This window comes from Caballeronia mineralivorans PML1(12) (assembly GCF_001028175.1).
GTDB classification, from domain to species: Bacteria; Pseudomonadota; Gammaproteobacteria; order Burkholderiales; family Burkholderiaceae; genus Caballeronia; species Caballeronia mineralivorans.
The window spans coordinates 1-52,316 of sequence record NZ_AEJF01000069.1 but is presented as its reverse complement, the minus strand read 5'-3'; the positions used below and the strand labels follow the sequence as shown (position 1 = coordinate 52,316).

51 protein-coding genes and 1 pseudogene are annotated in these 52,316 nt (G+C 60.5%); 18 read left to right on the top strand and 34 right to left on the bottom strand.

What is annotated here, in order from left to right; translation table 11 throughout:
• Positions 1-273: 273 nt before the first annotated feature.
• On the top strand, positions 274-1,698 hold the full coding sequence (locus tag EOS_RS09675) for a sensor domain-containing diguanylate cyclase (RefSeq protein WP_235442757.1): 1,425 nt from the start codon (positions 274-276) through the stop codon (positions 1,696-1,698).
• Positions 1,699-1,832: 134 nt separating this feature from the next.
• Here the strand turns inward: EOS_RS09675 and EOS_RS09670 are convergent, their stop codons facing one another.
• From EOS_RS09670 to EOS_RS09660, 3 genes are all read right to left on the bottom strand, one after another.
• Positions 1,833-2,336, bottom strand: coding sequence for a hypothetical protein (locus EOS_RS09670; protein ID WP_047846400.1), 504 nt, complete (start codon positions 2,334-2,336; stop codon positions 1,833-1,835).
• 130 nt (positions 2,337-2,466) lie between these two features.
• Positions 2,467-3,297, bottom strand: coding sequence for a hypothetical protein (locus tag EOS_RS09665; RefSeq protein WP_047846399.1), 831 nt, complete (start codon positions 3,295-3,297; stop codon positions 2,467-2,469).
• Positions 3,297-4,148 carry a class I SAM-dependent methyltransferase gene (locus tag EOS_RS09660; protein WP_047846398.1) on the bottom strand — a complete coding sequence of 284 codons (852 nt, stop codon included), beginning with the start codon at positions 4,146-4,148 and terminating at the stop codon, positions 3,297-3,299. The genes EOS_RS09665 and EOS_RS09660 overlap by 1 nt, the downstream gene beginning before the upstream one ends.
• Before the next feature lie 131 nt (positions 4,149-4,279).
• Between EOS_RS09660 and EOS_RS09655 the strand changes: the two genes are divergently transcribed.
• Together EOS_RS09655 and EOS_RS09650 are read left to right on the top strand one after the other, a co-directional pair.
• Complete coding sequence (locus EOS_RS09655; protein ID WP_047846397.1) at positions 4,280-5,218, top strand: LysR family transcriptional regulator; 939 nt, start codon at positions 4,280-4,282, stop codon at positions 5,216-5,218.
• 389 nt (positions 5,219-5,607) lie between these two features.
• Positions 5,608-6,150 carry a hypothetical protein gene (locus tag EOS_RS09650; RefSeq protein ID WP_047846396.1) on the top strand — a complete coding sequence of 181 codons (543 nt, stop codon included), beginning with the start codon at positions 5,608-5,610 and terminating at the stop codon, positions 6,148-6,150.
• Positions 6,151-6,453: 303 nt separating this feature from the next.
• Here the strand turns inward: EOS_RS09650 and EOS_RS46165 are convergent, their stop codons facing one another.
• From EOS_RS46165 to EOS_RS09625, 5 genes are all read right to left on the bottom strand, one after another.
• Positions 6,454-6,708: a hypothetical protein gene (locus EOS_RS46165; protein WP_075645303.1), complete on the bottom strand. Its 255-nt coding sequence runs from the start codon at positions 6,706-6,708 to the stop codon at positions 6,454-6,456.
• A gap of 76 nt (positions 6,709-6,784) precedes the next feature.
• A complete protein-coding gene (locus EOS_RS09645) occupies positions 6,785-7,135 on the bottom strand; it encodes a VOC family protein (protein WP_047846395.1) in 351 nt (116 codons plus the stop codon).
• Positions 7,136-7,728: 593 nt separating this feature from the next.
• Positions 7,729-8,172: a hypothetical protein gene (locus tag EOS_RS09635; RefSeq protein WP_152693103.1), complete on the bottom strand. Its 444-nt coding sequence runs from the start codon at positions 8,170-8,172 to the stop codon at positions 7,729-7,731.
• Positions 8,173-8,362: 190 nt separating this feature from the next.
• Entirely contained in the window at positions 8,363-10,183 is a 1,821-nt protein-coding gene (locus EOS_RS09630) for an ABC transporter transmembrane domain-containing protein (RefSeq protein WP_047846392.1), read from the bottom strand.
• A 152-nt stretch (positions 10,184-10,335) separates the two neighbouring features.
• Complete coding sequence (locus EOS_RS09625) at positions 10,336-11,190, bottom strand: helix-turn-helix transcriptional regulator (RefSeq protein WP_047846391.1); 855 nt, start codon at positions 11,188-11,190, stop codon at positions 10,336-10,338.
• Between the two features lie 293 nt (positions 11,191-11,483).
• Between EOS_RS09625 and EOS_RS09620 the strand changes: the two genes are divergently transcribed.
• Positions 11,484-11,831, top strand: coding sequence for a cupin domain-containing protein (locus EOS_RS09620; RefSeq protein ID WP_047846390.1), 348 nt, complete (start codon positions 11,484-11,486; stop codon positions 11,829-11,831).
• A 196-nt stretch (positions 11,832-12,027) separates the two neighbouring features.
• Here the strand turns inward: EOS_RS09620 and EOS_RS09615 are convergent, their stop codons facing one another.
• The 11 genes and pseudogenes from EOS_RS09615 to EOS_RS09560 all read right to left on the bottom strand — a co-directional run bounded on the left by EOS_RS09615 (position 12,028) and on the right by EOS_RS09560 (position 24,111).
• Positions 12,028-13,584, bottom strand: a complete 1,557-nt coding sequence (locus EOS_RS09615; protein ID WP_047846389.1) for a DHA2 family efflux MFS transporter permease subunit — start codon at positions 13,582-13,584, stop codon at positions 12,028-12,030.
• A 79-nt stretch (positions 13,585-13,663) separates the two neighbouring features.
• Positions 13,664-14,824 (bottom strand): HlyD family secretion protein, encoded by a 1,161-nt coding sequence (locus tag EOS_RS09610; RefSeq protein WP_047846388.1) that lies wholly within the window; start codon positions 14,822-14,824, stop codon positions 13,664-13,666.
• 57 nt (positions 14,825-14,881) lie between these two features.
• Complete coding sequence (locus EOS_RS09605; protein ID WP_047846387.1) at positions 14,882-16,381, bottom strand: efflux transporter outer membrane subunit; 1,500 nt, start codon at positions 16,379-16,381, stop codon at positions 14,882-14,884.
• A gap of 50 nt (positions 16,382-16,431) precedes the next feature.
• On the bottom strand, positions 16,432-16,767 hold the full coding sequence (locus EOS_RS09600) for a MarR family winged helix-turn-helix transcriptional regulator (RefSeq protein WP_326972913.1): 336 nt from the start codon (positions 16,765-16,767) through the stop codon (positions 16,432-16,434).
• A gap of 531 nt (positions 16,768-17,298) precedes the next feature.
• Entirely contained in the window at positions 17,299-18,234 is a 936-nt protein-coding gene (locus EOS_RS09595; protein ID WP_047846385.1) for a LysR family transcriptional regulator, read from the bottom strand.
• Between the two features lie 556 nt (positions 18,235-18,790).
• Positions 18,791-19,042 (bottom strand): hypothetical protein, encoded by a 252-nt coding sequence (locus EOS_RS09590; protein ID WP_047846384.1) that lies wholly within the window; start codon positions 19,040-19,042, stop codon positions 18,791-18,793.
• A 35-nt stretch (positions 19,043-19,077) separates the two neighbouring features.
• Positions 19,078-19,350, bottom strand: coding sequence for a hypothetical protein (locus EOS_RS09585; protein ID WP_047846409.1), 273 nt, complete (start codon positions 19,348-19,350; stop codon positions 19,078-19,080).
• A gap of 820 nt (positions 19,351-20,170) precedes the next feature.
• Positions 20,171-21,569: pseudogene (locus tag EOS_RS09580) on the bottom strand (MFS transporter).
• A 23-nt stretch (positions 21,570-21,592) separates the two neighbouring features.
• Positions 21,593-22,588 (bottom strand): methyl-accepting chemotaxis protein, encoded by a 996-nt coding sequence (locus EOS_RS09575; protein WP_407639117.1) that lies wholly within the window; start codon positions 22,586-22,588, stop codon positions 21,593-21,595.
• A gap of 520 nt (positions 22,589-23,108) precedes the next feature.
• Complete coding sequence (locus EOS_RS47985) at positions 23,109-23,714, bottom strand: cupredoxin domain-containing protein (RefSeq protein ID WP_235442756.1); 606 nt, start codon at positions 23,712-23,714, stop codon at positions 23,109-23,111.
• Positions 23,707-24,111 (bottom strand): DUF4142 domain-containing protein, encoded by a 405-nt coding sequence (locus tag EOS_RS09560; protein ID WP_047846381.1) that lies wholly within the window; start codon positions 24,109-24,111, stop codon positions 23,707-23,709. Before EOS_RS09560 ends, EOS_RS47985 begins: the two co-directional genes overlap by 8 nt.
• 439 nt (positions 24,112-24,550) lie before the next feature.
• On the opposite strand from EOS_RS09560, the gene EOS_RS09555 reads away from it, so the two are divergent.
• The 6 genes from EOS_RS09555 (at position 24,551) to EOS_RS09535 (ending at position 29,666) form a co-directional block, all read left to right on the top strand.
• Positions 24,551-24,748, top strand: a complete 198-nt coding sequence (locus tag EOS_RS09555) for a hypothetical protein (RefSeq protein WP_047846380.1) — start codon at positions 24,551-24,553, stop codon at positions 24,746-24,748.
• A gap of 119 nt (positions 24,749-24,867) precedes the next feature.
• Positions 24,868-25,026, top strand: coding sequence for a hypothetical protein (locus EOS_RS47475; protein ID WP_167348953.1), 159 nt, complete (start codon positions 24,868-24,870; stop codon positions 25,024-25,026).
• Between the two features lie 545 nt (positions 25,027-25,571).
• Positions 25,572-26,588 carry an HPP family protein gene (locus EOS_RS09550; protein WP_326972912.1) on the top strand — a complete coding sequence of 339 codons (1,017 nt, stop codon included), beginning with the start codon at positions 25,572-25,574 and terminating at the stop codon, positions 26,586-26,588.
• 248 nt (positions 26,589-26,836) lie between these two features.
• A complete protein-coding gene (locus EOS_RS09545) occupies positions 26,837-27,250 on the top strand; it encodes a MarR family winged helix-turn-helix transcriptional regulator (RefSeq protein ID WP_047846379.1) in 414 nt (137 codons plus the stop codon).
• Positions 27,251-27,352: 102 nt separating this feature from the next.
• Positions 27,353-29,164 carry a chloride channel protein gene (locus EOS_RS09540; protein WP_047846378.1) on the top strand — a complete coding sequence of 604 codons (1,812 nt, stop codon included), beginning with the start codon at positions 27,353-27,355 and terminating at the stop codon, positions 29,162-29,164.
• Between the two features lie 181 nt (positions 29,165-29,345).
• Entirely contained in the window at positions 29,346-29,666 is a 321-nt protein-coding gene (locus tag EOS_RS09535; RefSeq protein WP_047846406.1) for a DUF1840 domain-containing protein, read from the top strand.
• A 223-nt stretch (positions 29,667-29,889) separates the two neighbouring features.
• On the opposite strand, the gene hmpA is transcribed toward EOS_RS09535, so the two are convergent.
• On the bottom strand, positions 29,890-31,071 hold the full coding sequence (gene hmpA / locus EOS_RS09530) for an NO-inducible flavohemoprotein (RefSeq protein WP_047846377.1): 1,182 nt from the start codon (positions 31,069-31,071) through the stop codon (positions 29,890-29,892).
• Positions 31,072-31,203: 132 nt separating this feature from the next.
• Here hmpA and norR point away from each other — a divergent pair, with 132 nt between their 5' ends.
• On the top strand, positions 31,204-32,775 hold the full coding sequence (gene norR / locus EOS_RS09525) for a nitric oxide reductase transcriptional regulator NorR (RefSeq protein WP_047846376.1): 1,572 nt from the start codon (positions 31,204-31,206) through the stop codon (positions 32,773-32,775).
• Between the two features lie 6 nt (positions 32,776-32,781).
• Here norR and EOS_RS09520 read toward each other — a convergent pair whose 3' ends face one another.
• The 5 genes from EOS_RS09520 to EOS_RS09500 form a co-directional block, all read right to left on the bottom strand.
• Positions 32,782-33,207, bottom strand: coding sequence for a tautomerase family protein (locus tag EOS_RS09520; RefSeq protein WP_152693102.1), 426 nt, complete (start codon positions 33,205-33,207; stop codon positions 32,782-32,784).
• 88 nt (positions 33,208-33,295) lie between these two features.
• Complete coding sequence (locus EOS_RS09515; protein WP_047846375.1) at positions 33,296-34,042, bottom strand: amino acid ABC transporter ATP-binding protein; 747 nt, start codon at positions 34,040-34,042, stop codon at positions 33,296-33,298.
• Positions 34,035-34,988: a dihydrodipicolinate synthase family protein gene (locus EOS_RS09510; protein WP_047846374.1), complete on the bottom strand. Its 954-nt coding sequence runs from the start codon at positions 34,986-34,988 to the stop codon at positions 34,035-34,037. Before EOS_RS09510 ends, EOS_RS09515 begins: the two co-directional genes overlap by 8 nt.
• A 65-nt stretch (positions 34,989-35,053) precedes the next feature.
• On the bottom strand, positions 35,054-35,731 hold the full coding sequence (locus EOS_RS09505; RefSeq protein WP_047846373.1) for an amino acid ABC transporter permease: 678 nt from the start codon (positions 35,729-35,731) through the stop codon (positions 35,054-35,056).
• A 16-nt stretch (positions 35,732-35,747) separates the two neighbouring features.
• Entirely contained in the window at positions 35,748-36,596 is an 849-nt protein-coding gene (locus tag EOS_RS09500) for a transporter substrate-binding domain-containing protein (protein WP_047846372.1), read from the bottom strand.
• A gap of 304 nt (positions 36,597-36,900) precedes the next feature.
• Between EOS_RS09500 and EOS_RS09495 the strand changes: the two genes are divergently transcribed.
• The 6 genes from EOS_RS09495 to EOS_RS09470 all read left to right on the top strand — a co-directional run bounded on the left by EOS_RS09495 (position 36,901) and on the right by EOS_RS09470 (position 41,736).
• Entirely contained in the window at positions 36,901-37,866 is a 966-nt protein-coding gene (locus EOS_RS09495; RefSeq protein WP_053063818.1) for a LysR substrate-binding domain-containing protein, read from the top strand.
• A gap of 158 nt (positions 37,867-38,024) precedes the next feature.
• Positions 38,025-39,233 (top strand): CaiB/BaiF CoA transferase family protein, encoded by a 1,209-nt coding sequence (locus EOS_RS09490; RefSeq protein WP_047846371.1) that lies wholly within the window; start codon positions 38,025-38,027, stop codon positions 39,231-39,233.
• A gap of 71 nt (positions 39,234-39,304) precedes the next feature.
• Entirely contained in the window at positions 39,305-40,435 is a 1,131-nt protein-coding gene (locus EOS_RS09485) for an acyl-CoA dehydrogenase family protein (RefSeq protein WP_235442755.1), read from the top strand.
• A 38-nt stretch (positions 40,436-40,473) separates the two neighbouring features.
• Positions 40,474-40,926 carry a MaoC/PaaZ C-terminal domain-containing protein gene (locus EOS_RS09480; protein WP_047846369.1) on the top strand — a complete coding sequence of 151 codons (453 nt, stop codon included), beginning with the start codon at positions 40,474-40,476 and terminating at the stop codon, positions 40,924-40,926.
• A complete protein-coding gene (locus EOS_RS09475; RefSeq protein WP_047846368.1) occupies positions 40,919-41,365 on the top strand; it encodes a MaoC family dehydratase in 447 nt (148 codons plus the stop codon). Before EOS_RS09480 ends, EOS_RS09475 begins: the two co-directional genes overlap by 8 nt.
• Positions 41,362-41,736, top strand: coding sequence for a DUF4286 family protein (locus tag EOS_RS09470; RefSeq protein WP_047846367.1), 375 nt, complete (start codon positions 41,362-41,364; stop codon positions 41,734-41,736). Before EOS_RS09475 ends, EOS_RS09470 begins: the two co-directional genes overlap by 4 nt.
• 12 nt (positions 41,737-41,748) lie before the next feature.
• On the opposite strand, the gene EOS_RS09465 is transcribed toward EOS_RS09470, so the two are convergent.
• The 9 genes from EOS_RS09465 to EOS_RS09425 all read right to left on the bottom strand — a co-directional run bounded on the left by EOS_RS09465 (position 41,749) and on the right by EOS_RS09425 (position 50,883).
• Positions 41,749-42,582, bottom strand: coding sequence for an ABC transporter substrate-binding protein (locus EOS_RS09465; protein ID WP_063779067.1), 834 nt, complete (start codon positions 42,580-42,582; stop codon positions 41,749-41,751).
• Between the two features lie 46 nt (positions 42,583-42,628).
• The gene (locus tag EOS_RS09460) at positions 42,629-43,096 is read right to left on the bottom strand and encodes a MaoC family dehydratase (protein ID WP_047846366.1); all 468 of its coding nucleotides are present in this window, start codon (positions 43,094-43,096) and stop codon (positions 42,629-42,631) included.
• The gene (locus EOS_RS09455; RefSeq protein ID WP_047846365.1) at positions 43,093-44,667 is read right to left on the bottom strand and encodes an acyl CoA:acetate/3-ketoacid CoA transferase; all 1,575 of its coding nucleotides are present in this window, start codon (positions 44,665-44,667) and stop codon (positions 43,093-43,095) included. Before EOS_RS09455 ends, EOS_RS09460 begins: the two co-directional genes overlap by 4 nt.
• Positions 44,668-44,677: 10 nt before the next feature.
• Positions 44,678-45,829, bottom strand: a complete 1,152-nt coding sequence (locus EOS_RS09450; RefSeq protein WP_047846364.1) for an acyl-CoA dehydrogenase family protein — start codon at positions 45,827-45,829, stop codon at positions 44,678-44,680.
• Positions 45,830-46,001: 172 nt separating this feature from the next.
• On the bottom strand, positions 46,002-46,766 hold the full coding sequence (locus EOS_RS09445) for a GntR family transcriptional regulator (RefSeq protein ID WP_082163282.1): 765 nt from the start codon (positions 46,764-46,766) through the stop codon (positions 46,002-46,004).
• Positions 46,767-46,801: 35 nt separating this feature from the next.
• Positions 46,802-48,256 carry a dihydropyrimidinase gene (hydA, locus tag EOS_RS09440; RefSeq protein ID WP_047846363.1) on the bottom strand — a complete coding sequence of 485 codons (1,455 nt, stop codon included), beginning with the start codon at positions 48,254-48,256 and terminating at the stop codon, positions 46,802-46,804.
• A 23-nt stretch (positions 48,257-48,279) separates the two neighbouring features.
• Positions 48,280-49,041 carry an amino acid ABC transporter permease gene (locus EOS_RS09435; RefSeq protein WP_082163281.1) on the bottom strand — a complete coding sequence of 254 codons (762 nt, stop codon included), beginning with the start codon at positions 49,039-49,041 and terminating at the stop codon, positions 48,280-48,282.
• Between the two features lie 64 nt (positions 49,042-49,105).
• Positions 49,106-49,948, bottom strand: a complete 843-nt coding sequence (locus EOS_RS09430; RefSeq protein ID WP_047846362.1) for an ABC transporter substrate-binding protein — start codon at positions 49,946-49,948, stop codon at positions 49,106-49,108.
• A 41-nt stretch (positions 49,949-49,989) separates the two neighbouring features.
• Positions 49,990-50,883: a dihydrodipicolinate synthase family protein gene (locus EOS_RS09425; RefSeq protein ID WP_047846361.1), complete on the bottom strand. Its 894-nt coding sequence runs from the start codon at positions 50,881-50,883 to the stop codon at positions 49,990-49,992.
• A gap of 156 nt (positions 50,884-51,039) precedes the next feature.
• On the opposite strand from EOS_RS09425, the gene EOS_RS09420 reads away from it, so the two are divergent.
• Positions 51,040-52,316, top strand: a 1,277-nt coding sequence (locus tag EOS_RS09420; RefSeq protein WP_160312474.1) for a 2Fe-2S iron-sulfur cluster-binding protein, incomplete at its 3' end; no start/stop codon positions are given.

Here is a 52,316-nt window from a genome sequence, read left to right as displayed (position 1 = left end):
CTCGTTTAAGTCACTCGGCCCAAGCAAACGGGTGTCAAGATATGCGCCCGGATGCCGATATACTTCCCGTACGCTAACCATCGCCCCGGCTTTTTCTGCAAAAAGAGACCTCGCTGGCCCGCTGCTTCCAAGCTGTCCACGGAGAATTGTTTGATTTTGAATCGACCATCCATCATTTGGCGTGCGATAGCTTTCGTGGCAATCGTCTGCCTGTCTCTCGTTGTGCTCGATGGCTGGCGGAGTTGGAACGCCCGATCAGTCGAGTTGGGCGAAATGGATGTCGCCACCTCGAATCTCGCACGGGCAATGGCTCAGCAGGCCGACGACACATTCAAGGAAGCGGACACGGCGTTGCTGGGCATCGTTGAGCGCGTGGAGTTCGACGGGACCGGCCCGGCTGCTCTTAAACGACTGCATGGCATCCTGGTGATGCGCCGACAGGAGCTTCCCCAGCTTGACGGTCTTTTTGTATATGACGAAAACGGAAACTGGATCATCAATTCCACGTCGACGCCGCTAAATCGATTCAACAATGCGGATCGCGAATATTTCATCTTTCATCGACACGACTCTGGTCCTGGTCCGCACATTGGCGTGCCAGTAATAAGCAGATCAAGTGGAAAGTGGGTTATTCCCGTTTCACGGAGAATCAATAAACCGGATGGCAGTTTCGGCGGCGTTGTGCTGGCAACCGTCGATATTGATTTCTTCAAGACGTTCTACGATAGCCTTCAGATCGGCAACGCAGGAGCCGTTGCCCTCGTCCTGAATAGCGGCGTCATGCTGATTCGTCGACCGTTCGACGTAAAAGTGATCGGCAAAAGCATGCGTGGAACCGCGCTGTACAGCTATTACACAACGCAGGGCCCTGTCGGAACGGCTTTCATCAAGTCGGCACAGGATGGCGTCACGCGGCTAAACAGTTATCGTAACCTCCAGCATTATCCGGTCTTTGTAGCGGCTGCGTTGTCCAAGGATGAGATTTTGCATGAGTGGTGGCGCGACACGATCTGGCATTCCGCCGGCGTGCTTTGCTTGGTCATTGTGGTGGGCTTGTTCGGCTGGCATCTGATCCGGCAGATCGAACTGCGAACGACTGCCGAGGCGGAGCTGACAAAGACGCACGCCTCCCTTGAAAAGCTCAATGGGACCCTTGAACGACTTGCGATGCAGGACGGCCTGACGGGGCTCGCGAACCGCCGCCAATTCGATGTCACGTTGCATAACGAATTCAGCCGCGCCACGCGTCAAGCGAGTGCGTTGGCACTGATCATGATGGATGTCGATTGCTTCAAGCAATACAACGACATCTACGGACATGCAGCGGGCGATGAGTGCCTGCGAACGATTAGCCGTCTCATCGGGGACCTGACAGCCAGACGTCCGGGGGACCTCGCCGCCCGATATGGTGGAGAGGAAATTGCGGTGCTTCTACCGAATACCGATGTAGCTGATGCCGTGGCGATCGCGGACAATATCCGCAGCGCTATTCATGGTCTGGAAATTGAACATTCGGGCAGCCCCGCTGGCTTCGTCACGATAAGCGCGGGTGTTGACGCCCGGGTCCCGACTCGAGACGCGGGCGAGGCTACGGAGCTCATACTGGCTGCTGACAAGGCGTTGTATGAAGCGAAGAAGAAGGGACGCAATCGAGTACTAGCCGCCAGGGGTAATCTTTCGTCTTCGACTACAGCTTGATAGCGTGACTGTGCGCTCCAGACCCATTACGTTTTGCAAAGACCGCGCCATGAACAGGTCTTTTTCATAAATCGTTTAGGATTTCTTTCAAATCACTGACGACGGAGATCGCGTTGTCATGACTTACGGAAAGATCAATAGCTCCGAGCCACCTTGGGCTGAGGGCGCAGCAGCAGATAGAAGGCGGCAACATGCGTAATCATCAGCACAGGCACGTAGATGATCGGAATCGCGTACGTAGCGCCCAGCTCTCCCGCACGCGCAGGAAGATCGGACTGGATAGCGTGGTAGTAGTCGAGGATGAGGTCGGTCGCTCCCACAAGATTGAAGGCTACGACGAACAACCAAAAGAGTGGGCGTATTCGTGCTGTGAGTAGCGCCAGCATCGCCAGAACTCCCGTTGCGAAGTCACCGTATGCGGCGAACACGGCGAAGCTGGCAGGCAGATCGGGACTGACGATGCCCGGCAGGATGAAGACCAGCCCGAAGAAACGGAAGCTGTGCAAGGTGGCGATGGCGCGTTGCGCTTCGAATGGGTCCATCGACTTGAGCCTGGGCCAGACGTATACGCGGAAGCAAAGCAGCCAGGCGACATACCCCAGAACGAGATGCAATTGGAAGAGAACTTCCGGTGACATGTTGCCTCCTGTGTCGACCGGAGTTGGCGCTTTAGCGCTTACTCCAGTCCCATGCAAAGCACTTATTCCGGTCCCATGCAAGATGGTTGCTGCCAGGAGTTGTCTGGCGCATTGAAGGATAGGAAGGAGATCAGCCGGCGTGTCGTCGGATCAGCTGGCGCAGCGACAGCGCGTGCAGCAGGATCGAGCTTGGCACCACGAAAGCAGGGGTCAGCACATCCGGATAATCGCCGGCGCCGATGCTCAGCACGCTCGGAACGATCAACTGGAACCGGCCGGGCGAGGTGATCATCCCCAAGGTGATCGCGACGGCGAAGTCAGCGAGGCCGAAAATGTTCCAGGCAATCGCCGCCTTCCGGCCTTGAGCTGTACCGCTCGCCACGGCGATTGCTGCCGGCACGGCGAACAGGCCGGTCAACACATCGCCCATTCCCGCCGGCAACGCGAACACGCCTGGCAGCACCCCGTGCAGCCAGGCAGCGAGGGCCCAGCTGCCGAATACCCGGTAAAGCTGAAGAGCGACAAGCCAGGTCGTCGGCATCGCGTCGAGCACCTGCCCCACCCGCTTCGACAACAGCAACAGAGGCGCGCCGATCATCACCGGCAGGAAGATCGCCAACGGCAGCAACGGCAAGGGTGAGGTGCCCGTGCGGAAGACGCCATTGATCGCTGCGCTCCAGGCGACCGCGAACCAAAGCGTGTCTGGGATCATGACCGCCAGCCAGGTCGTGCGGCGTTGGCCCGGAGTCAGGTCGGTGCTTTCGAGGCCGAGCCACAAACCTACCGCGATAAGCCCATGGGCCATCAGCTGATGGGCTGTGGTCGGAACGCCGCTGGTCGGGATAATCGGCTGCCAGTGGATCAACACAATCCACAGGACCGTCAGCGGGACGATCCAAAGCAGGCTGCGCCAAGCGGGATGCGGCGGGACGATACCAGCCGGAATAGGCGCGGCGGTCATCAGCAGTTCTCCAGGTGAATCAGGGTCTTCGCGGGCGTGGCCTCGAACACCGCAGTGAGAATACCGAGTCGGCCTTCCAGGAGATTTCGCCATAGGTTGGTGGAAAGCTGTGCGAAGTCCGGCCCCATCACCACGCTAAGATTTGGCGAGGGTGGCTGCCCCGACGCACGCAGCTGGGTGATCCAGGCCTTGGCGGCCTCGGTGTCGTCTTGCCATGCCAACGTGCGGAAACCTGCTTTTTCGATTGCCTCGTGTGTTGCGTCGGCCGTCAGGAGAAAGCTCGTGGCCAGTGTTCGCGCCCAGGGAACGGGGTAGTACGGTTCACTGCCGTTTGCAACGACGTCGAACGTCGCAAACCTGCCGCCTGGCTTCAGCACACGTCGGATCTCCCGGTAAAGTCGTGTGCGATCGGCGATGTTCATCGCCACATGCTGCAACAATACGACGTCGAAATGGCTGTCTTCGAAGGGAAGTTCCAGCGCGCTGGCGGTATGAAACGACACCTGTTCGCTCTGCCCTGTGCGCTGGCTGAGATAGCGTGCGGCATCCACGAACGGTTCGCTGAGGTCGATACCCGTCACCAGACAGCCATAGGTTGCAGCCAGAAAACGGGCCGGCCCGCCAACGCCCGAACCGACGTCCAGCACCGACATGTCGGCGGTGATCCCGGCCAATTTGGCAAGCTCGGCGGTGGCCGCAAGCCCACGGGTGTGAAACTGGTCGAGGGCGACCAGTTGCTGCGGTGTGAGCCGCTGATCCTCCGGCCCAAGGACCGTGAGCGCGATCTTCAGCCGCTCGGTCAGGCCCGTCGCGCGATAGTGATCTCGCACGCCATCAAGTGCATCAGTCATTGCAAGGTTCCTCCACGGTCTTAGAGGATTGTTCAGGGCTTGCGAGTCGACATCGGCGCGACTCCTCATCTGCAGGCGTAGGTGTACCATGGCTTCTTGCGAGCGACTATTCATCACAATGTTGACGGGCTATGAAGCAGAACTTCACAGTCAGGCAGGGCGCGCTCGATGGCGTGGAGGTGTTCCTGAGCGTTGCCCAGCATCGCAGTTTTCGCCGGGCAGCCGCGGAACTCGGGGTGACGCCGTCGGCCGTCAGCCAGACGGTGCGTGTACTTGAAGCGCGCATTGGCGCAGCGCTCTTCATACGCACCACGCGCAGTGTCGGCCTGACCGAAGCTGGCGAACGGTTTCTTTCGCGCGCAAAGCCTGCCTTCGAGGAACTTGTCGCAGCTAGTGCGGTTGCGCGCGGCCTCGGCCAGCGGCCCGCCGGATTGTTGCGTCTCTCAGTGCCGCGCGCGGTGGTGCCGATCCTGCTGGAGCCACTGATCGCATCCTTCTGCCAGGCTTATCCCGAGGTCGAGGTGGAGATCGCCGCAAGCGAGGAGCTGATCGATCTTGCGGCGAAAGGATTCGACGCCGGCATCCGGCTGGGTCAGTTCGTCGACGCCGACATGGTCGCGGTACCGTTGACACCACCGTTTCGTCTCATCGTCGTCGGCAGCCCTGCCTACTTCGCAGGGCGCAGCCGGCCCAAGCACACGGACGATCTGCGCCAACACGCATGCTTGCGATGGCGGCGATCCAGCGGCGCGCTCGCGCTATGGTCATTCAACGACAACGGCCAAGCGATCGAGATCGCCGTATCCGGCCCCCTCATCGCCAACGATTTTCCCACCATGCTTGGCGCGGCAGTCGAAGGCATAGGCCTTGCCCAGCTACCTGAGCCGATGGCCGCTGAAGGGTTGAGAGCGGGAAAACTGGTGCACGTGCTGGAGCCGTTCGCGCCGGTGATACCGGGAGTGTTTCTCTACTATCCGAGCCGCCGGCAGATCATGCCGAAGCTGCGCGCCTTCATTGATCATGTGAAGAGCCGCCCGGCAGGCCATGGCAGAGTCCCGGGTACAAGATGACTATTGGCATGCCGGGTTGCGGAAAAGAGGGTGATGTTTTCCTTTATATGGACGTCATTCCGGCGAAGGCCTCTCCTGTCCGGTCCGGGAAGAATTTTCATGAGCTGAATGCGTTTAGCGAAAGCTCACCCTCGCGACCAGCACACAGCTTGGTGTCACTGGATCTCGGTTCCATAGGCCTGTGTGAATTCCATGTATCGGACCGCGCTCGACTCGTCCCTGCTGCGTCGTTCTTTATGGCCGAACCTTGCCGGCACGTCGGGCGTGCTTCTTCGCCGCGAGCGATCCGGCTTGTGTCGCGCAACTTGTAAAATGAACGACAACTTCGCTTACCCCTGGCCGACAGCACGAAGGTTTGCAACATGACTTTAAGCGCAGGCGAGATGACAATGTGGCGGCTCGTGCAGCGCTACACGGGTCGAGTCGGATACCAGCGCGGCGTGAAGTCAGATGGACTATCGGCCGACCCTCCGGTCATTGACTGCTCGGGATGGATCAGACTGCTTCTCACGAAAGCGATGCGAGCGGAGAACGAAGCTGCTGGCCGTGCAGTGTTTGGTGCTGATGATGTGGAAGCCCTGTGGGTGTGGTCGGATCGGATTATTCAGGAAATTGAGACCCGGACAGGGTTCGTTCTTGAGGGGCGAGAGATCACAGCCCTCAGCCTCCCGCGTTGCGCCACCATCGGGCTGAAAATGGGAGAGCCCGCCTGGGCGAGTAACCATCCCCGTCCACGCGGCATCACGCACATTGTTCAGGTCGTTCGTCGCCCGGAGGATGACGCGCCGTTTGTCTCCGAGTCCTTCGGCGGTTCAGCCTCACCCGGAATAAGTCTCACGCCGCTCGGGGAGTGGCTCGCCCTTTCACAGCCGCATCTCCGCGCCGGTGAGATGTGGGCCGTCGATGCGTTCCGGTTGGCCTCAAAAAACTGAACGACCTCCTCGAACGTCTCTTCGATAGCCGGACACGGTCCGATGCTGAACGGATAAGACAGCCCGCCGTAGATTGGTCTACATCTGGCGCAAGTCGACTCACTATAGACGCTCGACTTTCTCGATAACGGTCATAAACTATATGGGCCTTATCGTCGTTCCGCTCGGTTATCCGCGGCGATGCGCGCTTCCTGGATTGTCGGTGTCGGCATCATCGCTTGATTACCGCGACGACAAGCGTAACTGCAGCAGGACCGGTCGAAATACGCCTTGTGCGTTACAGAGACCTGAACGCTCACGGATTTATAGTGTCAACGTGCGACGGACTGCGGTCATCAAGACATCTCTATCCATCGCTGAATGCACAGGTAATCGTTCAAATTCAGCCCCGATCCGTAGATCGGCGTAAAGCCCGGTCGTATCTTCGTGGAAGTGCAGAAATGATTTTGATTTTCTGTAAAACACGTCGGGGGAACTCTCGCGTAAATCCGGAAGTTCACGCAGGTCGCGAAGGGTGCTTTCAAGCTGGTTGAGTGCTGTTACACCTGCGTGTTTCACGGGAGTTAATCCTTGTGATTGTCAGTCGGCGTTAGCTTTCGGAAGTGAGTCCACGTTTCCATTTGTCGGCGGCAGACTATTCGTGGCAACTGCACAGCTCGAATTCGTGACCCTCCGGGTCGCTGAGGACGATGCTCTTCATGTTCTCGTCATCCAGACCATCAAGGACGACCGTTGCCCCGAGAGTCTTGGCGCGGCTTAGAAAGTCCGTTAAGCCGAATGCATCGAACTCGAATACCGGTACGCATGCGCTACCGACGAGTTCATCGCCAAAATCATTCAACAACAGCCCAATGCGCACCTCGCCCACGGCGAACTCCGTCCACCGTTCCGACTTGCGACTCGGCGACAACTTTAACAAGCCTTCCCAGAATTTCGAGGAGCGCTCCATGTCTGTCACTTTGAAATAGGCAGTTCTGATTCGCATCGAATGCTCCAAGGGAGAGTCTGTTAAGGCACTACAAATAATATCGCATCCAGCCCAGATCAAAAGCCGTTAGCCAAATTAGCGGAAAGCCGCTTCTGACGGAGTTTGAATATCTGCAATGTTGACAACTACGATTGAAAGCCAAACGGCTCTTGATGGCCGCACTCTGCCTTCCGCGATCGGCTCATGTTCGACCCGCTCCAGTGATTGGGTCCCAGCGAAATCAGGCAATTGCGCAGTTCGCCCAACAGCCAATGCTGCTGGTTGCTGAGGTATCGATGGCGGCGAGTCCGATGGACTGCAAGCCGCCTCGAACGCTAGCTTAGCCCCACCCGGCTGCTTCCGATATGCAGCCCCGCCACTCCGATAAGAATGGCGACTACAGCTCGCGCGAACCAAACAGCGAAGTCCGGCGAGACGTCGAATACGTCAAACGCTCTTAGAAGGCAATAACAGCCCAAGCCAATCGACGCTATTCCGGCCACAATAACGGCGACAAAAACCGTCCGCCCGCGCGCTTCTTCGGCCATATTTTCCTCGGACACACATCAGGTTAACGGGTGTTCGATCGTGAGAGTTGCACACTCAACCATCTAGGTCGCGAGCTGGTGAGAAACCGGTTTCGACTTGACGGGCGTGTAGCCCTGATCTTGAGCAGGCTGCGCAACGACGACGAACTGGACCATCAGACAAACGATGAATCCCAGAAGTTGAAAGCTTCGCCTGGGGGAGCAAAAGGCGCTCTTGCCCGGCACGAACATCGTGACCACGCCCACCCGAGCCACCACGCCAGTTCCGATCATGGAGGACGAAGTCGGGCCCGCTAAGGCCTTTCGACTGCCTTGAACGAAACGGGCAAGCAGACCCGAGCCTATGAACGCAGCGCCGACATGGGCCTGGGCCAACCAACCAGGTTGAGCACCAGCATGGAAGAAATTAACGTAAGCGGACAGCGCCGCGCATCCGAGACTAATCAGTCCAGTGAGAAACCAGGATCTCTGAAGCATCGTCACTGCTTTTATCGATTGGGCGGACAATGGCAGTGCTCGAAGGTGGCAGGCGATGTCGTTCGCTCAAAGATTGCGCACTTAGAATGATCTTTAGCCAGGGAGTGGCTGGATTTTCGCCTTTTCATTTCCCCGTTATCGGCGTCTTTTATTGATTCTTTAGCATGTTGTTGAAAGCTGGCCATTCGTCCAAGCTGCCCGGGCAACCTGGATCGGGTCTTCACGCAGAGTCGACATGATCACGCACAGCGCCGCTCTGCCCCCTCTGCTCCCGGGGCTCGCCGAACTGCAGCGCAGCCAACTGCGCATACAGCGGCGAGCTCAGAAGCAGATCAACGTGACGGCCCTGCGCGACAATGCGGCCGTGTTCCAGCACGACAATGCGGTCCGCTTGCTGCACGGTCGCAAGGCGGTGCGCGATGACCAGCGTGGTGCGGTTCTGCGCGGCATTATCCAGCGCCTTCTGCACCAGCCGTTCGCTCGCGGCATCGAGCGCGCTGGTGGCCTCGTCCAGCAACAGGATGGGCGGATTCTTCAGGATCGCACGTGCAATCGCAATGCGTTGTCGCTGTCCGCCAGACAGCCGCACTCCGCGTTCGCCCAGAAATGTATCGTAGCCTTGCGGCAGTTCTTCGATAAAGCCGGCTGCCGCAGCCATATCGGCGGCCCGCTGCACTTGCGCGAGTGTGGCGTCGGGCGCGCCGTAGCGGATGTTGTCGAGCACGCTGCCTGAAAAGATCACCGACTCCTGCAACACTACCCCGATTTCCCTGCGCAACTCGGCGAGCGGCACCTGCCACGTTGGGACGCCGTTGATCAGAATGCCGCCGGCCTGTGGATCGTAAAAGCGCAGCAGCAGTTGGAACAAAGTGGTTTTGCCGGCGCCAGACGGTCCAACCAACGCAACATGCTCGCCTGCGCGGACATCGAGTGAGAGGCCGGAGAGCGCCGCGATGCCGGGGCGGGACGGATATGAGAAGCTGACGTTGTCGAAGCGGATGCCCTCCCCGCGCGCGGGCAGCGGCACTGTCGTCTCGGCCTCCACCACCGGAGAGCGTGCCGACAGCAGTTGCAGCAGCCGCTCGGTGGCGCCGGCGGCCCGCTGCAGATCGCCCCACACCTCGGCAACGGCCCCCACAGCGCCGGCCGTGAACACCGCGTAGAGGATGAACTGGGACAATTGGCCCGCCGTCATTCGCCCCGCCAGCACCGCCTGCGCCCCGAGCCACAGCACGAACACAATGGCGGTGAACACCAGCACGATCACCACGGCGGTCAACCAGGCGCGCGCCCGAATGCGCGTAAGCGCTGTCTCAAAGGCCAACTCTACCGCGCCGCCAAACCGCCGCGCCTCAAAGGGCTCCTGCGTGTACGACTGCACGGTCGGCATGGCATTGAGCACCTCGCCCGCCACCGCGCTCGCGTTCGCTACCTTGTCTTGACTCGCGCGCGAGAGCCGCCGCACGCGTCGCCCGAAGATAACGATGGGCGCAACCACCACAACCAGCGTGGCGATGATGTAGCCCGACAGCACGGGGCTTGTCACCGCCAGCATCGCCACGCCACCGGTAAGCAGGAAGAAATTGCGCAATCCCAACGACAGGCTGGTGCCCACCACCGTCTGGATCAACGTGGTGTCGGCAGTGAGCCGCGACAGCACCTCTCCGGTCTGCGTGGTCTCAAAGAACTGCGGACTCATCCCCAGCACGTGGTCGTAGACCGCACGCCGCAAGTCAGCCGTGACCCGCTCGCCCAGCCACGACACCAGGTAGAAGCGCATCGCCGTGGCACCGGCCAGCACCAGCGAAACGATGAATAGCGCGAGGAAATAGCGGTCGATGTGAGCCCGGTCGCCCCCGGCGAAGCCACGATCAATCAAGTATTTGAACGCCACCGGCAACGCCAATGTGGCCCCCGCCGACGTCACCAGCGCCAGGAACGCAAGCGCCCAGCGCCCGGCATAAGGACGCAGGAAGGGAAACAGGGCAAACAGGGGGCCGATAGCCCGCGCAGGCGGTGAAGGCGGAACGGCATCTGGCATGAGGATTCCCAAGCGGATCGAAGACCCCCTCGATTGTGCCAGTGCTGCGGGTTCGAAGACGGATCACGTAAAAGCCTGGCGCTGATCCATGAGTGCCGCCGTGTTTGCTTGGCACCGCCAGCATCCGATCTTTGCTCACTCATGAACGCTTGTTATCGCCCTTGCCCGGTGACAAATTGTACGTTTTGTCTGTATTGGCTGGGCGTCACGCCTTGCTGACGAACAAAGAAGCGCGTGAAGTTTCCCGGCGAGTCGAAGCCCAGATCGAGCGCAATATCCTGAAGGGCCATCTCGTGCTGCGACACGCCTTCGATCGACAGGTCCATCCTCAGCATGCTGCTGAAAGTCGCCGGTGTCATGCCGGTCTGCTTGTGGAATAGATGAAAGAAATGCGGACGCGATAGCCCAACCATTTGTGCGAGATCGTCGAAGTCGGGCGGAATGCCCCTTACCTGTTTCATTGCGTCGATCGCGCGACGAACCCTGATGTCGTACGCTATTCCGCCAACGGACCCGGCCGCTGACAGTTCGCTCCTTCGGGGTGATATGCCGACCAGTTCACCGGTCATGTCGGCGATCAGCCCCTGGACCGCTTGCAGCGACTGGCCTTCACGGTCGGTCAGAATGTCGAGCAGGTCAGTATGAAGGCGGCTAAGCTTCCCCTGCACCGGCACGGAAGACCTCGGAAAGAAACGTGGATGAATGCTGTATGCGAAACGCCGGTCGACATCCCTCAACCAATCCGGCTCCAGGTAAAGCGCAAGCAGCACCGTCGGCTGCGATTGCGGGCGATGCTCATAGAAATGCGGCTCCCACGCATTCACCAGTAGCACGTTCTTGTCAGACAAAACATGCTCACGATTGCGGATCCCGAACTGGATGTCAGGACCGCCTTCCTTGAAGATGACGTGAGAAACCCGATGTGCATGGAGGACCATGCTCTTGTCCAGCAGCAGCAACGCCGCTCTTCCAAACGGTCCATGAATGATTCGCAAAGGTTCCGACATTGTGATCGCCTCCTGCCGTCCCGATGAATTCAAAGCGTTCCCACTGTCTTAACCGTTTCGCGGAAAAAATCACCATCCGGAATGATAAATCGGCCTCTTCCGTGACAAGTTTCCATACGGCCGGGACAACGACAAGTGGGACATTCGCCTACTCTGAGTACAGGCTCTCCCGCACCGCAGCTATCGAAGTGCGGTCCGGCGGCCGGCCAACACGTTTTGAAGTCTGAACGTGAATGGCGTTGCTGCAATGCGGGACGCCTCTCGCACCATTCGTACACGTCAAGGAGATAATCATGGCTGGCGTCGGCAGTGAAAAGGTATTTGAGAATGACAAGGTCATTGTATGGAACTTCGTTCTCGCTCCAGGCGAGGAAACGCCGGTACATACCCACACGCTTTCATACATGTGGTACGCGATCGAAGGTGCACCCTTGCATATCTTCGACGAAAACGGCGGGGACCTCGGCATCTTCGACGTGCCAACGGGCGCGATTTACTCGCTCAAATGCGAGAACGGGTATCTGGAAGTGCTGTCCGAAATCGGCAAGGGCGCCAAGGTCCCTGCAACGCACAAAGCGCGCAACGAGGGAAGCAAGCCATACCGCGAGGTACTGGTCGAATACAAAGAGCAGTGCGCTTGATTGAGTCTGTCTGAGAAGCTCCCCGAACGCCTCCCGATGCGTGGCGGCGTTCGGCCGATACCGCAACTCCGCAGACAGGCACGATGCAAGTTTCACTGCCGCTTGATGAGCCGGAACGGCCCGAGTCAGCCGATGGATTCGATGCGGCACATTCTGAACCCGCGAGAACCGGTACGTGGAAGCAACGCTTGTCACATCAATGCGCGCCACTCGCAGCGGCATCTGCAGCACCCGCCTTTCCTCGCTTCGTAATCCATATTAATGGAATGATCACGATCATGATGATGGCCGATGCATAGAAAATATCGTCCAGCCCCATCATCGCCGCCTGTGTCTGCACAAGGTTGTCGAACAATGCATACGAAGACCCTGTATTGAGTCCCAAGAGGGAGTGATAGGCGTGGAGTTGTTGATTGAAAAACGGATTGGTGGGATTGGACTGCGCCGTCAGGATCTCGTGGTGCATGATGGTCCGGTTATTCCACACCACGTTTGCGATCGATGTCCCCACTCCTCCACAAAACATCCGCCCAAAGGTGGACAGTCCCGCTGCCGCAGGCACTTTTTCTGGTGGCTGTCCCGACAAGATGATCACGGTCAACGGCGCGAAGAACAATGCCATCGGAATGCCCTGCAGCAGGGTCGGCAGGACGATGTGTCCGACGTCGATGTCGGTGTAGAAATACGACCGCATGTAGTACACAATCGCGAATCCAATGAACGCACACGTGGCGAGAATTCGTGCATCGGAGCGCGGCAGAATCTTACCCATAATAGGAGCACCGAGCACTGCGAAGAAGCCGAGCGGTGCAGTGGCAAACCCCGCGTCGAGCGCACGGTAACCCAAATACTCTTGCATCCACTGAGGCAGCAACACGAGGGTGCCGAAAAATATTCCGTAAGCTATCGAGAGTGAGATCGTACCGCCGAGAAAGTTACGCTGCTTGAACAGCGACAAGTCGACTACCGGATTCTTGTCCGTCAGTTCCCACGCGACGAAAAATGCGAAGGCGATCAACGCCACTACGGCCAATACGACGATTGTCGTCGAAGAGAACCAGTCAAGGTCCTTGCCCTGATCAAGCATTACCTGCAGCGATGCCACCCAAGTGATCAGCAGCAACAGCCCGACGAGATCCACCGGCAGTTTCTTGGTTGGCGTGTCGCGTTCGCGATATAGGGCCCAGACAACGGCAGCAGAGAAGAGACCGACCGGGATATTGACATAAAAGATCCACGACCAGCTGTAACTGTCGGTGACCCAGCCGCCGAGCGCGGGGCCGACGATTGGACCGGTGATAACAATCATGGAGAACAGCGAAAGCGCCATCGAGGACTTCTCTCTCGGCCACGAACTGAGCAAGAGCGCTTGCGACATCGGGATCAGCGGTCCTGCAACCGCCCCTTGCAGCACACGCGCGAAGAGCAACACCGGCAGCGACGGCGCGACCCCGCACAGCCATGAAGACAGGACGAACAACAAAATGGACCCGATAAAAAGGCGAACCTGACCGAGCCGCTGGGTCAACCACCCGGTCAGCGGAATCGACACCGAGTTCGACGCCGCGAACACGGTGATGACCCATGTGCCTATGTCCACGGACGTGCCGAGATTTCCGGAGATGGTAGGAATGGCAACGTTGGCAATCGATGAATCGAGTACGGTCATGAAGCCGGCAAGACCGACGCCGAGCGAGCCTAGAACTAACTTCGCTCCCGTCAGCGGAGGGTGAATCGTTTGAGTGTTTGACATAGCGTTCTCGACTAAATGCAACCTTTCCTTGCGTAACCGGCACGGCCGCCTCAACCTGCGGCGCGCCGGCTACACCCGATTACCTGTTTTCCGCGACGATGCGTTCGATCTCGGCGTTAGCTTCGTCGCCGTACTTTGCGAACACGTTCGTCGTATAGCTTGAGTTCGGCGGATCGCCGAGTTGGCCGCCGCTCTGGTCTTTGATATCGACGTCAACATTCATTGACAGGCCGACGCGCAGCGGGTGCTTGCCGAGTTGCCGCGGGTCCACCTCGATCCGCACGGGAAGACGCTGCACTACCTTGATCCAGTTGCCGGTCGCATTCTGAGCCGGCAGCAGTGCAAGCGCGGACCCGGTCCCAGGAGAGAAACCAACGACCTTGCCGCGAAATGTGACCGACGAACCGTAGACGTCCGCCGTGAGCAAGACGGGCTGCCCCACCCGGATATTCCTGAGCTGCCATTCCTTGAAATTTGCGTCGATCCAGACTTGCTCAAGCGGCACTACTGACATCAGCGGCGTGCCTGGCGATACCCGCTGGCCAACCTGTACCGAACGCTCTGCGATATAGCCTGTTACAGGCGCTGGCAACGTGTTGCGGGCATAGGCCAGATACGCATCGCGGACCTTTGCGGCACTGGCAAGCACGTCGGGATGGCGCTCGATCGTCGTGTTCATGGTGAGAGCGCGGTTCGAAGCGAGCCGTTGTTGCGCAGAGTCGAGTCCAGCCCGCGCCGATCTCAGCGCATCACGCGCGTGTGAGATTTCCTCATCGGAAACAGCGCCTGTCATCCCCGTCGCCAACCGGCGCTGCAGGTCATCGTGCGCCTTTGAAAGATCGGATTCCCGCTGCGCGACGTCTGCGCGATATTGATCGTCGTCGACATACAGGCCATGCACGCGGCGCACGGTCTGCGCGAGATTGGCTTCCGCCTGCTGCAGCGCAATGCGCGCGTCAGCCGGATCCAGCACTACTACCGGCTCGCCCATCCTGACTGTCTGCGTGTTGTCCGCATTCACTGCGACAACCGTACCGGTGACCTGCGGCGTAATCTGTACAACGTTGCCGTTTACGTATGCATCATCTGTGTCAACATGAAAGCGTGCGTCAAGGAAGTAATAGAGGCCATAGGCGACAGCGGCGATCAGGATCACGATGAAAAGCAGAATCATCGTTATCTTACGTTTGCGATTGCTTGCCGGCTTTATACTTTCGGTTGGTTGATCAGTCATACTCATGAATATGCTCCTTGGTTATCTCGATGTGTGTTATTTAATCGGGTGGGTGTTAAGGGTTCAGTTAGCTGCGGTCTGCTTCAACGGGGTGGCCGGCGCATCTGTCGGCACGACAAGCCCTGTCTGCGTTGCATCGAAACCGCCGCCGAGCGCCTTGATGAGAGCGATCTGCATACTGCGGCGACTCATCTTCAGGTTCGTCACGGTCTGTTCGGCGGCGAGGCGGTTCTGGTCGGCGTTCAGCACCTGCAACTGTTCGGATAGACCCGCCTTGTAGCGGACGACTGCCAATTGATACGCTTTCGTTGATGCGTCAAGCGCACGCTGCGCATCGCCCGACTGCTGGTCAATCGAACGGATCATCGAGATCTGCGTCGCCGCGTCTGCCAGCGCGTTGATCAGCGTCTGGTTGTAGTTCGCGACATCGAGATCAAAATCCGCATAACGACCCTTCAGTTGCGAGCGAAGGGCACCGGCGTCAAAGATCGGAAGATGCACCGCCGGACCGAACTGGATCTGACGGCTCGCTGACGTGAGGAAACGTCCCCAGCCGAACGCATCGAAGCCAAGACTGGCGGCTAGATTGACGTCAGGGAAGAACTCCGCCTTGGCTTCCTTCACGTCATGCAGCGCGGCTTCGACCTGCCAGCGTGCGGCCACGATATCCGGGCGGCGCGACACCAAATCGGCCGGCAGGTTATCCGGCAGCGCGACGACATTGCCGGTCGTGAGGACTGGCTGCGTAATCTGCAGGCCGCGGTCTGGTCCCTTGCCGAGTAGTGCGCCAAGCTCATAGCGCACCACGGTGATTTGGCCGTCGAGATCGCTCAGGTTCGTCTGGCTCGTCGCAATGTCACCTAGCGCTGTCTGCTTCTCGACATTGGTGTCGAGCCCGGCCGTAACGCGTCCGTTGGTTATTTGGCTGACATCCTGGCGATCGCGGATTTCATTCGAGGCAATGGCACGTAGTTCGTATAACCGCGCCAACTGGTTATACGTGCTCGCCACTGAAGCGGAGAGCGTCACGCGGGCCTGCTGCAGGTCCGCTTCGGTGGCCTTTTCCTGCGACACCGCCTGCCCGAGACGCTCACGGTTCTTGCCCCACAAGTCCAGATCCCACGACGCGCTCGCCAGCACATTGTTCTCGCTGTACCAGCTTCCGCCGTATGGAGGGGGGTAGAGCGCGGTGCCCGAGAACAGTTCGCGGCTCCATGAATAGCTACCGGTAGCCTTCGGGTAGAGCGCCGATTTTGACGAATCAATATACGAGGCCGCCTTTTCGATTCGAGCCCGGGCCTGAGCGATCGATGGGTTGCCTTGCAACGATTCATCGATTAACTGAGGCAGTTGCGGGTCACCAAACTGGCTGGCCCAATCCAGCGACGGCCATTGGCCGCCTTCGTTCGGCAGGCTCTGGCTGGACTCGTACTGCGCCGGCGACGATATCTGCTTGTCGCTCTTGATGCCGGCGTAGTTCACGCACCCGGCAAGAACCAAAGCCATCACCGCGGCGGCTGCACGGCCCGTCCCGACGCGTACCAAAGTCTGAGGAGTAGTCATCGCGATTTCCTATTGATTTTAAAAGTTGTTTCCGTCATCCAAATCTTTCTTTAGGTGTTCGAAACGTCTCGCGTAACGCGGAACAGTTCGCGTCTAAGAAAGGCCGCCTGCTCAGGTCCGAACTTGCGTTCGAACTCGTCCTGCGCAGCACGCCAATGCACCATTGCCTCATCCAGCTTCACGCGGCCGCTTCCGGTCAGAGCGAGTTGGAGACGACGATTCACCCACTGGTCAGGCTTGCTGGCGACAAAACCGTTCTGCAACAACGGCCTCAGCGCGCGCACCAGCGTGGTTCGATCCATCATCATCGCCTGTGCCAGTTCGTTCATCGTCAAGCTCGAACCACTTCCGAGCGCGCTAAGGATGCTGAACTGAGTCGTCGTCATGCCCACTTGGGACAGGCGCCGGTCGTACAACTGGGAAATGTGCCGGGCCGCCTGACGAACCGCAAAGCAATCATCGTTTTCGGGTGTTTGACTGTGCATGTGCACAAATGTAGTGGCACTGCGGTGGGCGATCAATGCTCACCGGCGCATCAATTTTTAACGACGGGCACAAGAATCAAGAGCTGGATGCAATAATCCTGGCACGGTTCATCCGTGTGTCACTCTTGATAAAGATGTCATTGAGGCACCCCGCGAGCTTCAGTGAAGACGCGGCAGCGCAGTAAGTCGATGACTTCGTTGAGGTCGACGGTTTGAGTTCTCCGACAAAGCGGCGGGCTTATCTGCGCGCGGACGACCTGCAGCCGCGTCGCGGCAACTTGATGGTCTCAATCGATCTCAAAGATTTTAGACTCGCGAAAGTGCAACTTCGATAAGAGGCAGGTGGATATGCAGACCATCCTGCGCAGTGGGTTTGGATTCGAGACGGAGGATAGACTCTGCGCTAGCTTTGAGTGCTTATTGAGCGGATCGTCAAGCCTCTAATTCGACCCGCGCCGGTCGACGTACCGCCACCTCGTCGAAGAACGTCACAGCATGCTCGATAAAGACTTTCACCTTGGCCGGCAGCAATGCTCGCGAATTGTATGCTAGCCGGATCTCGATCGCTCCATCGACAATGTCGAAATCTTCAAGGAGAGACACCAGCTTGCCGGACAACAGTTCTGACTGCACCAGAGCGGCAGGCGCGGCGCCGATGCCAAAACCCTCCAGCACCATTTCTCGATTGAACATGGCATTGTTTGATGCGATGTCGTAGCTGAGCGGAACAGTCAGATTCCCCTCCTCGCCGCAGCGAAAGGTCAATACGGGCTTGCGAACCGACGCAGACATCAAGACGAATGTGTGGTCGGTGAGTTGGGATGGATGCTGGGGCGAAGCATACTTTTTCAAATACGCCGGCGTCGCCACGATCGCGAGTGGCATGCGTTCCAAAAGTCGAGTGACGACCGTGTCGGTGTTCAACATAAAGGGGACGACGACCCCGAGATCATAGCCGTCTGCGGCAAGATCGACGGGCCGTTCGGTGAGCGTCACGTCCAAACGCACATTCGGATACTTTTGCTTAAAAGTTGAAATCAGTGGTACGAGCCGGTTCACAGTCGCCGTAGTATGGACGACGAGGCGCAGCACGCCAGTAGGTTCGCGCGCCCCCATCGACGCTTGCGCTTCCAGCGACTCCAGGTCGTCGAGAATCCTAGCGCAGCCCTCATAGAAGCGCTCCCCCGCCTCCGTAAAAGAAACCTGCCGGGTCGTCCGATGGAACAGACGGCTACCGAGACGATGCTCAAGTCCGGCAATCGCGCGCGATACGACCGGTGCGGTAACGCCGAGCATATCCGCGGCCCGTGTAAAACTTTTGGCTTCGACGACCGACCGGAAGACTCGCAAGCTTTCGATATAGTCCATATGGAATCCCAGGTACGCTCATGAAAGAATCGTTTTCTATATCCGATCAGTGCGGTTAAACAATTGGCCTGATTCGATGAAGTTTTATGGCAGTGGCTCAGGCAAAATCCGTTGAGTCGTCGAGCGTTCGGCTGCACGGCCTCATTCGTTTCGGCCGGGTTTTGAGTAACGACGCCACTTCAACCCGAGGCGAGGTTCGCAATGGTGAACACGCCAATCGCCCGGTCTGTCACTGTTGACTGAAAGCATCCAGTCGCACAAAGATTAGTACCGTCCGAGTGGATAAACAATTCGTGAAAGGAGCATCAATTTGTTGCTCCGTGGAGATTAATTTCCAAATTCGGCAGCACACGTCAGATCGCTTGGAGAAGCCGGCTATGCAAATAGCGCAGACCCGCGAGAAGCTGTCAGTTTTGAACAAGCCGATCGGGTCGGAGACAGAGCAATGCTCTGTGCAGTGCAACACGCGTGGCGTTATAGGAAGGCGTCTCAGCCTCCGCGGTGATTTTCGGAAAATGTAGTAAGCACCAATCGCTCACGGGATCGACGCTACTATTCAGCCGTTGCCAATCGATGTATCGACGAGGTCGCGCCCTACGTGATAGGCCGCATCAAGAGCCTCTGCTTCGGTCGCAAAGACGTCGCCGAGTTCATAAAACTGCGTGCGTTGACCGGCATGACGCAGATCGGCGCCAGGACGGCATACATACCCGTTGTAGTGGTAAGGGGTATCCGGCGCCGGAGGTCCGTACGCAAGGATCGGCAGCACCCAGATCTCAAATCCTTTGTAATCGATTTTTTCCCACATGGACACCTCCAGCATCAGGATTGCGGGACCGGGAATCAGACCGCCCCGCCCAGTATGCGAGCGACGAAATGTCTACCCCATGACTCGCCGTGAGCAATGGCATCCGCCACCGTCGTGTATGGTCCGTGAGCACCGGTCAATTCTCCAGAATCTTCCGCAAGCGTCGAACCTCGAACCGGCATTCCATCATGGCGAGTCACGATCACGCGAACATTAAAACCAATCGCTTCTGCTTTGTCAGCGGGGTTGTATTTTTGCTCGACGTTTATAGCCAGAAGGTGGTCGCCAACTTCAATGTCTTGACGCATGGCCGTCTCCTTGTTCATCGAGGAATTTCATTATGACCGCGATCACCAGTCAATGCGGCACGTACGGCTACAAGCTGACGAAGCCGGCAACACGCTATTCAGCGACCATGGGAAAGCGATGTTTCCCGCGCTGAAGCCGGACGGCGTTCTCGACTTTCCTTGTCGCCAGACTCAGCCTATCAGCGATCGGCAGCGAAAGACAAGAAGTGTCTTTTCCACAGCAATGGCAACGCCCTCGCCACCCTGCCAACACCACGCAGTCAATTCTCACCAGAGCCCTTGAACCCGGGCAGGCGGTCTTTGAAGAACCCTGCGAAGAGTTCGGCACCTTATCTCAAATAGATCAGTCATGGCGGCGACCTGCCGCATACCTCCGGATCGTTAACGCCTGCACAAGCTACTCGGCGAGAGCGTTTTTAAAAGTGTTAAACGCACCTCTGCTCGCATCGCCCTGTGTTAGTAACGCAGCGGCACCGTGAACGTCTGTGCTGCTTTCTTCCGCGCAGGTGTGCGGGGCGGAGGTCTGCCGTATGTCGCCAGAGTCCCTCGTCATCCGGGCCGGGACTCAACGGAACGACCTTGCCGGCACCATTCCGAGCCAGGAAACATCCGTCCGGATCACTTCCGATTATCATTGTTCGAAGCTTCTGCCCGCTCCCGTTGATCTGCTGGCCACTGCGACCGGCCGTTTACCAGTCGCATGACCCTGACATCTCGCAAATTTCGCGTTGAAATCCAGCATACGGAGGCAACCGCAAGCCCATGGGGCGAGACGCACACATCAAGCATGAAGCGAGCGAACGCGCCGGTTCGATTCACGTCAAGGGTTGTCTACACGCACGCCTGCAGGCTGCATCGCGTCTGCAACGAGAGGACTCTCCCTGGGCAGCGCCCATTCCAGCCAGCGGGTGCGATGCAAAACCACCAGTGCGAACGCGATGGCCGACAACCCGCCGAAGGTAGCGAAACCCATCTGATAGCTGCCGGTGCTTTCCTTAGCTATCCCCATGATCACCGGCAGATAAAATCCTCCGATCCCGCCGGCTGCGCCGATGATGCCGGACATCAGCCCGGTCTTGCCCTTCCAGCGTTGCGGCACAAGCTGGAACGTCGCCCCGTTGCCGAGCCCGAAGCACATATAGATGGCCACCAGCAGCGCAATCCCGGCCGGCAGCGGCGGCATCCACGCGGCGAACGTAAAGTCGCACACGGAGATTCCGGCGAGCAGCAGGACGAGCGCGCGCACGCCGGAAATCCGGTCTGCGATCAGACCGCCGACCGGACGCACCAGCGCGCCGATAAATGCGAGCAGCGACATGAAGAGACCCGCTTCGAGTTTCGGCAGTTGATACAGCGAAATCAGCAGCGTGGTCACATAGGACGACATACCGACGAAGCCGCCGAAAGTGATGCTATAGACCAGCATCACCACCCACGTATCCCCTTCTACCAGCACGCTGCGGTAATGCTTCGGCAATACCGCGATGGCCAGTAGCGCACCCAGTACCGGAAGCAGCAACACGCCGGTTTTGCCCTCGCCGAAAACGCCCGAATGCACGGCGAGCACGAGCGCGAGGAGGCCAACCAGCGTAATGCTGAAGCTGAGAAAAGCTTGAGGTGCACTACCCGACTTGGGTCCCAGATCCTTCGCCCAAAAGAAGATCGCTGTAGCCGCCAACGCTAGCAACGGCAACGCCGCGCCGGTCGCTTTCGCCCAGCCGAAATGCTCTGCGAGGCCCGGGAACATGAATCCGTCGAGCACCGCGCCGATGTTGCCCGCGGCGGCTAGCCCGAGCACGAGGCCCTGCACCTTGGGTGGATAGTTGCTTCCGGCCATCGGCAGCGCGACGGCGAAGCTTGCACCACCAACGCCGAGAAACACCCCAAGGACGAGCAGCAACGTATAGGACGGAGCAGACGGCAACAGCAGCAGGATGACAGAAGGCACGGCCGACAGCGCGATACCCAGCAACGCGACGCGCCGGCCGTCGCAGGCCTGGTACAGATTGCCGAGCGTCACTCGCAGGATGGCCGCACCGAGCACCGGGACCGCAACCAGGAAGCCCAGTTCGGCGGGGGGACATCGCGATATCCTTGTGGATGAACGGCGCGAGCGGCCCGAACATCACCCACACGGTGAAACCGGTATCGAAGTAGAGGAAGCACGCGAGCAGCGCGCGCCAGTTACCGCTCGATAGCGAACTCAGCAGGTTTTTCATGGGTCTCTCTCGTGGGGCGAAGGCTATTGAAAAGCATGATCAGCGCGGATGTGCCGACCCGGTAGGGGAGCGCTGCTTCGAGGCGGCGCCTCGTTGTCGCTATGCGCGTTGACAACGCTGTGGATCAACTGGTCCATCTCCTTCATAATGTCCGCGAGTACCGTGGTGATCACCGCGAATTCCCGGCCGAATTGCCCCGCACGGGCGGCTGCGATGCGCGCATTGAGGGCCACGATGTTGGCCTGCATGGAGATATTTCCGAGCCGCTCAGCGATGTCGCTCTGACGCTTGAGCGACGCAGTCTCGATGCTGCGCATCTCCTGTTGATAGGCGAGCGTGATTTCCTGCAGGAGTTCGAGCAGCGGCGTGCCCTGAACAACGAGTGCATCGGTCTTCTCGCGACCGTCCGTCATGCCCGACTCGAGACACGACACAGCTTGATTCGCTTGCGCGATAAATCGCTGGATGCTTTCGTCCGCGTTTCGAGCGCCGAAATAGAGCTGACGCAGGGCTTCTGAAAATACGCCGGTCAACGGACCATCGCCGCTCACCAGGTCGGCGTGCGTTTGCGCAAAGGTGCTCAGGCAGTCCTTGGCAACCATCAGTGCGGCGCCGTCGCCGTATGATGCGAGCAGCACATGCAGAACGATGCGCTGCGAGAGCATCCGCTGCCGCCCGGACAAATTGATGAGCTGTCCGATGGTCTGCGCCGAGACTTCTTCGCGACTTGAGTGTGTCCACTGTTTCATGGTGAAGGCCGATATCCCGAGACCGTTGACCCGATCACAAAAGGTGAACCAGGACGAGGTTCGCAATGGTTGATCGAGTGCGCAAAAAAAAACGCCCCGAGCGGCAACCGTGCCCCGATTGCTCGGTCGCACAGTTGACGCTCGGGACGCCGTTGTCCCTGCGGGCCGCTCAACGCGAGCGGCCGGAGAAGATTCAATACGCTGAGGCCTCCGTTGGCCCCTGTCCGGATCAATGCAATAGCCGTGCCAAAGCCGCATGACGCGGATCATCAGCAATCTCTTCGGCTCGCTCCAACGTTGCGCCGATCGGCTTTTGGTCCGCCCAGCGGGGTTCGGCAATTCAACGATGTACGCCTGATCGTCGAATTCGATAAAGGCCGGCAGGGTCATCGCATTGCAAGCGATAGTTTGCCGCGCGCGCCTGAACACGGATTTGCGACCTGAGTTGGTGCGATGCAATGATGCATTGCACTACGGCTGTGCGCCGCGTCGACCCGCCCGGCTCGAAAAAAAAGGCGCCTCGAGGGTGCCTTGAAGTGCATCTGGTTATTGTTTTTTTGGTCTCTCCCGCACTAGCGTCGTAACACAGCAAAATCCGATTGAACGGGGACATGATCGTTTCCTTTACGCAAGCACCGGCGGGGTGTCCAGCGTAGTTCCTCTTAATAATATGTCATTCTGTGATACATAGAACGTAGCAATTTTACGGACGGAATGGAGGAAGACAAGGAGAACATCAGGCGCGTCCGAATCGCAATTTTCCGCACCGAGGAACCAAGGCCTGCGGCATTTATTTTCCAGCGCCCATCGCGCCTGCACAGCTCAGCACAAGTGTGTCGTCTGCCCCAACCTCGGGGCTGAGCATAGCGATATGGAACTCGGTTTCGCCGCAGCGCCACTCCGCGAGAAAATCCTTTGGGCAACCAGCGGCGGGGTCCCGGACCGTTCTCCTGTCAATGCGATATTCGCAGGTGTCTGGCCCGTCGCACTGGGTCTCCATATCAGGTGTCGCGTTGCCATGTTGTGCCCCGCAGTTCTGCCCATACGTACCGGACACCACCTTGATCGCGACCGCTTGCGCGCTCGAATTCGCCACCAGGGCTGCAATCCCGAAGATTATCCCGATGTGGCGGATCAGCACCGCCCGTTTGCGGGTCGGACAAAAAATGGTTTTGTTCACAGATCCCCATGTCACGTGATCGCCGCGCCGCACCGTCAGAGCCGGTGGATTGAAGCGCATCTGTTCGATCACGACCGCGTATGTCGTGGGTGAAGCATCGGCCGCGCCGGACAACGCTAAAACGAGAGCGGCGATCACACCCAAGTCAAGCCCCCATGCGCGCCGACGGTGGGTGCCACGCAGGCGGCCGGCGGCATCGGGCAAGAAGTCATGCACCGCTTTTCCTCAGTTCCGCCTGTAAGTGCTTTGCCCGCTCGAGGTGGGCGACAAAAGCCGGCCGCACCTTGACGAGAAGCGCCTTCAGTTCTTCGTTCTGGGCGCTCGGGATCAGCGTCTTGTCGAGTGCATCCAGAACGCTTTGATGATAGGCCACCTCATGGTCGACGGCTGCCCGGTTGACGCCGCCATGGTCGGTGATCATGCGCTGCGCGAACGCCTTGACATCGGCTGACTTTGTCTTTGATTCCGCAAGCTTGCCAGCGTCGATATCGACTTGATTGGCAGTCGCAACGATCGCTGCGATCTGCGGATCTGTGGGTCCATCGCTCTGCGCCCAGTCCGGGAAACTGGCGAGCGCAAGCGCGCCGAACAATGCTGCGCTAATGGCTTTCATATGATCCTTCCTGACGGTGACGGTGACGGTGACGGTGACGGTGACGGTGACGGTGACGGTGACAGGGCCGGCTGGCCAATCCGCACCGGTTTGTATTGATCGCGGTTATGTACTTGGATGTCGCGTGTTCGAGCCCTGTTCCCGGTCACGCATTTCGACGTCCGGCGCCTGCTGCGCCTGCGCGACTATCCGCTATGCGTGAGGCGCTTTGTCGTGGATGCATTTGGCACGACACGGGAAGGAAATCATCATATGAAAACTGCGCTGGAAAAATTCATCCCACATATTGATCATCGGGCGGAGAGCACATTAAGATAGCCGTGCGGCAAGCACCCGGGGTCGGCATAAACGCCTCGCATCCGCAAGCCGTCAGGTAAACCGGCTTGCGGCACAAATCAAGTTCCCAGCGAATGAAGCACCTATTACATAGGAGACGACAATGCTGAGTCCTCGTGAATTTTCAACCCTGATGCTGCTCCAGGACGCTCCGGATCAGATCGACCTGGACTGTGCGGATCTGGAAGCCCTTCTTGAACGCCAGCTCATTACGCTGGAAAGGCTCGGGTCCGGTCAGCCGCGGCCACTTATCACCATCAATGGTCACTCGGTCCTCAAGGCTGCTGCGCGGGTCCGATAAATGACAGTCGCGTAACACGGTTTGCCACCCGATCCAGGCGTGATGCGTGATTCGATCCGTGTCTGATCGAATGCCGTCCTGAAAGCCTGATCGGATTCCGCAATGGAAAGGAGTCTTCCGTGACTGACTTGTGGGCGGGGATTGTCGTGGGTTCATTCGGGCTGGCTGTCGCCACGCTGCTCGTCATTGGCCACTATCGTCGTGAATGGATGCGGCGGCGACTGCTCAGGCAAATGGATCATCGACACTGTTGGGACGTGATGCGAAACCGCCGCTAATGACGCTTGCCATGGGCGATCAATTGAGACGAGTACGCCCTTCGCTCTGCCGGCGCTCCTTGCTCGTCCGGCCCCAACGCTGGTTCCGGACAGGATAACGAAATACTTTCTCCACGGACTTCCGCGGCTGTCGCCTGCAAGCCATGCGGCCGATCCCTCCTTCGCTTTGCCGTAAAAGTCACGCTCGCCGGTGTCCGCGCGAGACCGGCGAAGACACGGCGATATCCAGTTTGCCTCCATATCGGACGATGACCTGGCTCACACCTGGCTGCTATAACCGCCTGGAATCGGCTCATGTGATACGTTGATATATGTCATAATCGCATACTTTTTATAATGCGTTTGGCAGGAGACGCTGCCTGACGGTGATGACGTTCCATGTAACGTCGACCGCTCACACTATCTTCCAAGCTTATGGTCCGATCCGCTCTGGCACGTTGGCTTCTCAGCTTCTCAGCTTCTCCCCTTCACCGGTCACGCTTGGTTGGCCCGAACGATTCAGGTCCTGTCTCGGCGCACTGCTCGGCATATCCTTCACCGCAGGCATGACGCATGTCTTGCTGGGCGACACTGCGCTCATCCCGCTCCTGGTCGCGCCAATGGGTGCCTCCGCCGTGCTGCTGTTCGCGGTTCCCGCAAGCCCGCTCGCCCAACCCTGGTCGATCATCGGCGGCAATGTGGTTTCCGCGGTCATCGGCGTGGCGTGTGCAACCTGGATCACGAACCCGATAGACGCCGCGCCGATTGCAGTGGCCATGTCAATCGCCGCGATGTTTGCGTTCAGATGCGTGCATCCGCCCTCGGGCGCAGTGGCGCTGACAGCCGTGCTCGGTGGGCCGGCCGTGCATGCTCTCGGATTCGGGTTCGTTTTTGCGCCGATAGCGGCGCAGTCGTTTGCGCTGTTGGGGGTCGCGATCGTGTTTCACGCGGCGACTGGACACCGGTACCCTCATGCGGCGCACTCAGCCAAGGAAACAGGCGTCCGTTCGCCGGCGGCCAGCCCCGGATTCACACGAGAAGATCTCGAGGCGGTACTTGGTCGCCGCAACGAATTGCTGGACATCGACCCAGCGGATCTCGAATCGCTGCTCCTGGAAATACAACTGCAATCGTACGTGCGCAGCTTCAGCGGATTAAGCTGCGCGGACATCATGTCCAGCCCCGTCGTTTCGATCACATCCAGCACGACGGTCGCAATAGCCGCCGACATACTCCAGCGCCATGGCATCAAGGCGCTTCCTGTCATCGACGACCGCTCGTTCGTGATTGGCATTGTCACTCAGGCCGACATTGCGAGAAACATGGCGGCCGGAAGGCTTCGGGCGCTGGAGACCCTCATCGAGCGCTGGTTCGCCAGCCCCGGTTCAGCGCTGACGGTAGCGTCCATCATGACGATCGACGTGTCCACGGTCTGCGTCACCACTTCAATCGCCAAGCTCGTGCCCATGTTCGCCGCTTATGGCCATCACCATATTCCGGTACTCGATAAGCAGGAGAAACTCGCCGGCATGATCACCCAGGCAGACCTGATACTAGGCCTCTACCGACAAACGCACGCCTAGTTTTACACATGGCGCGCGGACGAGATCGCGAAGGTGGCGCTCACAGCGATGGGACTTCCTCGTCCAAGGCCGCGCCACGATCGAGCGCGCTTGACCGATCATCTACACTCCCCATTTCGAACAAGCCGGCCATCGCCGTTGCAGGTGCTATCGCTTGCGTTCCCGACCCTGTCCCCTGCGCACGCTCCCTCCCATATGTATCACTATATGATACAATTTGAATCTAGGTTCCTGACTGGACTATCCCCATGAAAGAAGCTTTTCGCACGCTGAGAAAAGAGGACTTTGAACAACTGTCCGAGTTTCGTTACCAGATGCGGCGGTTCGAGAGGTTCTCAGAACAGGCTGCTCAGGACGAAGGCATTACGCCGCTGCAGTATTTGCTGTTACTGCATATCAAGGGCTATCCGGACCGGGATTGGGCAACCGTCGGCGAACTGGCTGAACGGCTTCAGGCGCATCACCACGGAATCGTTGCGCTCGTGACGCGGTGCGAGGCGCTGGAACTGGTCAAGCGAAAGCCTAGCGAGACCGATCGCCGCCAGGTCGAGGTTCATCTGCTGAAACCCGGAGAGAAAATCCTCTCGCGGCTAGCCGAGTTGCATCGGGCAGAACTGAAGTCGCTCGCCGGCACCTTCCGCGTTCCGCAGATCGATCTTTAGGTCGGTGCATGCAACACCGCCCACCTTCCGCGGCATTGCAGTCAGGTCACGCCGTTCCATCAGCCGACGCGACAAAACAATCTGAATTGATCAGGAGTCAATGTGCACGGAAACGCTTCACGAGGTGATTTTGCAGCGAATGCACATCTGTTGCGTATTACGGCCATCGCGATAGTGATCGGCGCGTTGAGCACGGTCACGGCCTATGTCCTGCTCCACCTGATCAGTCTTTTCACCAACCTTTTCTTCTTCCAGTCGCTGTCGTTCGACAGTCGCTCGCCCGCGGGAAATACCGTCGGTCTCTGGGTGATCGCGATTCCCGTAATCGGCGGTCTGGTAATCGGGCTGATCGCGCGCTATGGCAGCGAAGCCATTCGTGGACACGGCATTCCCGAAGCGATCGAAGCCATCCTGTTTGGTAAGAGCAAGATGTCGCCGAAGGTCGCGGTGCTCAAACCCCTATCCTCCGCGATCGCCATCGGCAGCGGTGGCCCGTTCGGTGCGGAAGGGCCAATCATTATGACAGGCGGTGCACTGGGGTCGCTGCTCGCGCAATATTTCCACCTGACTGCTGGTGAACGCAAGACGCTGCTCGTCGCCGGCGCCGTAGCCGGGATGACGGCGGTTTTCGGTACGCCGGTCGCGGCGGTCCTGCTCGCGGTCGAGCTGTTGCTGTTCGAGCTGCGCCCGCGTAGCCTGCTGCCCGTTGCCGTCGCGTGCGCGGTAGCCGGTTTCGCGCGGCCTCTTCTGATCGGCGGCGGTCCCCTCTTCCCGTTGCAAACCATCGCACTGGGTCCGCTCGGCCTCATTTCATGCGTAGTTGCGGGTCTCATGGCCGGCGCCATGTCCTGGGGCCTGTCATCGGCGCTATACAAGGTCGAGGACCTCTTCGGCAAATTGCCGATTCACTGGATGTGGTGGCCGGCGCTTGGCGGTGTTGCCGTGGGCATCGGCGGATATGTCGAGCCGCGCGCGCTCGGCGTAGGCTACGACGTCATAGGCGACTTGCTGCATAACCATCTTGCGATCAGCGTCGTGGCCGGCTTGATACTGGCGAAGGCGGTCATGTGGGTCATCGCCCTCGGCTCCGGGACATCCGGAGGCGTACTCGCGCCGCTGCTGATGATGGGTGCGGCCATGGGAACAATCGTCGGACCCTATCTGCCCGGCGGTGAGCCAGCAGTGTGGCCGCTGGTATTCATGGCGGCGACGCTCGGCGGCATGATGCGCGCACCGATCATGGCGACGGTGTTCGCGTTCGAACTCACCCATGACGCCAATGTACTGTTGCCTCTGCTCATGGCTTCGGCTGTCGCCTACGGATTCACGGTGCTGCTGATGCGTCGCTCCATCCTTACCGAGAAAATTGCGCGCCGCGGTTACCACATCTATCGGGAGTACGGCATCGATCCGCTCGAACGCCATTTCGTCGAGGAGGTGATGACGCGCAAGGTCGAGACGATCGATGCGGATGTGCCGGTTGCTGACGTGCTGGCGAAGTATTTTGGTGAGAAGCAAATACATCGCGCGTTTCCGGTGACGCGAGGCGGCGCGCTGGTAGGAATGATCGAGCGTGAGGGATTGATCGCCCGAACCGGTAGTCCAGCCATCCAGGTAATGAACGACCTGTTCGGCGCAAACACGCCGATCATGGCGTTGCCCGGGGAAACCTGCCGGATCGTGTCCACCCGGCTGGCAGTGCACGGGCTTGAGCGGTTGCCAGTGGTGTCAGACGCGCAGTCGCGACGTCTGGTGGGCTTGATAAGCCGTAGCGACCTGGTGAAGCCGTCGCTCGCCTTCTTCGAGGAAGAGGAGCGGCGCGAGATGTTCCGGCGCTCTCCCCTGCACCACCTGAAGAAACGGTTTGCACCGGTGAGCAGGCACGGAGACGACGCGTCCCAGGAACGCCGGTAAGCCGCCCGACACCTGGTGATTCGTCGCGATCCTCTATATCACATCACGATATAATAGGGCTAGGACGGCAATTTCTCGTCCAACTCGTCGAAAGCCCGCAGCGGTTTGATACGAACACGTATGGAAATTGACGTCGCGTTATTTCATACAAATGGTCTCACGCAACAAGAGGTGGGCTATCATGTTGATCACATTCAAATCAAGAGCATCACCCGATGTTCTGATGCTCGCAGATCTCGCCAATTACCTCCTCGGTATTGTTGGCAAACGCCTTGGTCCGTGCGGCGTTATCGAACGCCATGAGTTATCCGATGCCATTGGCCGCATGGAAGACGCCATCGCGGAAGACCAGAGAACGTCCGATGAGCACGATGAGATGCACTACGGAACACAAGCTGGTGTACGCGAGCGCAGTGCAGCACTGGCACAGCGCGCGTATCCGTTTTTGGACATGCTTCGTGCAGCTCAAAAACAAGACGTAGACATTATTTGGGGCCTGTAGGGCTGACCTCCCGGTATTCCCCGGGTTACAGCAGAGCCACCGCCGATGTTCTGCGGCTTTCCGCTTGGCGCGGTGGCCGGCTCTCTGGTGTCAGGAGTACAAACCTGCTGAGGAACGACATGATCCAAAACAGGATTGTCCCGGCTGGGCGTCCGTCGGCGAATGCCCGCGCACGGCGGCGCGAGCATCGCGGCCCTCCATGAATTAACCTTTTGCCAATCTGTTATTCGAGCGCTGCCGCTGGCCCAAAAAATTCGAAACGCGTCTGCGATTCAGGCACGCCGAGGGCTTTCAAATGACGCTTCACCGCTCTCATGAACGCGATTGGCCCGAGGAAATACGCGTCGACATCGCGCGTTTCCGGCAGCCACTCCGCGAGGCGCGCTTCATCCAGGAAACCGATTCCGTCCGCGGGCGAATCCTCCCCTCGCTCTTCCGCATAACAGTAGAAGTGCTTGATCTGGGGGTGTCGCTTGGCATACGCATTCACCGCGTCCCGAAACGCATGCACCCCGCCGTGCCGCGCCGCGTGAATGAAATGCACGGGGCGCTTCGTATCCGAAGCAGCTTCCAGCATCGCGAGCGTCGGCGTGATGCCGACACCACCGCTGATCAGCACTAGCGGTTTGCTACTGGGTTCGAGCTTGAAATCGCCCGCGGGGGCGAGAAGCTCGATCGCGTCATTCTCGTGAAGATTGGAATGCAGGTGATTCGAAACCTTGCCGTCAGGCTCGCGCTTCACGCTGATCCGGTATTCGCGGCCGTTCGCCGCCGCCGACAGCGAATAGTTGCGGCGCACCTCCTCGCCATCAATGAAAAGCCTGACTCCGATGTACTGCCCCGGCTGGAACGCGAGCAGTTCGCCGCCATCATCGGGGCGCAGATAGAACGACGTGATCTCGTCGCTTTCCCTGACCTTGCGCGCGACGCGGAACAACCTCGTACCGCGCCATCCTCCCGGCGACTGCTCTTTTTCGACATACAGCTTTTCTTCAAGACCCATCAAGAGATCAGCAAGCTGGCCATATGCCGCGGTCCAGGCTTCGATTACGGCATCGGTGGCGATCTCCGCGCCGAGTACTTCGCGAATGGACCGGATCAGGCAGCCGCCGACAATCGGATAATGCTCGGGAAGAATGTTGAGCGCTACGTGCTTGTTGACGATCTGAGAGACGAGGCCTCCAAGTTGCTCAAGCTCGTCGATATGTCGCGCGTACATGAGTACGCCGTTCGCGAGGGCGCGCGGTTGAGCGCCGCTCGCTTGATGCGCCTGGTTGAAGTACGGACGCACTTCGGGATGTTCGCTGATGAGCAAATCGTAAAAGTGCGTGGTCAACGTTTCGCCACCGCTCTCGAGAAGCGGGACGGTAGCTTTGACAATGGCGCGATGTTCAACAGAAAGCATGTGAGATCCTTAAAAGCCAGCAAGACTTCAACAGTTGAGGAGTAGCGTGTACTATCCACGATTCATGCCAGCGCTACATGCCAATTAAATCAAAGGCTTACACGCTTACATGGTCAAATTGACGCAGTCCAAATGACTCTTAAAGAAGTCAAACTGACTCCGAAGTCATTGCTTGATGCGCTGATTCCGCTGGTGCAGGATTTGTCTCGCGAACTGAGCGACCTGGAGCGATATCGTCGCCTTTTGCAAAGCATGCGCACCCTGTTCCCCGCCGATGCAACCGCGCTTTTGCGACTCGAAGGCGAAACGCTGGTGCCGCTCGCTATAGACGGACTGAGCAGCGATACCCTCGGACGGCGTTTTCGGGTTGCCGAGCATCCCCGATTTGCACAGTTGCTGGCGCGACCGACGCCAACCCGCTTCGCCTCGGATTCAAACCTGCCGGATCCCTACGACGGGCTCGTCCAGGGAATTTCGGGGCAACTCGAAGTGCATGATTGCCTAGGTTGTCCACTTCTCATCGGCGGGCGGCCGTGGGGTCTGCTGACCCTCGATGCCCTCGATCCGGCGCGCTTCGACAGCATCGACATGGCGTCACTGGAGGCGTTTCTGAGTCTTGCTGCGGCGACAGTCAGTGTCGCCGAGCGGATTGAATTCCTCGCCCGTATTGGCGAGGAAGAGCGACGGCGCGCGGACGCATACCGTCAGGCCGGCGACCAGAACCACCGCACGATGATCGGCCGCAGCAAGCAGCACAAACGGCTAATGGACGAAATTGCGGTTGTAGCCGGGAGCGATTTGACCGTGCTGATCACCGGCGAGACAGGCGTCGGCAAGGAACTCGTAGCCAATGCGATCCACGCGTCTTCTGCACGGGCAAACAAAGCGCTAATCAGTCTTAACTGCGCGGCGTTGCCTGACACCTTGGTCGAAAGCGAGCTGTTCGGGCATGTACGCGGAGCGTTCTCGGGCGCGGCGTCGGATCGGCGGGGAAAATTCGAGCTGGCCGATGGAGGCACAATTTTCCTCGATGAAGTCGGTGAACTCTCACTCACAGTACAAGCGAAATTACTTCGGGTCCTGCAGAACGGCCAGCTTCAGCGGATCGGATCCGACAGTGAACACAATGTCGATGTCCGCCTGATCGCCGCTACCAATCGCGATCTCGCTGAAGAGGTACGGGCCGGGCGCCTGCGGGCGGATTTTTACCATCGGTTGAGTGTGTACCCGTTGCATGTGCCGCCGTTGCGTGAACGAGGTCGCGACGTGCTGATGCTGGCCGGCAATTTCCTGGAGGAGAATCGCTCGCGCCTGGGACTGTCAAGCCTTCGTCTCGCTTCCGATGCGCAGACTGCGCTGCTCGAGTATGGATGGCCCGGAAACGTGCGTGAACTGGAGCACCTGATCGGACGAAGCTCGTTGAAGGCGCTCTCGGCACATAGCGAGCGCCCACGGATCCTGACGCTGACTGCCAAAGATCTCAGCCTCGACGACGGTAGCCCGGACGAGGCTGTCGAATCGTCAAATGCCACCCTGCCAGAACTCGCGGACAAGGATTTTCGCAGCTCCGTGACATCTTTCGAGCGGACCCTGGTAATCAATACACTAGCTCGCCACAACCAGAACTGGGCATCGGCCGCACGCGCACTGAATATGGATCGAGCGAATCTCAACAGGCTGGCCAAGCGCCTGGGCCTGAAATAGGGACTGTCAAACATCGGTCGCCATCTGGCCGCCATGCGCGACTTCGTCCAAGGTCCGGTCGATGAAATAGATTGCGACTTTGTCGGGCGATGCGTCGTAATAGCACGCGAGCAAGGGAGTAAGCGCCACTGCGAGCGCACGACGCTGGTCGATCGACCGCCCATAAGCATGCACCTTCACAAAGATACGTTGGCGCCGCGGATCATCGCTCGACATGTCTGCTGCCAGCTCGCCCTCGTGCGCATAGGCCTCTTCGTTCAGCGGTATGAAAAAGAGCGTGACGGTAGCCGGAAGGACACTGAACGCCGACACCACCGCTGCGGTCATATCCCTGGCAAGAGCGGAACGCGCATCGCGCAAAGCACGGGTATTGGCTGCGTAGTTATCCTGGCCCAGCCGAAGGTTTCGAGCGAGTATTTCCAGATATGGCATGTGAAGGGCACCATCGGGATACGAGGAGAATGCCGCCGTCGAGTGACGGCGCCAAGGAGTCGGCAAGTGCGCGCATGCATCCACGCGATCAGGTCACTTGCTGCAGGAAAGCCTGCGCGCGTGCGCATCGGGGCCGTGTGAAGAACTCTTCCGGCGGCGCCACTTCAGCGATCTTTCCCGCGTCCATGAAAACGATCCTGTCTGCCACGGTCCGCGCGAAGCCCATTTCATGCGTGACGCAGAGCATCGTCATGCCGTCCCGAGCGAGACTGGTCATCACATCGAGCACTTCCTTGATCATCTCGGGGTCGAGCGCGGACGTGGGTTCGTCGAAGAGCATCAGGCGCGGCTTCATGCACAACGCGCGCGCTATGGCCACGCGCTGTTGCTGTCCGCCCGACAGTTGCCCCGGATACTTGTGCGCGTGCTCCGGAATCCTGACCCGTTCGAGGAAATGCATGGCGAGTTCGGTTGCATCGCGCCTGGAAAGCTTGCGGATCCACATGGGTGCGAGGATCAGGTTGTCCATCACGCTCAGGTGCGGGAACAGGTTGAACTGCTGGAATACCATGCCCACTTCGCTGCGGATCTTCGCGAGGTCCTGCGTACTCGAAGTCAGTTCGATGCCGTCGACTATCACCTGTCCCTGCTGATGTTTCTCGAGCCGATTGACGCAACGGATCAGTGTTGACTTGCCTGAGCCCGAGGGACCGCAGATCACGATGCGTTCGCCGCGCGCCACTTCGAAGTTGATATCGTCCAGTGCGTGGTATGAGCCGTACCACGTATGGACGCCACGGAATTCGAGCATCAGGTCCCGACACGTGTCATTCATGGACGTGCCCCCTTGCATTGCCCGCTGCGCCGTCGACCAGTCCCATCTGGACAAGCGCGTCCCGGATCGCGTCTCGCGTTGCTGCCCCGGCTGGCTCAAAGGGTTCACGCGCCTTCGCGCAATCAATCACGTTCATCATCTGGAGTGCCACCTTGATACGTGCATACATCTCGTTGCGAGGTGCCGCGTAGATCGCTCGCACCAGCGGGAGCATGCGCGCGCTCGCGGTCCGCATGGCCGGCAGGTCGTTGTCCTTGCTCGCTCGCCATAGTTCGACGAGTTGATGTGGCACAAGACTCGCGAGCCCGGAGAGGATGCCGTTGCTGCCTACCGCGAGTTGTGCAAGAAACCAGTCGAAATTCGATGCGAGCACCTGCACTTCGGCGCGCGCACCCTTGATCGCGTGCCAGTTTTCTTCATAGGCGCGCATCGAGTCGCTGCCTTCCTTGATCGCGACGACCGAAGGAACGGCCGCGAGTTCGAGGAGCGTGCTCGTCGAATACCCAAAACCGGAAGCAAGCGGATACTGGAAGATCGCGAGCGGCAGCGAAACGGCCTCACTGATCGCGCGAACGTAAGCCAGGACCATCGCAGTGCTTGCGCCGGAGAACGTCGCGGGCGGGAACAGTGTCAGCAGGTCGGCACCCGCGGCTTCGGCGGATGTCGCCTCGGCAATCGCCTCGCGGGTGGACTGAGCAATAATCCCGGCCACCAGTGTCCGCTGCGGGCCCAGTGTCTCGCGCGTGAAGCGCAGTACGTCGACCCGCTCAGCGGTGCTGAGCGCGCCGCCCTCTCCGGCATGCCCGTTGACGAACACGGCGGAAACGCCGTCGGCTTGTCCGCAATAACGCAGCACGCGTTCATAGCTCGGCCAGTCGATTTGCTGCGCCTCGTTGAAGGGCAGGACGGTTGCGACTACCACGTCGGTAAGGGAACAAGGTTTCATCGAATTGCTTATCCTGATGAGGGCGACCGGATGCGCTGGGTGTCGCGACTCCGGTGCGTCGGGATTCAACGGTTCTGTTCGTGAGCCGCGCCAAAGTGCTTTTCCAGTCGACGCTGAATCAGGCCCCAGCCCGTCGTCATGACGAGGTAGAACACCGCCGCCGCGCCAAACACCTCGAGCACTTCGAACTTCTCCTGCATCAGCATCTGGCTGCGCCGCATGAGCTCTTCCATCGAGATCACAGAGGTAATCGATGTAGATTTCAGCAGCCCGTTGATCGAGTTGCCGAGCGACGGGATCATCAGCCTGAATGCCTGCGGCAGCGTGACCTTCCACATCACGAGCCACTTCGGCAGCCCGAGCGCCTCGGCGGCCTCGTATTGCCCACGTGGCACACCCATGAAACCGCTGCGGATGATCTCCGCGAGATAGGCCGCCTCGTTGAGAACGAGCGCGAGCAGGGATGACTCGACCACGTTCAGGCGCAGTCCGAGTTGCGGCAGCCCGGTGTACACGATCACAAGCTGGATCAGTAGCGGCGTGCCGCGAAAGAACCAGATATAGAACTGCGCCGCGCGGGCCAAGGGCTTGCTGCCCGACATCCGCATCAATGCGACGAGCATACCGAACAGCATCCCGCCGATGACAGTCGCGACCGTCAGCCCGAGCGTGACCGCGACGCCACGCAGCAGGAAGCCGTTGGAGAGATAGCCGAAGAAGTCCTGGAGGTTGAACAGAGTCATCGGATTCGATACCCGCTCACACCGGACCGGTGCCGCGCACCGAGATGTGTCCATCCGGCAGCTTCGTCATGCCGTAGCCGTCGAGCAGCTTCGCATAGCTGCCGTCGGCCCGCATGCCGTCCAGCGCGCGGGCGACCGCTTCAGCCACTGCGCGCTGCCGGAATGCGAGCGTAGTCTGCGTATTGCCCTGTCCGGCCAAAGCCATGCGTGCCTGATTGCGCTTGATGATGGCCGCCGCCGCATAGCTCGGCAAGGCCGCCAGCTCGAGCTGCCCTGCGCGCAGAGCGGCCATCACGTCGCTTGCGGTTGTGAACGCATGTATTTCGATAGGCTTGCCGCCCTCGCTTGCACTTTCCTTCGCCCGCTCGCGCAACCAGCGCTCCTGATAAGAATCCGCTTCAACGCCGATCGAATGAGCGCGCAATGCGCGCACGTCGGCGAGCTGGAGCTTGCTGTCGGGACTGACCACCACGTCGATAGTCGACACCGCGTAGGGCACGGTGTACATCATGCGCGAGCGCTCCTCGGTCCAGAACATGCCTGTATCGATACCGTCGAAGCGGCCTGCTTTCAAGGCCGGGATCATCGCGGGAAAATCCATGCGCATGAAGTCCACCTCGACACACAATCGCTTGGCAAGCTCGTGACCCAGTTCAATGTTCATGCCTTTCAACTGACCGTCACCGTCAACATACTGAAGGGGCGGCAAAGTCGGGTTCGTCGACAACGCAAGGCGGCCTGGACTCACCAGTTGGTCGGCCGGAATCGCGGATGTGCATGCATAGGCAGGACTCGCGACCGGCAGCAAGACCGTGCAGGACGTCAGGACGGTTGCGAACGTCGACCAAAGGCGGCGTGAAAACATGACTTCTCCAGGCTTCGTGGAATAGTGAGCGGCCGAGAGACGTCCGGCCTCGCTAGCGAAACATTAAGGGCGGCCAAGCCAGGCGCGCCAGTGAAAAAAAAGTGTCCGACTATAAGCCGCTGTTATAAGCGCGTCTCTTTTTGCGCCGGACCCGTGCGCCTCAAGGTTCCTGCGGGAATCCGCCCGGCGTTGTCGCACAATGTCGACATAATTTTGGCCACGCCCTGCTTTCAATATGGCGACGTAACATGACAGCCCGCGTGCGCAACGGTGCGCACCGGCCAAAATTCATACGGGAAATTTGATGACCGGGGGTGGTTCCGCGCGCGTATTGATCAACCTGCGCCAGCTTGAAGTGCTTCGCGCCGTGATGCGCTATCGCACCACGACAGGAGCGGCCGAAGAACTAGGCATGTCGCAGCCGGCCGTCAGCAACGCGATTCGTCTCGCGGAAGCAAAGCTCGGTTTCGCGCTGTTCGACCGGATCAGCAACCGCTTGATCCCGACCTCCGAAGCCAAGATGCTGTTCGACGACGCGGAGCCGCTGTTCCTGGTTCACCAGGCGATCCAGCAGAAAGCCTGGGACCTGCGCACGGGGCGCGCGGGCGTGATCCGCGTGTTCGCCACGGCCGAACTCTCGGAATGGCTCGTACCGAAGATTCTTGCCCGGTTTGCCGTCGACCATCCGCGCGTGAAGATCCATCTGGAGACGATGCGCATGGATGCCATGCTCGAAAGTCTCGATTCCGGCATGGCGGACGTCGGCTTGTCGATGATGCCGCCGTCGCGCCCCGGGCTCGTCAACGAGTTGCTTGCCGAATTCCAGGTCATGTGCGCGGCGCCGCCCGGAGACGCCATTCAGGCGCTCGACGTGGTCACCCCTGCCGACCTGCGCGGCAGAAGGCTGATCGGGGCTCCGGCGCGCAGTCCGCTGGGCTTGATCGTCGAGCGTGCATTTGAAGCGGCGGGTGACCTGTTCGTTCCCGACATCGAAGTGCGCTTCTCAAATGTGGCGTGCCGGCTCGTCAGCGAAGGGCTGGGTGTCGCGGTAGTCGACGAGTTCTCGGCGCTGTCCGAACCTGCAAACACGCTCGTGGTCCGGCCCTTCAGTCCGCGCCTGCCGATCACGCTGTGTGCGCTGCTGCCAAAGGACCGTCCGCGCCAGCGGCTCACGCAGAGCTTCGTCATGCAAGCTCGCGAGGTCGTCAACGCGCATCGTGCAGCAACCGCCGTAAGCGCCGTGCGCCATCGCACGAGGGAAACGTCGTAGCGTTCATGACCGGGGCTTATAGTCACCGGCACGCATTTAATAGTCCGGCACGATCGGCGAGCAGCTTCCGGTTGTTATTCTGAAGTCAATTCCAGGCGTCGCGAAAAGCCCTTCAATCAAGAGCCCAAACGCAAAGCCTCTAATTGTCCGGAATGGTCATGCTCAAACTTCTCGATGGTGTCCGTGTCATCAGCTTCAACCATTTCCATGCGGGCCCGATGGCCGCCCAGATGTTGGCGGACCTCGGCGCCGACGTCATCGCGGTAGAGCCGCTCGACGGCGCTTTTCATCGCAACTGGGCGATTGCCGATCACTTCGTCGGTACCCAGAGCGTGAATCTGCTCACCACGGGACGCAACAAACGCAGCCTTGCCGTCAACATGAAAAGCCCTGAAGGCCAGGCGCTGACGCAACGGCTGGTGCGCGATGCCGACGTCGTGATGGAGAACTTCCGGCCCGGCGCCATGACGCGCCTCGGCCTGGGCTACGAACAGGTGCGCGCCGCCAATCCCCGTATCGTCTACGCCAGCGCAAGCGGCTATGGCGGTTCCGGCCCCTATGCGGCGAAGCCGGGGCAGGACCTGCTGATACAAGCGCTCTCAGGGCTTGCCGCCCGCACCGGCCGCGCCGACGGCCCACCGACGCCAGTCGGCCCGGTGGTAGTGGACCAGCACGCGGCCGCCCTCTGCGTGATGAGTATCCTTGCCGCGCTGTTCAATCGCGAACGCACAGGGACCGGGCGGCTTGTGGAGGTGAGTCTGTTGCAGGCCGCAATCGATCTGCAAACCGAATCCCTCACGGCATGGCTCAACGGGGCGCGTAGTGTTTCGCCACGCGGGCCGGACGGGATGGCAAGCTGGTTCAGTCCGGGCGCCTACGGCATCCACGCAACGGCGGACGGCTACCTCGCCATCGCCATCGCGACACCCCGGGCGCTCGCACGGGCGCTGGAGCTCCCGGCACTCGATGCGTATGCGGATAACACGTCGTTCAGCCATCGCGAGGAGATCAACGGTCTCGTTTCGCGGCGACTGCGCGAGCAGAGCACCGCCGAGTGGCTCAGGCACTTGCGCGATCACGACGTGTGGCACGCGCCGGTGCAGGACTACGAAGACCTGCTCGAGGATCCTCAACTCAGGCACCTCGAGTCGTTCAAGACGGTCGAAGGCGCCGACGGCAAGCCCGTCACCCTCGTCATGCACCCGGCTCGCTACGATGGCGAAGCTCCCGGCCTCTCGCTCGTGCCACAACCGCTGGGCGCACAAACAGCCGAGATCCTCGCTGAACTCGGATATGCGGACAGTGAGATCCAGGCGCTCGCGGATGCTGGCGTGGTGCTCGCTCCTCACGCAGCGTCCGCGCCGTAAGCGCGCCTCTTATCGCCTGGTCTCGACAACAAACAACCATGATCGATTTCTCCATTCCGTCAGAAAGCCGCTTGCTGGCCGACACCGTCCGCAAGTTCGTGACCCAGGAAGTCCAGCCGCTCGAAGCCGAAACCGAGACGACCGGCATGATTCCTGCCGACAAGCTGCGCATCGTTCGCGACAAGGCGCAGTCGCTAGGGCTCTTCGCCATGAACATGCCGGAGTCGGTCGGCGGCGGCGGCCTCTCCAACGTCGACATGTGCCTTGCGGAAGAGGAACTGGGCAAGACCTCCGACGCCCTGATCCGGCGCATCTTCGGCCAGGTCTATCCCATGCTGATGGCCTGCGAAGGTTCCCAGCGCGACGCCTACCTGCTGCCAACCGTGCGCGGCGAGAAAGTCTGCGCCATGGCGATCACGGAACCCGGCGCGGGTTCGGACGCCGCCTCCATTTCCACCGCAGCGCGTCTCGACGGTGACGAATGGGTGCTCGACGGCCGCAAGCACTTCATCAGCGACGGCGACATCGCCGACTACGTGATCGTGATGGCGCTCACGGATAAGGAGAAGCGCGCCAGGGGCGGCATCACGCTGTTCCTCGTCGACAAGGGCACGCGCGGTTTTCACGTGACAGGCAAGCAGCCGATGATGGGCCACCGCGGCTATGGGCACGCCGAACTCGTGTTCGAGAACTGCCGCATTCCTCGCGACAACGTTCTGGGCGAGGTCGGCGGGGGATTTCGCCTCATCATGGAAAGCGTTGCATCGATCCGTCTTGCGCACATCGGCGCGCGTGCCTGCGGAATGGCGCAGCGGGTGCTCGAACTGATGCGCAACCACGCGGCGGAGCGCAAGCAATTCGGCCAGCCGATCGGTGAATTCCAGATGGTCCAGCAGATGATCGCCGACTCCGCCACCGAGATCTTCGCCACTCGCATGATGGTGCTCAACACGGCATGGGAGCTGGATCAGGGCAACGACGTGCGCGACAAGGTTTCGATGGTCAAGCTCTATGCGTCCGAGATGATCGGCCGGGTTGCCGATCGTGGCATCCAGGTCTTCGGCGGCATGGGTTTCACGAAGGAAATGCCACTTGAACGGATCTACCGCGACAGTCGCGTGACGCGCATCTACGACGGTACCTCCGAGATCCACCGCATGCTCATTGCCCGCAGCGTGATCAAGCGTGGCCTCACGCTGTAACGTTGGAACTCCAGTTCCCCCTTCTCCCGGCACATCCGATGCAAACCGAAACCACACTGCAGCCTGGCGCTACCCTGTCGTTCCGAAAGACCATGACCGTTGCCGAGCAGGCGCTGTTCACCGGCATCAGCGGCAACCTCGCTCCGATGCACGTCGACGCGCGTGCCGCACGCGCCGCGGGCTTCGACAACATGCTCAGCTTCGAACTTGCGGTAGCGTCGCTCGCCACCTCGTGCCTGAACCGGATCGCCGGACCGTCGTGGCGCATCGGTGCGCTCGACCTGACGTTCGATGCGCCCGTCACGGTGGGCAGCACGATCGAGGCGGCCGTTCGCGTGCTCGATGCAAACGCACAGTCAAGCCGCCTCGAAGTGACATGCAAGATCGACGGCGAGGCTTGCGTCATCCGTGGCCATGCCACGCTCGTGCCGCTCATTGCGCCGCTCATTGCACCGGCGAGCATCTCGCGCGAGGAGCCGGGCCATGTATGACATCAAGCCGTTCGACAGCCTGTCTGTCGGCGACGAAGTGAGCATTTGCAAGACCATCACCGAAGCCGACGGCGCGCTTTATATCGCGGCCACGGGCGACTTCGGACCGGTGCATATCGATGAAGGCTACGCAAGCGGGACGCGCTTCGGACAGCGGCTCGCGCCGGGCATTCTCGTGGCCGGCATCTGCACGAGCGTGTTGACAGCGGAACTCGCCGGCACACTGGGCGTGTCGATCGAGGACCGGTTCTGGTTCACCGGCCCCGTGTTCTATGGCGATACCCTGCGCTTTCGTGTCTGGATTGCCGCGCTGGACGCCGGCACCCGCACGGCCGTCTGGCAAGCAAGCGCTGCGAACGAAGCGGGTAAGGAAGTGCTGAAGGCCGAGGCGACATTGAAGTTTCCCCGCGTGAAGCCTGCTGCGGTAGCCGCATCATGACGCAATTTCGGGCCGGCCGCCTTCCCGCCAATACACAGGGGCCGTACATTCATATTGTCAGGATCGACGTAGCGCCCGAGTTCGACGCAGCCTTCAACCGCTGGTACGACGAAGTCCACCTGCCCGCCATTCTCGCGTGTCCGGGCTGGCTGTCGGGAAGGCGCTACGTCGCGATCGACGACGGCCCGCGCTACGCGGCCGTCTATACCATCGCCGGCGACTGGGTGTACGACACCCCCGAGTTCCAGGCCGTCAAAGGCTTCATGGAGTTCAAGCCGCACGTGAGCAATTTCGCACGCTTGCGACTTGCTCCACTCTCGCCCCACTCTGAGGCGGATTCGCCCGCAGCAACGCAAGCCAGCTTTCCCTGACGCGCCAACCGTCTACTGCGGACCCGGGCCACGAATTCCGAAGCTCGCCGTCTTGAGCGGCGTCATGTGGAACTTCGTGAAGAGCTTGTCATAGGTACCGTCTGCCTTGAGTTCGGTCAACGCCTGCGCGGCTGCCTCGGCTAAGGCCTTGTCGCGAAAGGCGAACGTGATGTCGGTGCCGTCCAGCCCATGCAACCAGATCTTCACGATGCCGCGATCGGCCAGCGAGGTCGCCGTCTCGTCGATATTGATACCCGCTTCCAGTTGATGGGCGCGCAACGCCGCCGACGTGTCCGTCACCGTCGTGAAAGTACGGAAGTCCATGCTCTTCATGCCCTGCGCCTTCAACTGCTCATTGATCTCGCGAGCCTTACGCTCCTGGTAGGTCGCGATCTCGACGCCAACCACATGCCCAGCGAGATCGGAGAATTTTGTCGGCTTGAGCGGGCTGTCCGGCAACGTGTACACGCTCAGCGCCTGCTGTGCATACGGCACCATGTACAACATCTTCGAACGCTCCTCGGTCCAGAAAAGGCCCGTGTTGATGGCGTCGAACTGGCCGGTGCGCAGACCGGGAATCATCGGCGGCATGTCCATGCGCACGAAGACGGGTTCAAGACACAGCTTGCGTGCAATCGCGCGGCCGAGTTCGACGTTCAACCCCTGGATCTCACCCTTGTCGTCCACGTATTGCTGTGGCGGCAGGGTTGGATTGATGGACATCTGGAACTTGCCTGCCGCGACAAGATGCGAGGCAGATAGCGCCGGGGTGCACGTCTGGGCAAATACGGGCTGGGTCAGCAAGGCGCTCAACACCGCGCCGCACAGCATGAACTGCTTGATCATGAGATGAGTCCTTTGAAGTCGAAAGTAAGGGGAAACGCTGCACGCTTCAGTCACTGCCCGCCGGACCGCGGGTGAGCACGAGCGCCGCGTGCTGCGCCTGGATGACGATCTCGCCGCGCTGGTTCACGAGCCGTACGTCCTCGGTCAGCACGCCACGGCCGGCGCGCGAACTCAGTCGCTTGCCTGTCACGCGAAACACGACATGCACGACATCACCTGCGAGCAGCGGCAAGATGAACCTGACCTGATCCCAGCCGAGCGAAGCGATGGATGTGTTCTCGTAAAGCTTGAGCGAGGTCTTGAGCCCTTCCATGAGCGCGAGTCCGTAGAGGCCGTGCGCGATGAGTCCGGGAAAACCGCGGCTTTGCGCATAGGCCGCGTCGGTGTGAAGCGGATGGAAATCTTCCGTGAGCTCGCAGAAGGCCCGGATGTCGGCCGGGGTGACGGGGCGCGTCGCGCTCTTCCTGTCCTCATCCAGTACGACGTCTTCGTAGTAGAGGCCGGTCGTGTTCATGACGTGGCCCCAGCGCGCGGCACGAGCGTGTCGCGCAGGTTCATCGGGCCTGCGCGGAAGATGCGCGGGTCCATCAATGTGAGCGAGTCGCTCACGCGCACGGCGAAGCCAACCCGGTCGAGCACGTCTTCCTTGAGACGCACGCCCGGCGCGATTTCGGTGAGCACGAGGCCGTCGTGCTCGAGATGAAAGACTGCCCGGTCCGTGACGAACGACACTTCCTGTCCGCGCTCGCGGGCGAGGTCGGCCGAAAAGCTCACCTGCTCAACCTGTGGCATGAACTTGTCGAAGGCGCCGTCGCGGCGAATCTGGAGTTCGCCGTCACGCACGTCGATGTCGAGCGCGCCGCCTGTCAGCGAGCCGCTGAACACAAGGCGTTTCGAATTCTGCGTGATGTTGATGAAGCCACCCGAGCCGTCATAGCGCTCGCCAAAACGCGTCACGTTGACGTTGCCTTGCGCATCGACCTGCGCGAACGAGAGGAACGCGCAGGTGAGGCCGCCGCCGTCGTAGAAGTCGAACTGGTACGCCTGGTCGAGTATCGCGCGCGGATTCACCGCCGTGCCGAATTCACGGGTGTGGCCCGGCACGCCGCCGATCACACCCGACTCCACCGTCAGCGTCATCAGGTCCTCGATACCCTCCTCCGCCGCGACGTTGGGGATCATCGCGGAAACGCCGACGCCGAGGTTGACGACGTCGTTAAGCCGCAACTCGAACGCTGCCCGCCGCGCGATGACGCGCCGCACCGTCAGTGGATCGGGCACGATGCGCGATTTCGGCAACCGCGTCTCGCCGCTGCGAGCCGGATCGTATTGCGTGGTATAGGTCTGCATCTGATCCGGCTCGACCACGAAGTAGTCGATCAGGAAGCCGGGAATCTTGATCATGTGCGGATTCACGCTGCCGCGCTGTACGATGCGCTTCACCTGGCAAATCACTATGCCGCCTGCGTTGTGCACCGCCTGCGCGATCGAGAGGTCTTCCCGCGCAGTCGCCTCGTGCTCCATGCTGACGTAACCGTCCTCGTCGGCGGAGGTGCCGCGGATGATCGCCACATTCGGCTCGCCGGGCGCACGATAGAAGAGGCACTCGCGCCCCGCAAGGTGCAACAGTTCCACCATCGGTTCGGTCGTGCGCTCGTTCATGCGACCGCCGTCCTGACGAGGATCGACGTAGGTTCGCAAGCCCACGTGCGTAACGAGGCCGGGCTGACGCCCCGCCATCGCGCGGCATAGTTGCGTCATGACGCCCTGCGGGAAGTTGTATGCCTCGATCCTGTTCCCTCGAATCAGCTTCATGAACGGAACCTGCATGCCGTAGTTGCCGCCGATCACGCGGCGCACCATCTCCGGATAGGCGAGCCGGCAAAGACCCTTTTCGTGTACGGCGCCTACCCCTGTCACGTGAAAGAGCGTCAGGTCATGCGGGCCGGCGCCGGCAAGAAAGCGTCTCTCAATTGCTTCCAGCACGGCTTCGGGCACGCCCGAGCCGCCGTTGCCCCCAACCATCAGCATGTCGCGATCGCGAATCAGCGCCGCCGCCTCGCTTGCCGTGATGCACTTGATCATGGCCGCCTCCTCAGGACAGTTCTTTCTCGATCTGGCGCGCGATGATCAGCCGCTGGATCTGATTCGTACCTTCGAAGATCTGCGCAAGACGCACGTCGCGAAACAGGCGCTCTATGCGGTATTCGCGCGAATAGCCATTGCCGCCGTGGATCTGCAGCGCGTTCGAGACATGGCGCATCGCCATGTCGGTGGTGAACAGCTTGGCGTGCGCTGCTTCCTTCGCGATGGAGCGGCCCGCGTCGTGCACGCGCGCGGCGTGGTGGATCAACAGGCGTGACGCCGCGATATCCGTCGACATGTCGGCGAGCATGAACTGGATCGCCTGGAACGAGCTGATCGGCGCGCCGAACTGGCGGCGGGTGCCGGCGTAGGCGGCGGCATCCTCGAAGGCTGCCTGCGCGATTCCAAGCGCCATCGACGACATCAGGAGGCGGCTGAAATTGAAATTGGCCATGGCCATCTTGAACGCCTGGTGCTCCACGCCGACCAGCGCATCGTGCCCGAGCTTCACGTTGTCGAAAGCGATCTGGCAGTCTTCCAGACCGTGCATGCCCAGCAGTTCCTCGGACTTGCCGCGCGTGACGCCGGCGAGCATTGCATCGACGATAAAGCAGCTGATCGCATGGCGATCGCCCCGGCCGTCGGGCGAAGGCGTGCGCGCGAACACGAAAATCCAGTCGGCGACACCGCCGAGCGTCACCCACGCCTTGGTGCCGTTGAGCACGTAACCGTCCGCGGTACGGAGTGCGGACGTCGTGATGCTCGCGACATCCGAGCCGTGGTCCGGCTCCGACACGGCGGTGGCCGCAATCGCGCTGCCGTCGAGCAGGGCCGGGATGCGACTGCGTTGCGCAACGCTGCCGTGCTGATGGAGAAAGAGCGTGGCTTCGACCGGAATGGCAAACGCATTGCCGACGCTTCCCGAGCACCGCGCAAGCTCTTCCATGACGATGCAGACAGCGACCGTGTCGAGTCCGGCGCCGCCGCCGGCTTCCTCGAGGCTGATACCGAAGAGGCCGAGTTCGGCCATGCGTCGATAGAGCGTGCGATCGAACCGGTCCTCTCGATCGATTGCCGCGGCGCGTTTGAGTACTTCGCGCTCGGCGAACCGGCGGGCGGTATCGCGCAGGGAAATCTGTTCTTCAGTGAAAAAATTGTGCATGGGTCTCGTCGGTCTGGATGCGCGCCGGGTTGTTCTGGCGAGCTTCCGAGACAGTATCGACGAGCTAATATTGGTGTCTATCCGGATCGGGGTGGTTAGTATTCGCGGGACTTATAGCGTGCGGCGTGGCGTAAATTTACGCTCGCAAAGAAGCCTGGAGAGCCCTGATCGGCTAGCCGGTTATAGCCTTGATGACGTCGTCCTGCAGTCCGCGAATGTGATTGATCATCGCGTTGCGCGCCTCGACCACGTCGCGCGACTTGAGTGCCGCGAGAATCGCGAGATGCTCGACATGGTTTTCCTGCTGCCGGTGCAAATGGCTCGTCACGCGAAACAGGCGTGCGTTAAGCCGCATCATGACGATCATCTGCACGAGCACCGCGTTGCCCGAAGCCTCCGCGATGGTCCGGTGCAGCAGGTCGTCGAATTCGCGATGCTCGACCTCGGTATGCACGCCCACTTCGAGCGCATGAACCTGCACCTCGAGCGCCTCGATCGAGGCGATTGACAAACGCTGGATACCGAGGTCGATGGCTTGCGCTTCAAGTGTCTCGCGCACCCGCATGCTTTCGAAGAACTCGCGCGCCGACACTGTCCTGACAGAGAAACTGCGGGCGTCGGCGCGCACCAGCAGGCCCTCGCCGGTCAACCGGATCAGCGCCTCGCGAACCGGCGTGCGCGACATGTCGAGCTGGTCGGCAACCCGATGTTCATTAAGCAGCGCGCCTGCCTCGAGCTCGCGATCGAGGATCATTTCGCGCAGACGCCGGTAAGCGCGCTCGCCGAGGCTTACAACGCGCGTGTCCGACAACCCGTCGTCAGCCGGGACCCGGGCAGGCGCCTCGTCCTGGCTTGCCGCGGCAGGGGTTTTCAGCTTCCGTTTTCCAGCGGTTTTCTTCGCGCGAGTTTCGGTGACGTTCTTCGATACCTTGGTCATGGTCAGGCGGGGGTTCCGTGTTCACTCGGTCCGTATCAGAAAGTGGCCGGCCCGATTTTGAACTGCGATGTTACAACGCCGGGCCGCTCGCACCGCAGGAACCTGCCGTGCCCCGCGCGGCCGCGAAACGCTCCCTCGGACCAGACCGTTACGCCCCGGCTCATGGTGACCGAAGGCCAGGCGCGAACTTCGTGGCCCTCGTAGGGTGTGTAGTCGGCAGCGTGATGCAGGTCGGCGTTACGGATCGTGCGGGCGACGCCGGTGTCCCAGATCACGAGGTCGGCGTCGCTGCCGATCGCGATTGTTCCCTTTCGCGGATAGAGGCCGTAGAGTTTGGCGGCGTTTGTCGAAGTGAGTTGCACGAAGCGATTGATGTCGATCCGGCCGCCCAGCACGCCCTCGGAGAACAGCAGCGGCATGCGCGTCTCGATGCCGGGAATACCGTTGGGCACCTGGTGAAAACTGCTGCCGGGGCCATGCAGCATCTTGCCGTCCGGGCCGTCGTAATTAAACGGCGCGTGATCCGACGACACGATCGTGAACATCCCGTTCTGCAGCCCGGTCCACACGGCCTGCTGGTTGGCCTTGTCGCGTGGCGGCGGACTGCAGATGCATTTCGCGCCCGCGAAACCGTCGAGAGCCAGATCCTCTTCACTCAGGAACAGATACTGCGGACACGTCTCGGCGAAGACCGGGAGTCCTCGCCCGCGCGCCCAGTGAATCTGCTCGATTGCCTCCCGGCCGGACACGTGCACGATCAGGATCGGCACTTCAGCGAGTTCGGACAACGCGATCGCCCGATGTGTCGCCTCGCGCTCGACGAGCATCGGCCGCGACGCGCCGTGGTATTTCGGCGCGCTCAGGCCGGCGGCAAGCAGACGCTCGGTCAGCCAGCCGATGCAATCGCTGTTCTCCGCATGAATCATCGTCATGGCGCCGTGGATGCGGGCGCACGCCAGCACGTCGATGATCTGGCGGTCGTCGAGTTTCATGTCGTCGTAGGTCATATAGACCTTGATCGACGTGTAGCCCTCGGCGATCAGCTTCGGCAACTCTTCGCTCACCACTGCATGCGAAGGATCGGACACGATCAGGTGGAACGCATAGTCGATGGCAGCCTTGTCCGCCGCGCGCATGTGATAGTCCTCGACCGCCGCCCGCACACCATGGCCCTTGAACTGCAACGCGAACGGGATCACGGTCGTGGTGCCGCCGCAGGCCGCCGAACGAGTGCCGGTTTCGAAATCGTCCGCCATCTTCGAGCCGTCGGATGTCGGCTGGTCGAGATGGACATGCCCATCCACGCCACCGGGTGTCACGAAGCGTCCACGCGCGTCGATGGTCTCGCGGCCGTCGGCCAGGCCGTTGCCGAGGGCAACGATTGCGCCGTCGAGAATACCAATGTCCGCGGTGAAGAGATCGGCTGCGGTCGCGATGCGCGCATCGCGCACGACGGTATCGAAGGGCTGATCGCGATTACTTGAATTCATGGGTGTCTCGCTGGTTCGCTGGTTCAGTGAGGCTGCGTGGCGGGCGAAGCGGCGCGCCGCCGCGCACCCCGGTTGAGCCACCGTTCCCGCCAGTTAGCGGGAGCCGCGCCATGCGCTACGTAGCCACGTCCGTAGTGCGCTTCGATCCTGCGTTGGAAAAAGTCCCACACGGTTGTGATCAACAGGTAATAAAGCGCGGCGACAACAAACAGTTCGAGCACCATGAAGCGCTCCTGAATCAATTCCTGAGTGCGTCGCAACAGTTCTTCCATCGAGATCACGGACGTGATCGAGGTAGTCTTGAGCAAGCTGTTCACGCTGTTGCCGAGCGCCGGAATAATCAGACGCATGGCCTGTGGGAACACAATCTGGTGCATCGTCTGGAATGCATTGAGGCCGAGGGCCTTCGCCGCATTGGTCTGGCCGCGCGGCACCGAGGCGATGCCACCACGGATGATCTCCGACAGATAGGCCGCCTCGTTCAGGATCAGTCCAGCGAGCGCTGCCTCCACCACCGGCAGGCGCACGCCGACCTGCGGCAATCCGGTGTAGATAATGATCAGTTGCACGAGCAGCGGCGTGCCCCGGAAGACCCAGACGTAAAACGCAGCCGGCGCCGACAGCCACTTGGCTCCGGACAGACGGGCCAAGGTCAGCAGCGTACCCAGGAAAAGACCACCCGCGATTGCTGCAAGCGTCAGCCAGATCGTCTGGAAGGCGCCGCCGATCAAGTACGGGCTGACCAGATAAGCGGCGAACCCGTCCCAGTTCCATCCTTGATTCATTACACGCTCCTGGTGGCCTTTTCACGGCCCGGGCACGTCACCGGCACGCGCCCGGAACCCGCCCTTACTTCGGCTGCGCGATGGCGATCGTCCCGTCAAACGGCTTCATGCCGTACTTCGCGAAGAGCTTCTGATAGCTGCCGTCGGCTTGCATCTCGTCAAGCACCTTCGCGATCGCGCCGGCAAGTTCCGGACTCTTCGCGGCAAGCGCGACCGGCGTGGGATGCAGGCCCGACACGACGCGTGCAAAGCCGCCGCGCTTCTGGTATTCGCCGGCCACGGCATCGATGGAAACAACCGCATCGAGTTGTCCCGAGGCAAGCGCCTGATAGGCGATCGAGAACGTGTCGAAGGTCCGCAGCGTGAACGGCTTGAGACCTCGCGCCTCCATGTCCTTGATCATCGCGCGTGCCTGCGCTTCCTCGAAGCCGCCCAGTTCGACGCCTACCGTGTGGCCCGCGAGATCATCGGTCTTCGTGACCTTCAGCGGATTGGCTATTGGCGTCGAGAGGCTGATCGCCTGATTTTCGTAGGGAATCATCTGCATGATCTTCGTGCGTGCGTCGGTCACGAAGATGCCGGTATTGATCACATCCCAGCGGCCGCCCTGCAACCCCGGCACCATCGCGTCGAAGTCGATCTTCACGTATTCCGGTGTGAGACACAGGCGCTTTGCGATCTCCTCGCCAAGTTCAATGCGCATGCCCTTCAACTGCCCCGAACCGTCGACGTACTGAAGCGGCGGCAGGGTCGGGTTGGTAGACATGATCAGCGTGCCTTGCTTGATGAGCGCGCTCGCGGGAACCGCTGCGCTGCAGCCGGCATTGGCCGCGCTGGCAGCGAAGCTCGCGGCGAGCGCAACGGTGCCGGGAATCAGGGCACGGCGAAAGATCGAACGAATGGACATGGGGTACTCCGGTAGGCGATTGAGGTCGAGAAGTCAGGAAGTCAGGAAAGCGTGTTAAGCAAATCGAGTGCGGCAAGGTCACGGCGCAAGGCCTCGCGATCCGCGCCGGGCAATGGCAGACGCGGCGCGCGCGGCTCACCGGTGGGCAGGCCCATCATCGCGAGGCCTGCCTTGCTTGCCGAAACATAACGATGACCGCCGACCCAGCGCACGATCGGCAGCATCTTCTTGTACAGCGCGAGCCCCGCGTCGAGATCGCGCTGCACAGCGGTGCACTCGTAAAGCTCGGCCGACCATTTCGGAATCAGGTTCGAGCACACCGCGACCCACCCCTGTGCGCCGACACACATCGACTCGTAGCCAAGAATGCCCGCGAAGACCGTCATGCGATCGCCGCACAATTCGACGATGTCCCGCACACGCGTCACTTCGAGCGTCGACTCCTTGATGTAGCTGACGTTGTCGATGTGCGAGAGGCGTGCGACGAATTCGGGCTTGAGGTCGACGTTGGCCGTGGCCGGATTGTTGTAGACCATGATCGGCAGATCGATCGACTCTGCGATGCGCCGGTAATGTTCGAACAGTTCGTCCTCGGTCGGCGTGCTGTAGAACGGCGGAATCACCATCACGCCGTCGGCGCCGAGTTCCTGTGCCTCGCGCGAGCGCGCCACGGCGTCGTCGGTCCATTCCATCCCGGTGCCGAGCAGCACCGGCACACGGCCCGCGGCTGCGGCAATGACCGTCTGCGCCACTTCGATCCGCTCCGCATCCTTCAGCGACAGAAATTCACCCGTGCTGCCCAGAGGGATCAGCCCATGAATACCCTGCTCGATTTGCCAGTCCACCAGCTTCCGTAACGCGCGGGTATCGACGTGCTTGCCGTCGTCGGTGAACGGCGTGATCAGGACGGTATAAGTGCCTCGGAATGTTTTCATCGTGCTCGGTCAAAGTCCCGTTTTTTGAACGCTTTGTTTATGCATATCGTTCGTATATCATTTGTATACAAATTTTATACGTCAAGTGTTTTCAAATTTCCGGACCCCATGCAGGGCCTCCAACCCGGCTTCTAATCCGATCAAGGAACGATGTTCATGCGCCTGGAAAGCTCCACGATCGTCCCCACCGAGAGGACCGTTGCGTTCGACTACGACGGCGAACGCGTGAGCGCACTCGAAGGCGAAACGATCGCGGCAGCCCTCGCCGCCGCCGGCCGCGCCGGCCGTGATATATACCGCCACACCCGCACAGGCAACCGGCGCGGTCTCTATTGCGGCATGGGCAGCTGTTACGAGTGCCTGGTCAGCGTGGACGGCCGGCAGGGCCAGCGTGCATGCATGACGAAGGTGGCGGACGGGATGTCCGTATTCGCGCAAGACAGCGAACACGCACGGGCGAGCGGCCTGACGCCGCTCGCAAGCGAACCGGTGGCTGCCGCGCCGCGCGAGATCGTGATCGACCTGCTGGTCGTCGGCGCAGGACCCGCCGGACTGGCCGCCGCATGCGCTGCCCGCTCGCGCGGCGCCTCGGTGATAGTGATCGACGATCGCTCAATGGCCGGCGGCCAGTTCTTCAAGCAGATCGCGCCGAGCCATCGCTGCGAACGCCAGCCGGACCGGCAATTCGAGCAAGGCGCGGCATTGATTCGCCGTGTCCGTTCGATGGGCGTCGCGATCGTACCGGACGCCATGGTGTGGGGTGTGTTCGGCCCCCATGAGATCGGCGTGATCGCCACAGGCGAGGCGTTGCTGTACCGGCCCCGGCAACTGATGCTGACGCCCGGCGCCTATGAATACACGGCGCCCTTTCCCAGCTGGACGCTGCCGGGCGTGACGACGACGGGCGGCGCGCAAACCCTGGCGCGCGCCTACCGTGTCGCGCCCGGCGAGCGGATCGTCATTGCAGGCAACGGGCCGCTGAACCTGCAACTCGCGGTGGAGTTGCAGGCAGGCGGGGTGAACGTCGTGGCCGTGCTCGAGAGCGCGCCGCGCCCGGGCCTGGCTCAGTGGCGCCCGGTGCTCAGTGCATTGCGCGAGGCGCCCGGGCTGATCGCCGATGGGCTCGCCTATCTCGCCAAGCTGCGCGCCGCGCGCGTGCCGGTGCTCTGGGATGCGCGCGTGATCGCGGCCGAAGGTCACCCTCGCGTCGAACGCATCACGTACGTCCGGGGGAGCGGCACGGCGACACTCGACTGCGACACGCTCTGCGTGGGCTATGGTTTCGCGCCGGCCACCGACATCGCTCGCGCGCTCGGTTGCGATCACTCGTTCGTTGATCGCAACGTCGGTTACCTCACGACCGACATCGATGCGGATGGGCGCACGAGCGTCCCAGGCGTACTCGCGGCGGGCGACGGCACGCGCATTGGCGG

Bases quoted from the DNA above. Each gene is read 5' to 3' on its own strand.
- EOS_RS09675 (WP_235442757.1), top strand. From the start codon at position 274: ATGGATGTCGCCACCTCGAATCTCGCACGGGCAATGGCTCAGCAGGCC.
- EOS_RS09670 (WP_047846400.1), bottom strand. From the start codon at position 2,336: ATGTCACCGGAAGTTCTCTTCCAATTGCATCTCGTTCTGGGGTATGTC.
- EOS_RS09665 (WP_047846399.1), bottom strand. From the start codon at position 3,297: ATGACCGCCGCGCCTATTCCGGCTGGTATCGTCCCGCCGCATCCCGCT.
- EOS_RS09660 (WP_047846398.1), bottom strand. From the start codon at position 4,148: ATGACTGATGCACTTGATGGCGTGCGAGATCACTATCGCGCGACGGGC.
- EOS_RS09655 (WP_047846397.1), top strand. From the start codon at position 4,280: ATGAAGCAGAACTTCACAGTCAGGCAGGGCGCGCTCGATGGCGTGGAG.
- EOS_RS09650 (WP_047846396.1), top strand. From the start codon at position 5,608: ATGTGGCGGCTCGTGCAGCGCTACACGGGTCGAGTCGGATACCAGCGC.
- EOS_RS09645 (WP_047846395.1), bottom strand. From the start codon at position 7,135: ATGCGAATCAGAACTGCCTATTTCAAAGTGACAGACATGGAGCGCTCC.
- EOS_RS09630 (WP_047846392.1), bottom strand. From the start codon at position 10,183: ATGCCAGATGCCGTTCCGCCTTCACCGCCTGCGCGGGCTATCGGCCCC.
- EOS_RS09625 (WP_047846391.1), bottom strand. From the start codon at position 11,190: ATGTCGGAACCTTTGCGAATCATTCATGGACCGTTTGGAAGAGCGGCG.
- EOS_RS09620 (WP_047846390.1), top strand. From the start codon at position 11,484: ATGGCTGGCGTCGGCAGTGAAAAGGTATTTGAGAATGACAAGGTCATT.
- EOS_RS09615 (WP_047846389.1), bottom strand. From the start codon at position 13,584: ATGTCAAACACTCAAACGATTCACCCTCCGCTGACGGGAGCGAAGTTA.
- EOS_RS09610 (WP_047846388.1), bottom strand. From the start codon at position 14,824: ATGAGTATGACTGATCAACCAACCGAAAGTATAAAGCCGGCAAGCAAT.
- EOS_RS09605 (WP_047846387.1), bottom strand. From the start codon at position 16,381: ATGACTACTCCTCAGACTTTGGTACGCGTCGGGACGGGCCGTGCAGCC.
- EOS_RS09600 (WP_326972913.1), bottom strand. From the start codon at position 16,767: ATGACGACGACTCAGTTCAGCATCCTTAGCGCGCTCGGAAGTGGTTCG.
- EOS_RS09595 (WP_047846385.1), bottom strand. From the start codon at position 18,234: ATGGACTATATCGAAAGCTTGCGAGTCTTCCGGTCGGTCGTCGAAGCC.
- EOS_RS09590 (WP_047846384.1), bottom strand. From the start codon at position 19,042: ATGTGGGAAAAAATCGATTACAAAGGATTTGAGATCTGGGTGCTGCCG.
- EOS_RS09585 (WP_047846409.1), bottom strand. From the start codon at position 19,350: ATGCGTCAAGACATTGAAGTTGGCGACCACCTTCTGGCTATAAACGTC.
- EOS_RS09575 (WP_407639117.1), bottom strand. From the start codon at position 22,588: ATGATCCGCGTCATGCGGCTTTGGCACGGCTATTGCATTGATCCGGAC.
- EOS_RS09560 (WP_047846381.1), bottom strand. From the start codon at position 24,111: ATGAAAGCCATTAGCGCAGCATTGTTCGGCGCGCTTGCGCTCGCCAGT.
- EOS_RS09555 (WP_047846380.1), top strand. From the start codon at position 24,551: ATGCTGAGTCCTCGTGAATTTTCAACCCTGATGCTGCTCCAGGACGCT.
- EOS_RS09550 (WP_326972912.1), top strand. From the start codon at position 25,572: ATGACGCATGTCTTGCTGGGCGACACTGCGCTCATCCCGCTCCTGGTC.
- EOS_RS09545 (WP_047846379.1), top strand. From the start codon at position 26,837: ATGAAAGAAGCTTTTCGCACGCTGAGAAAAGAGGACTTTGAACAACTG.
- EOS_RS09535 (WP_047846406.1), top strand. From the start codon at position 29,346: ATGTTGATCACATTCAAATCAAGAGCATCACCCGATGTTCTGATGCTC.
- hmpA (WP_047846377.1), bottom strand. From the start codon at position 31,071: ATGCTTTCTGTTGAACATCGCGCCATTGTCAAAGCTACCGTCCCGCTT.
- norR (WP_047846376.1), top strand. From the start codon at position 31,204: ATGACTCTTAAAGAAGTCAAACTGACTCCGAAGTCATTGCTTGATGCG.
- EOS_RS09520 (WP_152693102.1), bottom strand. From the start codon at position 33,207: ATGCCATATCTGGAAATACTCGCTCGAAACCTTCGGCTGGGCCAGGAT.
- EOS_RS09515 (WP_047846375.1), bottom strand. From the start codon at position 34,042: ATGAATGACACGTGTCGGGACCTGATGCTCGAATTCCGTGGCGTCCAT.
- EOS_RS09510 (WP_047846374.1), bottom strand. From the start codon at position 34,988: ATGAAACCTTGTTCCCTTACCGACGTGGTAGTCGCAACCGTCCTGCCC.
- EOS_RS09505 (WP_047846373.1), bottom strand. From the start codon at position 35,731: ATGACTCTGTTCAACCTCCAGGACTTCTTCGGCTATCTCTCCAACGGC.
- EOS_RS09500 (WP_047846372.1), bottom strand. From the start codon at position 36,596: ATGTTTTCACGCCGCCTTTGGTCGACGTTCGCAACCGTCCTGACGTCC.
- EOS_RS09495 (WP_053063818.1), top strand. From the start codon at position 36,901: ATGACCGGGGGTGGTTCCGCGCGCGTATTGATCAACCTGCGCCAGCTT.
- EOS_RS09490 (WP_047846371.1), top strand. From the start codon at position 38,025: ATGCTCAAACTTCTCGATGGTGTCCGTGTCATCAGCTTCAACCATTTC.
- EOS_RS09480 (WP_047846369.1), top strand. From the start codon at position 40,474: ATGCAAACCGAAACCACACTGCAGCCTGGCGCTACCCTGTCGTTCCGA.
- EOS_RS09475 (WP_047846368.1), top strand. From the start codon at position 40,919: ATGTATGACATCAAGCCGTTCGACAGCCTGTCTGTCGGCGACGAAGTG.
- EOS_RS09470 (WP_047846367.1), top strand. From the start codon at position 41,362: ATGACGCAATTTCGGGCCGGCCGCCTTCCCGCCAATACACAGGGGCCG.
- EOS_RS09465 (WP_063779067.1), bottom strand. From the start codon at position 42,582: ATGATCAAGCAGTTCATGCTGTGCGGCGCGGTGTTGAGCGCCTTGCTG.
- EOS_RS09460 (WP_047846366.1), bottom strand. From the start codon at position 43,096: ATGAACACGACCGGCCTCTACTACGAAGACGTCGTACTGGATGAGGAC.
- EOS_RS09455 (WP_047846365.1), bottom strand. From the start codon at position 44,667: ATGATCAAGTGCATCACGGCAAGCGAGGCGGCGGCGCTGATTCGCGAT.
- EOS_RS09450 (WP_047846364.1), bottom strand. From the start codon at position 45,829: ATGCACAATTTTTTCACTGAAGAACAGATTTCCCTGCGCGATACCGCC.
- EOS_RS09445 (WP_082163282.1), bottom strand. From the start codon at position 46,766: ATGACCAAGGTATCGAAGAACGTCACCGAAACTCGCGCGAAGAAAACC.
- hydA (WP_047846363.1), bottom strand. From the start codon at position 48,256: ATGAATTCAAGTAATCGCGATCAGCCCTTCGATACCGTCGTGCGCGAT.
- EOS_RS09435 (WP_082163281.1), bottom strand. From the start codon at position 49,041: ATGAATCAAGGATGGAACTGGGACGGGTTCGCCGCTTATCTGGTCAGC.
- EOS_RS09430 (WP_047846362.1), bottom strand. From the start codon at position 49,948: ATGTCCATTCGTTCGATCTTTCGCCGTGCCCTGATTCCCGGCACCGTT.
- EOS_RS09425 (WP_047846361.1), bottom strand. From the start codon at position 50,883: ATGAAAACATTCCGAGGCACTTATACCGTCCTGATCACGCCGTTCACC.